The sequence below is a fragment of the Chitinophaga sp. genome, from assembly GCF_017745275.1.
In the GTDB taxonomy this organism is placed as follows: domain Bacteria; phylum Bacteroidota; class Bacteroidia; order Chitinophagales; family Chitinophagaceae; genus Chitinophaga.
The window spans coordinates 1384115-1441553 of sequence record NZ_JAGHZS010000001.1; the positions used below are offsets into that span (position 1 = coordinate 1384115).

40 protein-coding genes and 1 rRNA gene (1 of these 41 only partly in view) are annotated in these 57439 nt (G+C 44.1%); 17 read left to right on the top strand and 24 right to left on the bottom strand.

The features are described 5' to 3' along the window. On the bottom strand, positions 1-678 hold the 5' portion of the coding sequence (locus tag J7623_RS05570) for an aldo/keto reductase (protein ID WP_291918199.1). 219 nt of this gene lie to the left of the window's left edge; the window shows 678 of its 897 coding nt (coding positions 1-678); it begins with the start codon at positions 676-678; the stop codon falls past the left edge of the window. A gap of 1607 nt (positions 679-2285) precedes the next feature. Between J7623_RS05570 and J7623_RS05575 the strand changes: the two genes are divergently transcribed. Both J7623_RS05575 and J7623_RS05580 read left to right on the top strand, forming a co-directional pair. After that, complete coding sequence (locus tag J7623_RS05575) at positions 2286-3239, top strand: ADP-ribosylglycohydrolase family protein (RefSeq protein WP_291918203.1); 954 nt, start codon at positions 2286-2288, stop codon at positions 3237-3239. A gap of 133 nt (positions 3240-3372) precedes the next feature. Further along, the gene (locus J7623_RS05580) at positions 3373-4218 is read left to right on the top strand and encodes a DUF6515 family protein (protein WP_291918206.1); all 846 of its coding nucleotides are present in this window, start codon (positions 3373-3375) and stop codon (positions 4216-4218) included. Between the two features lie 67 nt (positions 4219-4285). On the opposite strand, the gene J7623_RS05585 is transcribed toward J7623_RS05580, so the two are convergent. Next, a complete protein-coding gene (locus J7623_RS05585) occupies positions 4286-5989 on the bottom strand; it encodes a YgcG family protein (protein WP_291918209.1) in 1704 nt (567 codons plus the stop codon). Positions 5990-6064: 75 nt separating this feature from the next. Between J7623_RS05585 and J7623_RS05590 the strand changes: the two genes are divergently transcribed. The 3 genes from J7623_RS05590 (at position 6065) to J7623_RS05600 (ending at position 8379) form a co-directional block, all read left to right on the top strand. Further along, positions 6065-6589 (top strand): hypothetical protein, encoded by a 525-nt coding sequence (locus tag J7623_RS05590; protein WP_291918212.1) that lies wholly within the window; start codon positions 6065-6067, stop codon positions 6587-6589. Between the two features lie 177 nt (positions 6590-6766). Next, positions 6767-7879, top strand: a complete 1113-nt coding sequence (locus J7623_RS05595; RefSeq protein ID WP_291918216.1) for a hypothetical protein — start codon at positions 6767-6769, stop codon at positions 7877-7879. Between the two features lie 35 nt (positions 7880-7914). Further along, entirely contained in the window at positions 7915-8379 is a 465-nt protein-coding gene (locus J7623_RS05600; RefSeq protein ID WP_291918219.1) for a VOC family protein, read from the top strand. 2 nt (positions 8380-8381) lie between these two features. Here the strand turns inward: J7623_RS05600 and J7623_RS05605 are convergent, their stop codons facing one another. Together J7623_RS05605 and J7623_RS05610 are read right to left on the bottom strand one after the other, a co-directional pair. Continuing rightward, a complete protein-coding gene (locus J7623_RS05605; RefSeq protein ID WP_291918223.1) occupies positions 8382-9116 on the bottom strand; it encodes a hypothetical protein in 735 nt (244 codons plus the stop codon). 3 nt (positions 9117-9119) lie between these two features. Continuing rightward, positions 9120-9677 (bottom strand): sigma-70 family RNA polymerase sigma factor, encoded by a 558-nt coding sequence (locus tag J7623_RS05610; RefSeq protein WP_291918226.1) that lies wholly within the window; start codon positions 9675-9677, stop codon positions 9120-9122. A gap of 151 nt (positions 9678-9828) precedes the next feature. Here J7623_RS05610 and J7623_RS05615 point away from each other — a divergent pair, with 151 nt between their 5' ends. The 4 genes from J7623_RS05615 (at position 9829) to J7623_RS05630 (ending at position 16448) form a co-directional block, all read left to right on the top strand. After that, positions 9829-10932, top strand: a complete 1104-nt coding sequence (locus tag J7623_RS05615) for a hypothetical protein (RefSeq protein ID WP_291918229.1) — start codon at positions 9829-9831, stop codon at positions 10930-10932. A gap of 108 nt (positions 10933-11040) precedes the next feature. Continuing rightward, a complete protein-coding gene (locus J7623_RS05620; protein WP_291918232.1) occupies positions 11041-13026 on the top strand; it encodes a PKD domain-containing protein in 1986 nt (661 codons plus the stop codon). A gap of 25 nt (positions 13027-13051) precedes the next feature. After that, positions 13052-15700: a CHAT domain-containing tetratricopeptide repeat protein gene (locus tag J7623_RS05625; protein ID WP_291918235.1), complete on the top strand. Its 2649-nt coding sequence runs from the start codon at positions 13052-13054 to the stop codon at positions 15698-15700. Between the two features lie 112 nt (positions 15701-15812). Next, a complete protein-coding gene (locus J7623_RS05630) occupies positions 15813-16448 on the top strand; it encodes a DUF5710 domain-containing protein (RefSeq protein WP_291918237.1) in 636 nt (211 codons plus the stop codon). A 9-nt stretch (positions 16449-16457) separates the two neighbouring features. Here J7623_RS05630 and J7623_RS05635 read toward each other — a convergent pair whose 3' ends face one another. The 4 genes from J7623_RS05635 to J7623_RS05650 all read right to left on the bottom strand — a co-directional run bounded on the left by J7623_RS05635 (position 16458) and on the right by J7623_RS05650 (position 20982). After that, positions 16458-17312, bottom strand: a complete 855-nt coding sequence (locus J7623_RS05635; RefSeq protein WP_291918240.1) for a hypothetical protein — start codon at positions 17310-17312, stop codon at positions 16458-16460. Positions 17313-17389: 77 nt separating this feature from the next. After that, positions 17390-18424, bottom strand: a complete 1035-nt coding sequence (locus J7623_RS05640; protein ID WP_291918242.1) for an endonuclease/exonuclease/phosphatase family protein — start codon at positions 18422-18424, stop codon at positions 17390-17392. A gap of 34 nt (positions 18425-18458) precedes the next feature. Beyond that, on the bottom strand, positions 18459-19283 hold the full coding sequence (gene yhdJ, locus J7623_RS05645) for an adenine-specific DNA-methyltransferase (protein ID WP_291918244.1): 825 nt from the start codon (positions 19281-19283) through the stop codon (positions 18459-18461). 76 nt (positions 19284-19359) lie between these two features. After that, complete coding sequence (locus J7623_RS05650; RefSeq protein ID WP_291918246.1) at positions 19360-20982, bottom strand: hypothetical protein; 1623 nt, start codon at positions 20980-20982, stop codon at positions 19360-19362. A 140-nt stretch (positions 20983-21122) separates the two neighbouring features. Here J7623_RS05650 and J7623_RS05655 point away from each other — a divergent pair, with 140 nt between their 5' ends. Further along, positions 21123-22181: a helix-turn-helix transcriptional regulator gene (locus J7623_RS05655; RefSeq protein ID WP_291918249.1), complete on the top strand. Its 1059-nt coding sequence runs from the start codon at positions 21123-21125 to the stop codon at positions 22179-22181. Positions 22182-22276: 95 nt separating this feature from the next. Then, positions 22277-24670, top strand: a complete 2394-nt coding sequence (locus J7623_RS05660; protein WP_291918252.1) for an outer membrane beta-barrel protein — start codon at positions 22277-22279, stop codon at positions 24668-24670. Between the two features lie 88 nt (positions 24671-24758). Here the strand turns inward: J7623_RS05660 and J7623_RS05665 are convergent, their stop codons facing one another. From J7623_RS05665 to J7623_RS05690, 6 genes are all read right to left on the bottom strand, one after another. Next, a complete protein-coding gene (locus J7623_RS05665) occupies positions 24759-25460 on the bottom strand; it encodes a class I SAM-dependent methyltransferase (protein WP_291918255.1) in 702 nt (233 codons plus the stop codon). Positions 25461-25692: 232 nt separating this feature from the next. Next, entirely contained in the window at positions 25693-26115 is a 423-nt protein-coding gene (locus tag J7623_RS05670) for a hypothetical protein (protein WP_291918258.1), read from the bottom strand. 3 nt (positions 26116-26118) lie between these two features. Then, entirely contained in the window at positions 26119-26811 is a 693-nt protein-coding gene (locus J7623_RS05675; RefSeq protein ID WP_291918261.1) for a class I SAM-dependent methyltransferase, read from the bottom strand. A gap of 59 nt (positions 26812-26870) precedes the next feature. Then, a complete protein-coding gene (locus J7623_RS05680; protein WP_291918264.1) occupies positions 26871-27440 on the bottom strand; it encodes a Crp/Fnr family transcriptional regulator in 570 nt (189 codons plus the stop codon). A gap of 166 nt (positions 27441-27606) precedes the next feature. Beyond that, positions 27607-29592 (bottom strand): SusD/RagB family nutrient-binding outer membrane lipoprotein, encoded by a 1986-nt coding sequence (locus J7623_RS05685; protein ID WP_291918268.1) that lies wholly within the window; start codon positions 29590-29592, stop codon positions 27607-27609. Between the two features lie 11 nt (positions 29593-29603). After that, entirely contained in the window at positions 29604-32894 is a 3291-nt protein-coding gene (locus J7623_RS05690) for a SusC/RagA family TonB-linked outer membrane protein (RefSeq protein WP_291918272.1), read from the bottom strand. Between the two features lie 1129 nt (positions 32895-34023). Here J7623_RS05690 and J7623_RS05695 point away from each other — a divergent pair. Together J7623_RS05695 and J7623_RS05700 are read left to right on the top strand one after the other, a co-directional pair. Then, positions 34024-36609 carry an alkaline phosphatase family protein gene (locus tag J7623_RS05695; protein WP_291918276.1) on the top strand — a complete coding sequence of 862 codons (2586 nt, stop codon included), beginning with the start codon at positions 34024-34026 and terminating at the stop codon, positions 36607-36609. Positions 36610-36782: 173 nt separating this feature from the next. Continuing rightward, the gene (locus J7623_RS05700) at positions 36783-37652 is read left to right on the top strand and encodes an isocitrate lyase/phosphoenolpyruvate mutase family protein (protein WP_291918279.1); all 870 of its coding nucleotides are present in this window, start codon (positions 36783-36785) and stop codon (positions 37650-37652) included. Between the two features lie 116 nt (positions 37653-37768). Here the strand turns inward: J7623_RS05700 and J7623_RS05705 are convergent, their stop codons facing one another. From J7623_RS05705 to J7623_RS05720, 4 genes are all read right to left on the bottom strand, one after another. Further along, positions 37769-39556 carry a RagB/SusD family nutrient uptake outer membrane protein gene (locus J7623_RS05705; RefSeq protein WP_291918282.1) on the bottom strand — a complete coding sequence of 596 codons (1788 nt, stop codon included), beginning with the start codon at positions 39554-39556 and terminating at the stop codon, positions 37769-37771. Positions 39557-39585: 29 nt separating this feature from the next. After that, positions 39586-43002: a TonB-dependent receptor gene (locus tag J7623_RS05710; RefSeq protein WP_291918285.1), complete on the bottom strand. Its 3417-nt coding sequence runs from the start codon at positions 43000-43002 to the stop codon at positions 39586-39588. A 249-nt stretch (positions 43003-43251) separates the two neighbouring features. Further along, positions 43252-44400, bottom strand: coding sequence for a FecR family protein (locus tag J7623_RS05715; protein ID WP_291918288.1), 1149 nt, complete (start codon positions 44398-44400; stop codon positions 43252-43254). Between the two features lie 65 nt (positions 44401-44465). Beyond that, a complete protein-coding gene (locus J7623_RS05720; RefSeq protein ID WP_291918292.1) occupies positions 44466-45062 on the bottom strand; it encodes a sigma-70 family RNA polymerase sigma factor in 597 nt (198 codons plus the stop codon). A gap of 640 nt (positions 45063-45702) precedes the next feature. Between J7623_RS05720 and J7623_RS05725 the strand changes: the two genes are divergently transcribed. Further along, positions 45703-46941: a hypothetical protein gene (locus J7623_RS05725; RefSeq protein ID WP_291918295.1), complete on the top strand. Its 1239-nt coding sequence runs from the start codon at positions 45703-45705 to the stop codon at positions 46939-46941. A 9-nt stretch (positions 46942-46950) separates the two neighbouring features. On the opposite strand, the gene mnmE is transcribed toward J7623_RS05725, so the two are convergent. From mnmE to J7623_RS05750, 5 genes are all read right to left on the bottom strand, one after another. Continuing rightward, positions 46951-48333 carry a tRNA uridine-5-carboxymethylaminomethyl(34) synthesis GTPase MnmE gene (gene mnmE, locus J7623_RS05730; protein ID WP_291918298.1) on the bottom strand — a complete coding sequence of 461 codons (1383 nt, stop codon included), beginning with the start codon at positions 48331-48333 and terminating at the stop codon, positions 46951-46953. A 121-nt stretch (positions 48334-48454) separates the two neighbouring features. Further along, positions 48455-49129 (bottom strand): energy transducer TonB, encoded by a 675-nt coding sequence (locus J7623_RS05735; RefSeq protein ID WP_291918300.1) that lies wholly within the window; start codon positions 49127-49129, stop codon positions 48455-48457. 208 nt (positions 49130-49337) lie between these two features. After that, on the bottom strand, positions 49338-49946 hold the full coding sequence (locus J7623_RS05740; RefSeq protein WP_291918305.1) for a biopolymer transporter ExbD: 609 nt from the start codon (positions 49944-49946) through the stop codon (positions 49338-49340). Between the two features lie 64 nt (positions 49947-50010). Continuing rightward, positions 50011-50670, bottom strand: a complete 660-nt coding sequence (locus J7623_RS05745; RefSeq protein ID WP_291918308.1) for a biopolymer transporter ExbD — start codon at positions 50668-50670, stop codon at positions 50011-50013. 69 nt (positions 50671-50739) lie between these two features. Beyond that, positions 50740-51594 (bottom strand): MotA/TolQ/ExbB proton channel family protein, encoded by an 855-nt coding sequence (locus J7623_RS05750; RefSeq protein WP_291918311.1) that lies wholly within the window; start codon positions 51592-51594, stop codon positions 50740-50742. Between the two features lie 758 nt (positions 51595-52352). Between J7623_RS05750 and J7623_RS05755 the strand changes: the two genes are divergently transcribed. The 3 genes from J7623_RS05755 to J7623_RS05765 all read left to right on the top strand — a co-directional run bounded on the left by J7623_RS05755 (position 52353) and on the right by J7623_RS05765 (position 56976). Beyond that, positions 52353-54917, top strand: coding sequence for a zinc-dependent metalloprotease (locus J7623_RS05755; RefSeq protein WP_291918314.1), 2565 nt, complete (start codon positions 52353-52355; stop codon positions 54915-54917). A gap of 142 nt (positions 54918-55059) precedes the next feature. Continuing rightward, entirely contained in the window at positions 55060-56085 is a 1026-nt protein-coding gene (locus tag J7623_RS05760) for a LacI family DNA-binding transcriptional regulator (RefSeq protein ID WP_291918317.1), read from the top strand. Positions 56086-56130: 45 nt separating this feature from the next. Beyond that, positions 56131-56976: a hypothetical protein gene (locus tag J7623_RS05765; protein ID WP_291918320.1), complete on the top strand. Its 846-nt coding sequence runs from the start codon at positions 56131-56133 to the stop codon at positions 56974-56976. Positions 56977-57109: 133 nt separating this feature from the next. Here J7623_RS05765 and rrf read toward each other — a convergent pair. Beyond that, positions 57110-57221 (bottom strand): 5S ribosomal RNA (gene rrf / locus J7623_RS05770). Positions 57222-57439 lie beyond the last annotated feature (218 nt).

Consider the following 57439-nt stretch of genomic DNA (forward strand, 5'->3'; position numbering starts at 1 on the left):
AGCAGCAGCGGCGGCTACGTCCTCCGTTGTATAGTTGAGATAAGGTGCTGCAGGTTTATTTACCAGCAACCCTTTGGCTACGCTTCCTCTTGCCAGTACGCCGATATGGTTGTCCTGCAGCAACGGGAAACAGGTTTCTTCCGGGCGGCGATCCAGCAAGCTGTATTGCATCATCACACTAACGATGTGTGAGCGTTTCACGTATTCCCGGATGACATTCGGCCGGATAGAAGAGATCCCATAATGCCTGATTTTGCCCTGTTGTTTTAACAGTTCAAAAGCTGCAATACTGTCGTCTATCGGATCTTCCAGGGTACCGCCATGCAACTGGTACAAATCGATGTAATCAGTTTGCAGTCGCTTCAGGCTGCCTTCAACGGTGGCTAAAATATACTCTTTCCGTGGGTTCCAGCTCCAACTGCTTCCATCTTCATTCCATTGATTTCCTACTTTGGAGGCAATGATCACGTCGGCTCTTTTCTGCCGTAATGCTTTGCCTACGGTAATTTCGTTTTGTCCGTGCTCGTACAGGTCGGCGGTATCAAAGAAGTTAATACCCTGATCCACAGCGTGATGGAGCAGGCGTGTGGTGTCTGCATCGTCTTTACCGAGCGACATACAGCCAAATCCAATTTCACTGATGGCCAGGTCTGATTTTCCGAGGAAACGATATTGCATGATAACCGGGTTTTACAATGTTCATGATGAGCGCTTCCAGGGAAGGCCGTTTAAACGAAGTTATAGCCAAATCTTCCATTTTTCATATAAATCCGGTATTAAAATAAAGGGGTTTGCTTTGATAAACAGCCCCTGTTGTAAATTTGCGTCCACCTCATTGAGTCACGTTGTACTAACCGCTACTATTGGCAGCAATTACCATGTCTGTGAAATAATAGGGCCGCCTGGAAAAACAGCCCCTTTTTTTAGTATGTCCGATCCATTGTATATTCATCACTCCTGACCTGGTAAGGTGTATAAAGGAACCACCTGGAAAGATGGCCCCTTACCTTCCCAAATCTAAATACCCGTTGTAAAGAACACGTTATATATAGAAGACCGTTTTAGCGGCCTGTTTTTTAAATAAAGGGACCGCCTGGATAAACAGTCCCTGGATTCCGAATCAATCGCAGCATAAATGACCTTGCATTATTTACACTGTGAGGGTTTTAACATATGGCGTTTACTACATTTTTATAGGTACAATAAGCCGATAGGTATCCGCCTATTGATAAGTTTCATATGGGGACCGCTTAGACAAACGGTCCTGTGCTTAAAGCTTCCATCGTGTATGTTGCACTCCAATTCCCTTGTAAATCCCTTCATTTGTCGCTGTCATCTGCGCTTTTCGCGCTTATCATCATTCGCTGTCATCATTCATTTCCGGCTTATGCTCACTACAAACAGGGGGGACTACCTGAATAAGTGGTCCCGTTGTACTTGTTGCAAAGACGATAACTATGATCATCCTTTTTATCAGGAAAAAACGGACTGTCTGGATAAACAGTCCCCCGTTTAAACTATCACCCTTTGTGATGAGCTGTTATGGTTAACTAAGCAGGTAACAAACAATGATAAAATTGCTGACTGAATAGATGATATATCACTCCCACCCCGGCAGATTGCCGAAAAATTCCGTTGATGCCGCACACGACTGCGTAGTTATTTTTTATGAGAGGTAATGATTTTTCTATTCCAGGCAAAGTACCGGTACCCCGGATGGTGTCCGGATTTTAAAGCAGATACAGAGCAGGCTTTTACCACTACATTCACTACCACCAGTACATTCAATACCTTGTTTAATTCAATACAAAAAGGAATAGATGATAATGATAATTACCAAGAAAAGTACAGGTCTGATATTTCCTGTTGAACAAAAAAGATTGCATATGAGTTAGGTTTCAATTTTAGTTTTATCTACAATGAAGGGTTAAGCATTTCATTGTATGATATGGTTAATCTTAGGTTTTTCCAGTTGGGTTAACTGTTACTTAAAGGTTTATCAATCTGGCGCAGACAAACTAAAAAAAAGCATTCAGGGTATAATCTCTCAACGATATCGATCGTTACAATGCAAAGGTATGGCACTACACCATACAAAAAACACCTTTTACCCCCATTTTCCGAATGAATGAGAATGAACAGACTAGAAAATTATTGAATAAAAAGAAACGCCTGTAAGTCAAAAAATTAACGTATAAAAATTGGTGAATTGATCAGAATTGATAAATGAGGTGTATATTCAATTAGCATATTTCATACATACTTTAACGTTAGTACCGTCATCCATGCAAGCACAAATAACAGGGGCCTTTTATGGTATAGCTATTGGCGATGCCCTGGGCGTACCAGTGGAATTCAAAACGCGTAGCTATCTCTCCCAAAATCCTATCCTCACTCTTACCGGCTATGGTTGCTGGAATCAGCCACCGGGCACCTTTTCAGACGACTCTTCCTTGACGTTTTGCACAGCGGAAAGCCTGCTCACCGGATACGATATTTCCCATATGGCACAAACCTTTGTCCGCTGGGCGCAACAGGGCTATTGGGGTGCACACAATGAAGTGTTCGACATCGGGCATACTACCCGCCGGGCATTGCAAAGAGTAGCCACCGGGACCTCTCCGCGGGTGAGCGGTGGGTTTGAAGAATTTGAAAACGGCAACGGCTCCCTGATGCGCATGATACCCATCGCTTTTTTCCTGCTGAAAGAAGCGGATATCCATTTGCGTTACCAGGTGATTAAAGAAGTATCTGGTATCACGCATCAACATTTCCGCTCCGTACTAGGTTGCTTTATTTATGTGGAATTTGTTCGTACACTGCTGCTGGGTGGAGATATGCAGGAAGCCTACCTGCAGATGCAACGATCCGTAAATGCCTATGTAGCCCAACAATCCTTTAGTACTGCTGAACTAAAACATTACGAGCGAATTTTACAACAGCAGATCGCCGGCTTTTCTGAACAACAGATAAATAGCTCCGGTTATGTAGTGCATACGCTGGAAAGCGCGCTCTGGTGCCTGCTGAACACCAGCGATTATACCTCCTGCGTATTGCGCGCAGTGAACCTGGGCGGCGATACGGATACTACCGCAGCCGTAGCTGGCGCTGTGGCCGGATTACATTACGGAATAAATAATATTTCCCCGGAATGGATTAACCAGGTGGCAAAAAGTGCAGAAATCGAACAATTAGCCAGCCGTTTCGCAGTCGTCATTAATACCACCAGTCCCCTGTAAATACAGGGGTTTAAAACCGGCCGCATTTTTGCACATAATAGTTGTTCAGTTAAACTTTTCGTCCCTTTTACCGTCCAATAGATGACTGGAAATAGTGGATTTGTTAAGAGGATTACAACTTAATGTTAAGAAAATGAAAAACAGATTTTATATACTGTTTGTGCTGATCGGCCTCCTGGGCACATTTACAGTAAGCAGCGCTGACGCACAACGGCATGGTGGCGGCGGTGGCCATTTCGGAGGTGGCGCCCACATAGGCGGCAGTCACTTCGGCGGAGGCGGTCATTTCAGCGGAAGAGTCTATTCTTCACAACGGATCTCATCCCCGAGAATGACGGCGCCCATCAACAGAGGCTATTACCACGGCTACCGCCCGGGTTACTACTATGGCCACGGTTTCTATGGAAGGCCTTACTACCGGTACTACAGACCGTATTATAATCCGTTCTTTCCCCGTTTAGGTATATATGTATCCACCTTGCCTTTTGGTTATTTCTCCCTGGGAGCAGCCTTTGGTCCGATGTACTATTACGGAGGTTCCTACTATCAATCTACCGGCGATAACAGAGGCTACAAAGTGGTAGAAGCGCCTATAGGTGCGGCTGTACCAGACTTACCGGATGGTGCACAGGAAATAACAGTAGATGGAAACACCTATTATGAATTGAACGGTACCTATTACCAGGAAACCATGACAGATAACGGCAGACGTTATATTGTAGTAGGTAAAAATGGTAAGATCGGCGACAAAACAGTAACAGTTACTGATCAGGGTAACAATAACACCCCGGATAATGAAGCCGGCAATAATACAGATAATGGCATGATTTCACAATTGCCGGATAATTGCCGCACCGTAAATATCAACGGTCAGCAATACTTTTTATCACCAGACGGCATGTATTATCAGTCTGTTTTAAACAGCGATAATTCCATCGCAGGGTATAAAGTAGTGGGTAAAATGAATGCCGATAATTAAAACGATAGTTGTTATTCAGTTTAACAAAAGAGCCGGTTTTTCAACCGGCTCTTTTCATTTATATCAGTTACCAGCTGCTGCTGGCTCCTCCACCGCCGGATGATCCACCTCCCCAATCTGAAGACGAGGAAGAACTGGAAAAACTACTGGAGGAAGAAGATGAGGAGGAGGAGGAAGAAGATTCTACCAGTTTGGCAATTGTAAACCGGTAGTCATGTTTAAACCCACAGGCCGCACAGGTATAAGGAATAATTCCCCAGCCTTCGGAAGTGTAGGTAGCGGACTTTTTCGTTAACACCGCCCCTTTCTGATAGCTTATATGCGCACAGGAAGGGCATTGCGCCACTTGTGAACGCATATTGGTATAATTCAATATTGTTTTATTACCACAGGTATCACAGCCCCATACATCGTAATCTACCGAATGCAGTCCTTCTTCGATCACCTGCTTTTTATCCAGGAATTGATCGTCTGCCTCTTCATCCAGTTTATGCATAGGCTTCAGGCAGTGGTGGCAGTCGTACGGATCATTGCGTAAATGCGCCATGCGCCGCTGCAGCAAAGCCACGTATAACCAGAGGAAAGGCAGCGGGAAAGGATATTTGGCGCGACTGAAATCCCGGTACAGTACGGCCAGCTGCAACCACTTTTCATGACGATCTTTCCCCCTCAGCATAATGGCTGCACGCATGGAAATAATCAATGCCGCTACGTGTATAAACACTACCCAGGTAACGTAGTAAATTACAAGGGTTTTGATAAATCCTACGTCCGTATGCCGCTGATGCGCCACGTAATAGATAATACCAAAAGCTGTCAGATGCAGTAATACCTGCCCTATCCATCCCGGGCGGAGAAATTCGTTCTGGTATTCCGATACAAGGATAGGCTCCGCGTCAACTGCCCTATTTTTGCGCTTCTTACCAAAGAAAATGTACATCATTAACGCGGATACAATGATCCAGAAAACGATCCCAATAAAGGAAAAATCGCCGGTGTAGGAATAGGAATTACCGGAAGATGAAGAAGGATCACCGGAGGAGGTATAAGTACCTGCATAAGGTTGCGGCTCTGCATAGGTCACGTTATCACTGTCGCCAGCATCGGCGTTGGCAACGGCACTATCGGCCGCAGCGTCATCAGTGGCCGGCATGTTAGGAGAAATATCCACTACCGGGCCAGTTACCGATGGCATTAACGAACCATCTGCCGCCGGCATGTCTGGTAACTGCGTGTAGGCGTAGTTTCCGTTGTTAAACAAAGATGCTACTGATTGAATACCATCTGTAAAAGCGGCATCATAGTTATGCTCCTTGATACGTGGAATCATATATTCCTGCTGGATACGAAAACAAATAAGGTCGGGCATATCTGCTTCTATCCCTTTACCCGTCTCAAATTCCAGCTTACGGGCATCTTCTACCATCAGGATCAGTAAGCCGTTATTCTTCTCTTTATCTCCTATTTTCCAATAGTTGAATAATTGATGAACGAAATCGCGGGTATCATTGTTGCCGATGCTACGCAATACTACCACGCCCACCTGCACTTTACCGGCATTATCCAGTAACGCGAGTTTCGCATTTAATTCGTTCACTGTTGCATCAGTAATCAAATGGTCCGGATTACTGACATAGCCGCCGCCCGTTTTCTTGGGGTCCGGCACATCTGCTACGGTATACTTCTGTTGTTTGCTCTGGTCACATGAAACAAAAAATATAAACAGCCATGCTAACAATACACTCTTCAAAAAATATGGTGGTTGCTTCATTTGGGATACATTCTGCCCCTAAGATATGTTTATTTAACTTTTCATTTAAACAGAAACGAGTATTTTAATTCCACGATGAAGCCCGTTTTCGCCATCCTCACACTACTATTCTGCTTTGTGGTTACCCACTGCCTGGCGCAGGAGAAGCCCAAAGACACGGCCGTTAAACCGCCGGTACAGCTCAAAACAGTACATATCGTCCAGTATCATTTCTTTAAAGATTCGTTGGCATTCCGGAAAGAATACGGGCGGGAGCTCACTTTCAGGCGTCCTAAGTGGTATGAAGTATATACCGGGATGGCGTTAAATATCAATAACCTGTACAAGGTGACACAGTTTAAGAAGAATAATAAGAAAATCGCGCTTAAACACTTCCTACTGAATAAAGAGCAGGAAATGTTCGTGAGCCGCACCTATACCCCCTCCCTGGTTAACAAAGTAACAAAGCTGGACAGCGACAGCCTCCAACTTTTCATGCAATACTATACTCCTGCCTATTCATTTATAAAGGACGCCTCTGATTATGACCTGTATGTAGAGATCAAAAAGCAATACGAGGCATTCCTGAAAACCCGCGACAGCCTGCCAACTCAACCATAAATTCATTTCTTTCATGCGGGCTGCGGCTAAAAAATACTATATTTCCATGTCCTTACGTTTTACTAATTACTGTCCTAACCGGGCAGTATAGTAAAGGTGTTGATAAGATTACATAAATTAGTGATCTCAAACCCTTTAACGTTGTTATTAGTTTTAAAGATGATCAATACAGCTCTCATGAAAAGGTTTTCCATACTGGTTGCCCTCTTCGTTCCGGTATTGCTGAACGCGCAGGCGAAACTCAGCCAAACCGTGATAGACGACTTCTCCAACCGGGTAGCCGCCCACTACCAATTACCCCATGATTCCATTACCGGCTACATTGCAGAACAGCTCACCCGCAGCGGTAATGCCGGTCTGGATATAGATTCTACTGTTTTTGATCTGAAAAAAGATCCTACGGCTTTTGATGCAGCCCTGAAATACCTGTACCAGTACAGCGACTGTAACCGCCAGCGGTTTATTGCCAACCTGCGTAGTATGGAGCTGCAAACCAACAGCGTGTTTCCCATCGCCACCTATACTGCCAATAAATTTAAGGGAGATGTAAAGGCCCTGATGGACGATAAAAAAGATTTTCTGACCACCTATACCGGCCCTGTTACCGGCAAAAAGCCACCTGCCACCATTGCAGAAGTAGCTGCTGCCAACCAGGCCGCAACCAGTGCACCGGCACATACCAGTGTGGATAACACCAGCGAATCCGCCGCCAGCAATAGTGTTGCCGAAGCAGGTAATACTACCGCCACTGCCGCAGCAGCACCGGCCGCAGATACCCGCAACTGGGAAGTACGTCCCCTGTTCCAGGTACGTAAACCAGAACAATTGCTGGAAATGTATGGCGCCAACAACGTTACCCAACACGACGCTATTAACCTGGCAGGCGACAAAGACGGAGAAGCTTACCTGATCTATCCTGATACAGACAATGAGCTGGAAGTACAGTTTGACGGCGATAATGGAAATATCCTGACCTTTTCCCATTATCCTTCCAAATGGAAATCACCATATGGCATCAAAGCCGGCGATCCCCTGGATAAACTCATCAAAGTAAATGGCCGTCCTTTTAAAATAAATGCTTTTGAATGGACCAACGGCGGCATGGTTTCCAGTTGGAACGGTGGCGCGCTGGAAGGCAAAGGCGTTGTTATTGTGCTGAAAGCCAACAATACTGGCGATCCCAAACAATACGACCAGGTAACCGGCGATAAAACTATCCGCTCGGACATGCCTGCCTTAAAGAAACTGGACGTAATTATTGAATCTGTAGCATTTAAAGCCGCTAACTAGTTGCACTTGTCGATCCGGATAATTATCTTGTTGTAATGAAACAATTTGTATTATCCGGATGTCTGCTTTTCCTCGCACTGGTTGGTATTTCTATTAACATGAACGGACAAACGAAGCGATATCCCTCGTTGAACCACATGGCGCTGTACGTGGTGAACCTGGAGCGCAGTACTATTTTCTACCGCGATATTATTGGGTTGGAATCTATGCCGGAACCATTCAAAGATGGCCGTCATAGCTGGTTTAAAGTGGGAGACCATGCACAGGTACATATTATTTCCGGGGCCACACAAGCTACTACCCACGATAAAAATACGCACCTCTGCTTCAGCGTGCCTTCTATGGCTGACTTTATAAAAGTATTACAAGCCAATAACGTTGCATTTGAAGACTGGCCAGGTAAAGTGGGCGCTATCAACAAAAGAGTAGACGGCGTACAACAGATCTACCTGCGTGATCCGGACGGCTACTGGCTGGAAATCAACGACGATAAATACTAGATTTATTTCAAATCCTTTTCCAGGGCGGCGGCTTTGGCCGCTGCCGCTGCATCAGCCGGAATTAATTTCAGCCATACCCGCGCTTCCTTCCTGTTTTGCTGCTGTGCGTAGTATAACGCTATATAAAATGCGGCATCATATTTAAAAATCGATTCTCCTTCAAATACTTTCTTCAGATCTTCCAGGCCACTGGCAGTTTGACCGGTATGCGTGGCGGCTATCCCCCGGTAGTAAAGTGCCATCTGGCTGCTGCTGTCGGTTTTGAGATAAGTATCCAGCAACGGGATCACTTTCGTATAGTCCTTCTCGTTAAAATACAGGGCGGCAGACTGTAACAGGCTGTCTGCATTATTTCCCCGTTCTACGGCTACCTGCATTTCAATATTACCGTAGGTTTCCATGTAGTTGGTATCCCTGGTATAAAAGCGGAATAGCAATACACCCGCCAGTATGGCTGCAACTGCACCAACAGCCGTCAGGTATTTCTTTATCGACACCACTTTGCCGGTACGGCCAAAATGCCCGGGGCGTTGCTCCTGCAAGGTTTGCTTCAGTGCATCCAGCTGTGGGTCAGGCTGCAGCCGCGCAGACAAGGTAGTTTTTACCTCCCGGTACTGTGCCAATGCTGCTGCCAGCGTAGCATCCTGCTGTAATGCCAGCTCAAACTGCTGCCGTTCTTCCGGCAGCATGTCTCCGTCTTCATAACGGATAATATCTTCATGATTATAAGCAGCCATACCTTAAATTTTCTGAGCCTGAATATATGATAACAGCGTAGCCATGCACTCGGATTTTTTTTTCCGGAGATAGCCATAAGTAACTCCCATTGCTGCTGCAATTTTTTCCTGGGCCTCACCTGTGAGCGACAAGCGGAGTATTTCCCGGCACTTCTCCCCCAGTCTTTCGAACTGGGTCAATATCATGCCTGCCTGCGCTTCATTCTTTAACACCTGCTCTGCCGCAGCAAATACATCTTCTCCTACTTCATATACATCATCCAGCCGTTTTGTTACCGGTTGCCGGCCTCTTTTTTTTATTTCGTTGAGCCATTTCCGTTTACAGATCAATAAAAAGAAAGGTTCAAACGGGCAAGTCAGTTGCAGTTGCTTATACTTCGCCTGGTTATATACATCTATAATAGCTTCCTGGAAAATATCTGCCGCATCATCTTCCGTACCCTGGTGCTGCAGAATATGGTGTTTGATTTTTCCGGCAAAGCGCTGGTAGATCTCCTGTACTAATAAGGTATCATTTCTTAAGAGGCCGTCGAGATATCGCTGATCGGGGTGAATACTCATCTGCGCTTGATTTGCATTGGTTGATAGGAACATCCCATGTCTAAAAATACATCTTTCTAAAAAAAAATTATCAAAAGGGGGGTAACAAAATAAAAGGGTGGTTGATCTACTATCAAACAGGCAAAAAATTATTCAACAAAAAAATATTTTTATGAAACCTATCTCTTTAAAAACAATTACCTGTCTGGCTGCAGCCACTATGATGTTTTCTTCCTGTAGAAAAAATGACAGCCATGAAGTAGCGCCTGATAAAGGCCTCGACGGAAAAATGCTGGCCGAACTATTCAGCAAAAACGCGCCGAAATTTGAGCACTTCACCATAGATGGTGCCGCTGGTGGTACCATTACCACCAGCAAAGGCACCAAATATAATATTCCTGCCAACGCTTTTATGACGGCCAATGGCGGACTGGTATATGGTCCCGTAGATATCAGTATCAAGGAGATGACCAATGTGAGCGAAATGATCCTGGCGGACAAACCTACGATGACATCGAATGGACAGTTGCTGGTATCTTTTGGAGAGTTCTTTGTAAAAGCGGCACAGAACAACCAGGATCTTTCCCTGCGACCGAAGAATGACACCGGCAAGGGAATCCGCGTACAGGTACCTGCCAAACCCCGCGACAATGTGGCCAACGGCGTGAAAGAAGTGCCTATGTGGAGCGGCGACACCACTGTTACCTTTACACAACATGGCTTCAATTATATTAATCAGCCGGTTACTATCACGTCTCAACAAAGAGTACAACAGGGAGTGCTATGGAACCAGGTACAAAGCAGCTACGCGATATTCAACAGTACAAACGGTACCATGAACTTCCGCCTGGATAGCCTGATCCGCTGGATTAACTGCGATGGACTCGCCAACATGCCGAATCCGAAAACCACCGTGATGGCTTATTTCACTAACAATTTCAACCCCGTAACTTCCTCCAGTTATGGAGGTGAACAACCCAGCATGTTGTTTTTCAAACCTAAAAACTTTAATACAATTGTGAAATTCTACAACGTGATCCTCAACGCACCAGCTGGTAAAGAAGGTTTCCATAGCTATCAGACTTCTATCCCGGTAGGACTGGAAGGTACCTTCCTCGCCATCAGCGCTGTAGGCGGACAATTATATGCAGAGCAAAAAACAACGACCATCGGCACTCCCGCCGCAGGAGACAACTATACAACCGTAAGCTTTAACCTACAACCAGTAAGTGCTACAGATTTGCTTACACTGATTACAAGTATGAACGCCAAATAACGGCCTGTTATCCGTTTACACTTACTCCCAAAAAAGAAACGCAATAAGTCGATCAACACGGTTGACTTATTGCGCATTTTGTATAATCTTTATTTATATTTATGACATATGCGATACGCCGTCCCTGTCCTGACACTATTACTGTTACTTAGCAGCATTTGCATGGCGCAAACGCCCGCTACCCCCACATTTCCACTGGATACTGTTCCCGCCGGAATTATAATACAGGGTACAGATGATAGTCTGCAACTGGTAGCACAGCTACGCCCACTGCGGCAAATAGCCGGAGCTCCCACTTCTTTTTACACTTACTTCTGGGAACTGGGAGATGGCACTTTCAGCTTCAACAAAACACCGGAGCTGCATTACAAAGACACTGGCACCTACCAGGTACGGCTATACGCTACTAACAACTATGATGACGGGAAAGCACCGCCTACCAAACCCCGGCCTATAAAAATCAGGAAGCCGGTAAAAAACAGCGCCTGGGCTTCTCATTTTTTTCATGGTGGCGGTAACATAGAAATGAAGATCAACCGCAATCCCAAGCCGGGAGAAGACTTTATGGCTTTAATCGGCTACCGCAATATTGGCGGTGATGTGGGCAGCGGTACCCTGCTTTTATTCTATAATGAAAAAGAGTTTGGACACGCGGCTTTCAACCTCGCTGAAAAAAGAAGCTATCACGGAGAAGACAGCAGCTCACTCAATGCCTTGCTGGCACAATTGGAAACACCCGCCCAACCGGACATCGCTTTTGCCAAAGGTCCCTATGCCGCCCCTCCGCTGGCTGGCAGCAACGCCGCCACCAAGGCTATGCTACAGGCGATGCAGGAAACGTATAGTCATCACACTGTATTGCATTACAGCAACATAGACAAAGCCGCAGAACAGTTTCTGTTCCTCAATATGCATACCCTGCCGGAAATGGTACAGGATACCAATGCCACCGTTACCATGACAGCCATGCTGGTGCCCGACAACCCATTGATGGCACCAGAATCATATGCCCTGGAAATGGCCGTGGTAAACTCTCACGACCCTAACCGGCTGCAATTAAAAAAGCACCGTATCAACTATCGTTTTATGGGGAAGAAAAAAGAACTGACCTATAAAATACAATTTCAAAATACCGGGCCCGGACCCGCCAAAAGAGTGGCGATAGGTATTGCTATACCCAGGCAGTTGAACACCGAAACCATACAGCTAAAGGAAATCAGTCCCGCCTGCATTTCCTGCGACTCTGCCTATGCACAACAAAGCTGTATTGACACCGTGCGCACGAAAGACAGTGTATACTTTGTATTCCGGAATATTTATCTGCCGGGGTTACAGCAGGAAGGTGTTACAGATGAAGACTCTACCAAAGGCTTTGTACGCTACTCGATTTTATTTAAGAAGAAGCCTAAAAAGATTCCGTTCAGCAGCAGGGCTGCTATCATATTCGACAAAAACGAACCTATTTATACCAACCGCGCTACCGCCAGGTTTATCAAAGGTATTTCACCAGGTATCGTTGCAGGTTATACGATTTTAACTAACAGCAAAGACTATACGCTAAAAGGCCCGCTGCAGCTGGGTGCTGTACTGGCTCCTTATGCGCCGGACCGCCCGTATTTCCAGGTAGAAGCCTATGCCGGTATTATGGAAAAAGAAACCACAGAAACACCCATTACACGTGAAAAACGCGATACGCTGGTTGGCGGGGAAACTTATTTAATCGGCGGCCGGAACAGCATTATCACTCATTCGCGTCAATCACTGCAACTGGTTCCACTTCATTTCCGGTACAATATCAACAACTGGATTGGTATTGGGGTAGGCGCTATGGCACAAATCAATATTCACAACAGCACTTCTACTGAAGCGAAAGTATATCTGGCGCATATACAAACGCCGAACGTACTTGCCAAAACAGTCAGTAGTACGCTAAAAGATAATCCCAAATGGTTCGCCGACTTAAACGCCGCTCCATTTGCCGATATACAGGTGGGAAAAATAAAAAGCGGTCCTGCTATTGGCTTCCGCTATCTCCACCAGGTAAGTGGCGACACCAAAGATCGATTCTTCCTGTATGCCATCTACAAATTATAATTAATACTATCTTCAGCTATCATAAATGGCTGAAGTAAAATCATACGCTCCCCTGACCAAACACCTGCTGCTATTATTGGCAGCAGCGGGCCTTTTCATCTGTTGGCAAACGCCTGATACCACCAAACGTCCGCTGGCCGCCTGGATTTATGCGCAAATTCAGCTCCCGGCAGCAACTCCCACCGCCAAAGCACAACAGCTCAAACAAGCCATTAACAACGCAGGCCGTACTCCCTCCAGCACCGAAGACATACAAGCCTGGCAGGATCTGCTCATTAACCTGGGATACGCCTTCCTCCAGAGCGGAGATATCATTTCTTCCACAGATGCCTACCAGCAAGCCTTTGAATGGGCACGGCAACATAACGCAGTAACAGATCCCAGCCTCGTACTGGAATATATCCTTAAACCACTGGGGAACAACTACACCCGGCTGGGCGACTACGAACAGGCCCTGTTTATTCACCGCATAGCACTGGAGTTTGCCCGCGAACTGGACGACCGGCAGGCCATGGCAGCTACTTACAGCAACCTGGCCAATACAGCCGCTAATATGGGCGATTTACCACAGTCGCTGGTATATTGCCGGAAAGGGCTGCAACTGGCCGACAAACACAGCGCAACCTATGGGCTACTGCTGTCAGAACAGGCCGATGCCTGTCAGCAGTTACAACAATACAGCGCCGCCAAAAAAAGTATTCAGCAAAGCATCACCATACTACGGCAACAGCCTGCGGCCAACACGGAAGCTGCACACTGGCTGTTCATGGCCTATCAGCAAGCCGGCGATATCTATCTCTCTACACCTGCTATCGCAGCACAATATTACCGGCAGGCCGCCGCGATGCCGGAAAGCAAACGCACCTTACGCCAACGGGAACAGGCCCGCCTGTTTTTACGCATGGGCAAATTACAGTTGCTACTGCAGCAACCACGGCAAGCCCTCGCACTGTTAGATAGCTGCGCACACATACTACTACCGGGAAAGGATATACGCCGCCTGAGTAACCGGGATATCTACGGAGAATATACATTGCTGGACCTTTTATTTACTACCGCCGGTGCTTATCAATCCCTGCAGGAACCTACTACCGCATTAACACTTTACCGGCTATGCTTTGCTACTGAACGGGAGCTGCGGCATCAATACGTTTCTGCCGCGGCAAAAGAAACTGCTATTTCGGATAGCCGTTATCGTTATGAAACAGCGATCCACCTGGCATGGCGCTGCTGGCAAACTACGCACGACCCGCAATACCAGCAGGCCATGCTGCAGTTCATGGAAAACAGTAAGTCGCAATTACTCTGGGAGGAAATGCAGCAGCAAACACATTACGCCGGCAATGACACCTTGCATAAACGCATTCGTCTGCTGGAACAGGCACAGCTATACTATCGCAAAGAAGCCCTGCAAACGGGACACCCGGATAGCTTACTGCAACAGCGGGAACAGCGGATCTCCTGGGACCTCGCCACCCTGCGAAAAAAAATACACCCGGCTCCCGGTACAGATACCGACGTATTCCCGTTAGATAGCATCCTTCGCATACTTGCCCCCCAGCAACTGATCCGCACATTTTTTACTGGCCAGCAGACGCTTTATACCGTGGAGCTAGACCAACACGGCATTCGGTATATCGATAGCAGCGCTATTGACGGCAACAACATCCTGCGTTTTTCGCAACAATACTTTGAAACCGGGCCACAGGCCATGCTGAATAATCCTAAGGCCTATTATAACGCCGCCTACCAGTTGTATACGCAACTGTTTGCACCGCATCCGCTGCAAGCAGGCTATACTTACCTGCTGATGCCCGATGGAGCGCTGAGCACATTGCCAATAGACGCACTGGTGAGCAATGCCCGCTATACACCCGCCATCGGGAAGTGGCCCTTCCTGGTAAAACAGGCCACTATTTCCTATGCGTATTCATTACGTACGTGGTGGCTACAAATGCAGGCAACAGCCCATCCGAAAGGATTCAGCGGCTTTTTCATTTCACAGCAACAAGCCGGGCTGGCAAACCTGCAAGGCGTAAAAAAAGAACAGGAAAGCCTGCAACCTATCATTTCCAACGGTCGTTGGTATGTGAACGAACAAGCGCACACCACTGCATTCCGGCAGGCATTGGGACAATCAGCTGTAGTGCATATCAGTACACATGCGTTCACTCAAAAAGACAGCTCCGCCGCGCCACATATTATGTTGTACGACGCCCCGTTTTACCTGTTTGAATTAAGTGGTCTATCACAACATCCTTCACTGGTGGTACTAAGTGCCTGCAAAACAGGCGACGGACGCCTCGTAACCGGTGAGGGCATACAAAGTATGGCCCACGCCTTTATGGCTGGCGGTACACCTGCCGTAGTAGCTGCCGGCTGGAATGTAAACGATGCCACAGCCCCGTTGCTGATGCAGTCGTTTTATACCCAACTGTTGAAACAAAATAATGCGGCGGTAGCGTTACAGCAGGCTAAAATTAACTGGCTGAACGACCCGGCTGTCAGCGATCTGCATAAACTCCCCTATTATTGGGCAGCATTGAGCTTCCAGGGGAATACAAAGGCCGTAGTATTACAGGCTCCCAGGCATTATTGGTATTGGGCCCTGTTATTAATTCCTGCGACCATCGCCGGATGGTATTTTACACGAAAGAAATCTATCCGTAGCTGATTCCTTCTTACACGCCTATATGATGAAATTATAAAGTCCGCTCCTGCATGCCCTAATCCGCTGATTTTTTCTTACATTCAGGGAAGAGAGTCTACCAGTCATACCCTGCTTTATGTCATTACAACTGAATGTTCCCTTAGCGGAAAAAGAGCATGCTATAGCCAAAGGCGCCCAATGGGATCAGATCGCCCAAACCTGGTTTCTGCCGGAAGACCGATACGACCGGCTCATGGAAGTAGATCAGTGGATTCCTGAAAGGCAACCATCTATTATTCTACCTACCGAAATAACTATCGCACATGCACATACGTCTTGCTGGAATTGTCAGCACGATAGCCAGGTGATTGCGATTGCGGGGAATTATTTTTTTGAGAAAGATATGAACGACCGGGATGAGCCGGTGTGGATGGAACAGGATTTCTTTACGTTATTTCAACAGATATCTGCCATTTCAGGCAATCTTCAAACTTTCCTGAGAGACTACTACCCTCACTATAAACCGGCGGCGGAAGGGCCTTATTGGTTAAATCACTGCCCTTCCTGCGGCCACACACAAACGGATGGCTCCCTCTTTGAAGATGCCGGCATTTTCCATCCAACCGGGAAAGAGGCCGCCAACCAATTGTTGCTTAAAAACTTTCAGCTTAAATATGCACCGCTGATCGATGCCGTTTATTCCCTGGGCGATCAGTTGCGACTGATCAATGAGTTTGCAGCACGGGGAGATACAGCAGAAGAGCAGGAATAGAAGAAATGCTTACAATTCTACCTTGGTCTTTAAAAAATCAAAATACCGGCTGTCTTCCTCTGCAAAAATCTCTACTCCTTCCAGCATATATGCCCGCATTAAATGTTCAAGGGCCTTTGTTTCGTCTTTTAATTCATACAGGCATTCTCCCAAACGAAGCTGTACAAAGCCAATAGCATGGGCATCAGGGCCATTCAGCGCTTCATAAAAGGCGGGGGCTGCAGCCGCAAAATCACCCTTAAAGAACAGCATATCACCGATGCTGGCATTCAGCCAGGTACTGGCTTCCCATTCATGCCGGGGTGCCGGCAACAGCTCAAGCGCCGTCTTAAATTTTTCCAGCGCCGCATCATAATTTTCTTCGTCGGCCAGCGCATTGCCTGCTTCTGATAATATTTCTATTTGCTCGTATACATCATCCGGCAGTGCTTCTTCTACCATGGATGCCAGTCCCTGAAATACATGAAGGTATTTTTCATCAGCACCTTCAAACACACGACCACCGGACTTCTGCATAGCTACATGCAAGTATTTCGTAGCTTCTTCCATAGCCCCATTTTCAAACAACGCCTGGCCCAGCATAAATTCCTTCTCGCCGTCGTCTTGTCGCTCAGGGTCACACTCCTGCAGAATTTTCGCCCATCTGAGCATGGCAGGAAAATCCTTTAGTTCAAGATAGGTAGCGGTGATAGCGCCCGCTAACGGGAAACTATCTTCATAACTTTGTTTGGGCTGGGGTAACAGCTCCCAGGCTTCTTCCAGCTTTTGGGCATACCTGGCCAGATCACTTTTGTCAAATAATACTTCTGCTTCTTCCCAGATCCCTTCTATGGCTGCGATAATCTTTTGATCCTGTATTTGCATGTATCCGTATTAAAAAGTCAAAGTACAGCGGAGAGCTGTACTTTAACAAAAATAGGATGGATTATTTTATTTCCCCATTATATCTCCAGTTTAAATACACTGAGCAGTCCCTTATGGTCTGTGGGCCAGGTGCCGGCAGGCAGTAGGAACTGATCCTTCCCGGTCTCTTCTACCCGTTGATTTCTCACAATACTTCCTGATGGGCCCACTACCATACTTTTTTGCAGTTTTAATTTTTTATCGGGATAAAAATAGATGTAGTCTATCCGTTCCCGCTCGTCTGCATCCGGCGCCCAGGCCAGTTTTTTTACGTCTACTGCTTTATTATCTGCCGGAAAGGTGAACCCTGGATTTTTTTCGGGAGATGGGAAAAGTACGCGATAGCTGTCTTTATATCCTTTGCCCTGCAGCATTACGGAACAGGTCCAGGGTACAACCATGCCATGATGATCAAATAGATTTTTAGTGGCGGGCGTCCAGTCGAGATGACTGGCTTCGTTAAAGTCGCCGCCCAGGAATACCAGTCTTTTTGCCTTGATATCTTCTCCGGCTGCCCGTAAAAATGCCGCGATGCCTTCATCCCTTTTAGACGCCAGGTTAGATGCCATAATGGAATCCAGGTTAGTGCAAGGCGCTGCCATCTTCTTCCAGGTAACGCCATCATAGCCTCTTGGCAGGTATACTGCATAATTCAGGTAATCCAGATGAGCGGAATATACCGCTACTTCCCTGCCCTTTACGTTGGCTACCAGTTTATAAATAGCCCCACTTTCGCTGAATATAACGGCGCTGTCGGTAACCGGATAACGACTCAGCAGCCCTGATCCCTGGCTGAAAAAGGAATAATACTTTTTGCCTTTTGCTGCCAGAGAAGCCAGCAGCCGGTCACATAACCGGGTATTATTATAATTCCTGACTTCACTTAAGGTCACAAAATCAGGATCAATACTGGTGATCTGGTCTACAATGCCATCATATCCTCCGGGCACCATAGTGCCTTCCTGCCAGATGTTGAGCTGTAGCACAGATAAACGTATGTCTTTTGCCATTCCTTTAGCTGCCAGCAGGATCAAACATCCGAAGAGGAGCAACGCCGTTTTTATTTGTCTCATAAAAATTATTATTCAATAATGCCTTACTAATTTATCACTTCTCATTTTCGAAAGAACGGGTAGCCCGCTTCAAGGGTTCTCCTTTATAATCCACAGCGAGGTTCAGCCTGCGTAATCCTATCTTGATATATTCTTCCTGTAACTCAATACCAACACAATTTCTGCCCAGGTTCTTCGCTACCTCACAGGTGGTAAAGGTCCCGGAAAACGGATCCAGTACCAGGTCGCCTTCATTGGAGCTGGCTTTGATAATGCGTTCCAACAGGGCTACCGGCTTTTGTGTAGGATGATTTTCATATTCATCCATACGGTATCTCACGCGGGCAAAGTTCCATACGTTACCTGGTACTTTCTCTGTATTATAAGCCGTGGGTATAGATTTGCGGTAGTCTATCAATTTTCTCCTGGCGCCGGTTTTAGCTTCTATGAGGATATCTCCTGCGTTGAAAGTGTAATTGCTTTTATCCTTTACAGCAAACAAGATAGGCTCATACATAGACCCAAAGTACTTCCTGGCCTGTACACCAGAGCTATCATAGCTCCATACAATCCGGGAGAGGATATTTATTTTCTGTCGCAGGTAAATATCCAAGTAGGGCATGAACTGTGTGGCTGTCATCACATATAAGCTGCCGGTAGGTTTGAGCTTTCGCAGACAAAGATCCAGCCATTGATAACACCAGTGAAGGTAGGCATCTTCTGAATCCCATTTAAAAATACGTCCGTTAAAACGCTTACCAATATTATACGGCGGGTCAGCGAAAATGAGATCCACCGAATTATCGGGCACCACAGTTTGCAATGCCTCTAAGGCATCACCATGAATGATCATATGTTTGGATGTCCCGAATATTTCCACGCCAACCGGATTCTGCAGGTGAATTTAGACAAAAAAGCCAGGATAAAATACCCTGGCTTTTTTTGGTGGGCCATAGTTAGAAAGTAATCCAAACTATATAGGCTTGTTTGGATTTTCCATGCCGTTCAATCATCATTGTGGCATAGGATTTATTGTCATTACTATGCGCATTCATTTCCAGAAAGCTAAACCGGGAAACGTTTTTATTTTCCGGCTCTCCAAACAGGTATATTCTCTTCACCGCATTCCCATCATGATAAGCTAATACAGTATTGGCATCGCTAACTCTTCGCATTCTTACCTTACCCCGGGAGTCCTCATTTTTGTCATCTATATTCTCCGGAAAATCATTATAAATGACATAAGTTTTGTCATTCGCAAACATATAATCATAGGAGAAAACGGCATTATTAACCATATCCTTATCTCCCAAAAATCCACTAAAAAAACTCCAACGTCTTCTGTAACGCCGATCAATAAAATAGGGATCTATGTATCCTCTCATTATCTGTTCTTTGGCAATTGCATAACTTCCGGGCATTTCTTTACCTGATTCATCAATGCGGGCAATACCAATATCGCCCAATCTGACAGTGGTAGCCCTGGAAGTGATCTGCGCCAACTCTTCATACATCAGGGAAATAGAATTATCGGCATTGATCTGGAAATCCTGGATGACTCCGTAGTAAGGCGTCTGATACTTTAAGTGTGTATGTGCATATTCAGACAGTAATGGATGATCAATAAAATAATTATTTTTTACTATTAACGAATAAGGATCAATTATGCTCATCTGCAACACCAGGTTTCTCATCCAGTAATACATGGTATAAGGCTTATTAACACCTTTAGCACTTACCGCGGAGAGCAAATACAATGTTTTATTGGTACTATTATACCTGAGCGAAACAACAGGTTCCGGAAGATCTGCCATATAATCCAGAAATTTGTAATCAAACACTTTGGCCCCCTTACTTAAGCGGGCGACCATCATTTTAGAATCTTTTCCATCGGCCCAGGAAGTATCACAGGCATAAAAAGCAAGAAACACAAAATCATCCCGGTGAACATAGATGTCTGCAAGAAAATGGGACCGATATGTTCCCTTTGGGGACTCATAAAAAGCTTCATTCAATTTGGTATGATCAGGACTATAGTGAGTGATTTGAATACGCTCGCCTGGCCCGCCACGCGGCAACTTATTAGATGCCACCACCGCATAATATTCAGACTCCGGATCTTTCTGTACATAGAATCCTGTATTCATATCAGGATGGTTACCCGTAAAATCTTCACTGACTGCGTCTTCCCTGAGAAGCTTACCTGTATTACCATCAAAAACAAGCCGGTAAAGACAGGGCTTCATCCCTTTATAATGTACCAGAAAGGCCACCGCCTGACCATTCATTTCATATAATCCCTTAAAGCTTATATCGTCCATGTTTTTAGGCTGCCAGGACTTTAGCTGACTATTCACGATTGGAGCCCCCTGGTGTTTATTATCATACACCACCACATCTATCCCATTTTTGCGGGTAAAATGAAAATACAAGGTATTCCCATTTTTCATTAGTAATAACCTGCTGGCACCGTCGGGCTTCCTGAAAGCCTGGCTACGTGCCACCTTCGGGGATTGAGCTAAGAGCATCAGGGGTAACAACATGCTATATACGCAAGCCAGCAAAATATTCTTTAACATAGGTTGAATAAATAAGTAAATACAAGTTACACATGTTAGGACTGACATCATACTACCGCTAATAATATTTCCATGGAATCCCCTATCGGGACTATTAAAAATTCGCTTATATTTCACTTATAAATTCTGTATTGTTCCCTATGAATATTGGTCAGCAAATATTATTTTTTGTCAGTTCCCTGGGGGCTTTCAATGGGTTGGTGATCAGCCTTTATCTTTTCTTTAGCAGAAGAAAAAAAACATTGCCTACCATATTCCTTAGTATACTATTGCTGGCGCTGAGTCTTCGGGTTATAAAAGCGGTTTTTTATTATTTCGATCATTCGCTGCCTAAAATCTATGTACAGATAGGCTTGTCGGCCTGTTTCCTGATAGGCCCTGCGCTATATTACTTCTTCCGGTCAGCGCTGCAAAATATAAATGTGCTTCCCGCTTCCTGGAAATGGGTATGGGGAGGACTCCTTGGGAGTTTATTAATAACCGGCATACTTATCCCCTATCAAACTTATCCTGTCATCTGGAAAGGCCCCATTGTTACCGTGATATACTGCCAATGGATGATCTACGTGGTGGCAGCAGGATTTGTATTAAAAGATGTACTGAAAACGCTGTTTGTAAATCCGGGTGTACTAACGGAAACCGAGAAATTCTGGTTATTACTTTATGGCAGTAATTGCGCTATTTGCCTCCTTTTCCAGCTATCCTGGGCCAGGATTGCGACCTACCTGTACATCACCGGGCCGGTGTTGTTATCGGTTTTACTCTACGTGATTATTTTTTTCTATATCCGCGGCAAAAAAAAGGATCCTATTCGCCTGGCCGTCAAAACTGAAAAAAAGAAGATAGCGGATACAGATGCTAATACATGGATAGAAAAACTGGAAAAGGCAATACATGATAAGAAGTTGTACCAGGACCCCAATATTAAATTACATGATGTGGCAAAACAGATCAATATAACACCACATCAACTCTCGCAATTACTGAATGATAACCTGGGCAAAAGTTTTTCTACCTACATCAATGAATACCGGATTCAGGAAGCCTGTAAATTAATTACCACCAACACACATCTTACTTTTGAAGCCATCGGATACGAAGTAGGCTATAATTCCAAGTCAACATTCTACGCTGCTTTCAGGAAAGTAACGGATACTACCCCTGCGCTTTACAAAGAGAAAGTGTTTGATAATCAATAGTCCACGGTACGGTTTTATAAATCCGAACACCTGATTTACCCATATCAGACCGCGACAGTTTACCTTCTTTTTAGGTTTGCAGGAAACTGTTACTGATGACAAAATTTAGCCTGGCGTTCTGTTTGCTGACATGCTTATCATTTTTTGCTGCTGCCCAAAAAACAATTAAAGGAAAGGTACTGGATCACCATACCAGTCAACCGCTGGGGTTTGTTTCGGTTAGTTTACTCTCTCCCTTAGACTCCTCTTTTATCCGGGGGCGGCTAACGGATACCGCCGGCATTTTTCAGTTGCCCGATTTGCAGTCTGGCCGGTATATTTTATTATTTTCTTCTTTTGGACATGGTAAATTATATAGAGATGTGATACTGGACAATGCCGGCGGAAGCCACCAGGACCTGGGAACAATAACACTGACAGCGGTATCCAGCCAATTAAACGAAGTAATTGTAAATGGAGAGAAACCCGTTTTACAGCGACATGCAGATAAACTGGTACTAAACGTATCCGGCAATCCATTATTTGCAGCGGCGGCCAACACGTTCGATATCCTCCGGAAAGTACCAGGATTGCAAATCAATGCCGACGGTACAATGCAGATGACCGGCGGCAGCGCCCCCGGCATATTCATTGACGGGAAACAAGTGCCAATGAGTCCGGAAGAATTACAAAATTATCTTGCCAGCCTTTCGCCTGATATGATAGCATCTATCGAAATCATCAATAATCCTTCTTCCAAATATAATGGCGAACATAAAAGCATTATCGATATACGGTTGAAACGGGATCTTACCCTGGGGTGGAAAGGCAATATCAGTAGTAATATCCAGCAAAATGCCTATACACTGGCAGATAATAATTTACTACTGACTTATAAAACCAAAAAACTTTCCTACACCGCCCGGCTGGGATATACAACAGGAACAAGCATTTACCGGTACTCGGCGTTACAACATCTCGCCAATACAAATATTATGAGCACTAAAAACAGTGTTCCCACCAGCAATAATAACTTTAGTTATCAGCTTGGGGCAGACTATAACTTCTCAAAAACACATCATATAGAAATTACAGGACGCGCTTATCAGTCGGACCGCCGCCTTAATTCCCTTAGCCTGCTTCACACTACAGACGCTACTGCGCAGCGGTTGATATCAGATATCTATACGTTTAATAACGCCACTCCCCGGCAACGCACTTATGCTGTTCATCTTAATTATAACGGGCAACTGGGCGGCAGCCAACTGGAAATACTTTCCTCATTCCTAAAAATAAGCAACCGGCAAAAGGAGGACATACAAACGAAAAACGGGGATGAACATCAGCTCCTCGACTACTGGAAAACAGACCTGAAAAACGATATCCTGATACGCGCTGTACAAGCGGATCTTTCCGGTAACCTGGGGAAAGGGAAATGGAGTGCCGGCGCCAGGTTTGCCTTTACTACCACCAGGAATCAACTACGTTACGATACACTTAATACGTCGTTGGTTTTTGTACCGGATAGCGGCCGTTCCAACAATTTTCAATATGACGAATATATTACCGCAGCGTATGTTGCCTACGAAAGAAAAGTGAATAAATGGAGCTATAGCGCCAGCTTACGCGCAGAGCATACGCATAGTACCGGCCATGCCATTTCCCAGCAACTGCTCACCACCAGGAACTACCTGACCTGGCTGCCTGCCCTTGGTTTTACATTTCCGTTTGAACAGGGACAGCAACTGCATGTATCCTATAGCCGCCGGATTACACGACCCAACTTTGCCCAGCTAAATCCTTTCCGGTTCTATAATAGTCCGCTTAATTATTTCGTAGGCAACCCGTACCTGCAGCCTTCTAAAACGGATATGCTGAATATTGCCTATAGCCGCCGGTCGCTTAGTGTTACGTTATTTGTTGGCCGGGAAACCGATCCTATGGGTCGCTATCCCGAATACGACCCGGTGACCAACGTACTGGAATACCTGGGCCGTAACCTGCCTTATAATGATTTTGGAGGTATTGAAGTGGGCTTTCCATTGACAATTAACCGCTGGTGGAAGATGAATACCAACCTACGGGGAAACTATAAAAAAGAAGTAACGCCTTATCATGAGGTGACCTATGCTATCCCCATATTTGATTATACGTTGTCGGGCAGCCAGGTGTTCAGTTTACCGAAAGCAATCACGTTCGATATTTCTTATCTCTATCGTTCTGCTACCGGCAATGGTTTATATACTTTCAAACCGATGGGAAGCCTGGATTTAGGTATCCAGAAAAGTTGGGGAAAGGGAAAAGTCAATTCCAGGTTCAACTTTTATGATGTATTTGATACCTATCGTTACCAACTGACATTCCGGGAGAAAACAATCATCAATAACCAGCTACAGCACTGGTATGGCAACCATAAGCTGGCATTAACACTAAGCTATAGTTTTGGAAAATCGACCCACACCAGTAAAGGGGAAAGCAAAAACGATGAAGAAAAAAGAGCGGGGATGTAATTATCCTATACCTGATAGGGAAGACAGTAGTGAGATATAAAATAGGAAAGGCGCCCACTACAAAAAGCAGTGGGCGCCTTTCTTATCATCAGGCTTTTTTCTCTGCCACAATCATGAATGTCCCCGCGTCTTTATCCCGTGTAGATTGACTGGTTGTTTTATCCAGGAGATAAACCAGCGGCTGACAAATGAGCGCCAGCACAGCACGCAGAGCATTAGGCGCTTTAAATACAAAACCATCCTGCAGCAACTGCATGCCGATGGCCGACCGGCCTAACATACCACGGAAATATTTTATTTCAAATCCCCGTTCCGTAATGATTTTTTTCAATCCCAGGGAAGTCCACCGCCAGTAATCAGTAGGGTCTGGATGAAACATCCAGTAGCCATGTGTGGTGATGATCAATTTTCCACCCGGTTTCAGGATACGCATGGCTTCCTCCAGGTAGAATACAGGATTTTCCACATGTTCCAGGACCTGGGTAGATAATACAAAATCTACTTCATTATCTTCCAGCGCAATTCTTCCTTCGCGGTCAATATGAATATCCGCCCTTGGGTTTTCCACCAGATCAATCCCTACGTATCGCTTTGTGTACGGCTCTACCAGTGGAGCATATGGCATATTGCCGCATCCGTAATCTGCAATCACCACCTGGTCTGTCATTGGCTTTACAAACTGTTCCAGTACCGTTTCCATCTGCTTTCTCAGTTGGATCAGTGCATATCTCCTCGTATTAAAGATACCTGGACGCAGCTTTACTATACCGGCTTCCCTTGCTTCACTCATAGGACTATTTAAATGTTGATGAATGATCGATTCAGTCGCTTCTCCCAACTGAAATTCTGACAAAATAACTAAATAGTTTAGTATAAGTAGGCAGTTTTAATATGATTTCTGTAAAAAACTTCCCGGCAAAAGCTGGTAGTAGCACTACAAATGATCATCCGGGAATTGTAACGAGTACGATTCAAAAAAAGGACTGCCCCAATATGTCTCTTACATCCGGAGCAGCCTCAAGTTATAAACCGCCATTTATAGCCAGCACATATGCGCCTATAAAACAGGCCCATGCTATTAGTAGTAATATCGTCACCACTTTAAACCAATACTTCCACGCTACCCAGGCATAAAACCCTACGGCCAGCAGGGTTAGCAGCAACAGGAACTGGCTGGACTTCAAAAAAGCAAAATGATTCAGTGCCAGGTAAAAATTCGTGATCCCGATAAAAGCGGCGCCACTACCATGTGTAGCATTAAAGCCGATCCATGATTTCCACATCGTGAGCCTGGGAGTCATCTGCAATGAAGTGCTTTCCATGTCAGTGATCAGTTTTTCATTGCGGGGAAAGAGCTTATTAGTCCCCAGCGTAATGCGGAGATGCAGCAATCCCATTAATGCAATAATGCCGGAACCCGTTGTCCAGAGATATTGAGCCATCATAGATTATCCTATTTTTTGTCCGTAAATAAATAACACGCTTCCTACTCTATAGCTTTGTACTTCCAGGTGTGCACTATTAAACAAGGACAGATTTTGCTTTTCCGACCAAACCTCCCCGAATTCATGGTTCATACGCAGCAACTTCATAAAAATCCTGCCGACGGTCAGCTCTCCCGTCATAGTATAAAAGTAAAAGCGGCCGCCTTTCTTTAATACGCGCAGCAGCTCATTGACAAAGTCCTGCTTGTTATCAAAAAGATGAATCGTACCAAAACTGCAGATGTTGTCGAAAGTATTGTCGGGGAAGGGGATGTCAAAAGCGTTCCCCTGCAATAAGTGGATATTAGAAGGCAGGGTACCCGTTTTTTCCAGTAGCCGGCCCTGGGCAATCTTCAGCATTTCAAGCGACCTGTCGAAAAGGGTGCAATCATTCGTGGTGGCCTGGTATAGATCACTTGTTTGCGCCAGTCCGCCGCAACCCACGTCCAGCAACGTGCCTGTAGAATGCAGGATGGCAGTAGCCGCGAACTTTTGCAGTTCTTTCCGGCTACAGGCCCAGAAGATACAGTTGAATGTTTCGGTGCCAACCAGGCGCTCATAGTACTTTGCCTTGCTATCATATTTGGCACCGCCGATATTTTCCAGGGAAGAATAAATGCCCTGGGCGGCGACTTTAAATTTACCGGAATAGCTCATGTTGTGGTTTGTTCCCTGCAAAATTAGCGGACAAACCTTTCGGAGTAAATGAACCTGGGTTAAGAAATGCGTTTCCGAATCCGGCTGAGTGCCTGCGGCGTAACGCCGATATAGGAAGCCAGGTATTTCAGGGGTACCTGCTGCAATAGGTAAGGCGCTTTCTGGAAGAGGTCCAGGTAGCGTTCTTCCGCAGATTTCAGGAGAAAAGACAGTTCTCTTTCTGACTTTAACAGCAATAGCTGTTCAGTAGCCAATCTTCCTATTCTCTCCACAATACTTAACCGGCGGTACATTTCCTGCAGGTCGTCGTAATGCATGCGCCAGGTATGGGTTTCTGTGAGCGTTTCTCCATAACACATGGAAGGTTTACGCGTATAAAAAGAGCTGAAAATACTCATAAACCAGCCTTCAAAAGAAAAGCCGATGGTGGTTTCATTGCCTTCTTTATCTTCTACATAAAAGCGTAGCAACCCGCTATCAACAAAGGTGAGGTAGTTTTCCGTTTCTCCTGCTTTCAGGTAAAAAGTTTTAGGGGGATAAATTTTCTGTTCAAACCGTGAAGAAAAAAGCTGCCAGTCTTCGTCGGAGATATCTACCTGTTTTCGTAATAATTCATGCATTTGTTGCATAGCCCACGTATTATACCTCAAGATAGGCTAAAATCCGGACGAGCTAATTCAGGGCCTTCTATAAAAACCAATAAGGCCGCACGATGGCGGCCTTATTGGTTTCTTCACGTTGCTATTAAACCGTCTGGCGGTGTCTACTCCACCTGCCAGAAAAGGTATTTTATGTTTATTCCAACACGTTTTTCCATTTGGTGGTACGACCGGTAAACCATAATGGCAGGTCCGGATTGTTATTTGGGCTGATAATTGACCAGCTTTCCGGATCGGAAGCCTGAACACTACTTGGATAAGTCATTCTTTCTTTCCATTTGTATCTGTCAAACATGGAAGCCGGGTTTGTACCCACATATTTAATCAATCTGCGGGCAGCGGTGTATGGCACTTCAAAGTTCAGCATATTGTAATGCAACTGCAGTTGATTAAATATTGCCTGTACTTGTTGCTGGCTTGACATTGCATCAAATTTCTGGGCGGCGTTCTCAGCAAAAGTGCTTGCATTATATTCCATGGCAGGTTTTGCATTGATCCTGGAATCATCCATGGTGGTTGGCATTGCCGGCATGGTTGTTTTGGAGTATTGATTTGAGTTATTCAGCTCATACCAATATTTGCAGGACAAGATAATCGCATTCTTATAGTGCTCACGCGCGCTACCATTCAGTGTACCAAAACCTCTTACTGCTGCTTCCGCCAATGAAAGCTCTGTTTCAACCGCATGAATAGTTGGATATTTCAGTGCGAAGTTGAATTCCGGACGTACATTATATGCGGCAACCAGATTTTTTTCAGTACCCACGTTTCCATCAGTATCCTCGGAATTAGCGAGTCTGCTGCGAAGTGCATTTAACAGGAATGATTCACGTTTGCTCAGATCTGCCTTTGATGCTGCGTCCAGTTCAATTGACAGGCTTTTGTTAGGACCATAATAAAAGGTGGTCTTTGTAATATCAGTCAAAATAGGATCGTTGATGTAGTAGCCACGCAGCACCTTATTTAAATAGCTATTTTCATCTTTATTGCCATCCCATTTTGTTTCTACACCCAGGTATCTGCCAATACAGTCTGGAGAGAAGATATAAGAAACACGCGGATCAACAGTACCATTCAACAAACCGGTTGCAGAATTATCGCCGGTAAAATAGTATAATGTTTTTCCGTTTACCACTTTGCTACCTTCAACCGGTTGGCAATACATCACGTCCTGCAGGAATTTTTTCCCTGCGGTGAAATCAGCACCTCTTTCCCTGAAAGAACGTGTAATACCTAATTCATTACAGATGCGATTCAGTGCAATAACAGCGATGTCGGCTATACCAGCTACATCGTTATAGTCGGTCATTAAAGGCTTGCCCTGCAGCTCTGTCAGCACTTGCTTCGTCAACGCAGGGGTTACCTCGCTTACGTTCATCGCACAGCGTAATCTTAATGAATTAATGTACTTACGCCATTTCAAAATACTTCCGCCAAAAAGGATATCCTGTTGACTAAAAGATGCCTGCTGGGTAGAAGTGAGTGTCAGATTCGCCAATGCATCATCGGCCACCTTAAAATCATTGATGATTTTAGGATAGATCTCAGACTGGCCCAGGTATTTGGCCTTAAGGCCGTCAAGGCCACCTGCTGAACCTGTTTCTATGTATGGCACCTTATCATACATGTCAGTAGCTCTTTCATAGGCGTAACCTTTCAGTGCATGCAATAAAGTGATATACAGGCTATCTAAATTGGTACGCTTCGCTTGTGGCGTGTTGTTGTATTCACGTTGCGCCCAAAGTACTGACGTCATCCACTGGGTATTCACAAAGTTGAAGATAGATTCGTTGAACCCACCAGTACCCCAGTCATGTTCAACATCAGCCAGTGTGTATCCGGTACCTTCTGCCATTACATTATAAATTTGAATGCCGCTGGCTGTAGTCCTTCCTCCACTTCTTACCTGGTGATAAACAGAACCGTAATCTCCACTTAAAAAGAAACCCTGGGTTAGCTGAGATGTGAAGAAGCCGGCGATAACGCTTACTCCTGACTTATCCGCCATATCCTTCGAATATCCATCCGGGTTCTGATACAAATCTTCCAGTGTCTTCTTACACCCTACGGAGGATATTAACAACGTAAGTAAGAAAAGTGATTTTAAATGTATGTATTTCATCTTAGTTGTTTTTAGAATTTAGTTTTGATAGAAATACCTATTGAACGTTGTGCAGGTAATGCAGTTGTTCCATAAGAGCCAACACCCCAGCCGGTTCCGTTAGTTGATTCTGGTATTGAATTCGGTGCAGCTTTATAAAGGTAAGCCACATTGTTTGCAAACACAGATAATACCAGGTTGCTCATACGAATCTTTTGAGCAATTCTCTTACTCAAAGTGTAATCGATGGCTACGTTACGCAGTGCGATGTAGTCGCTTTTGAAGATTCTGTCTTCAGGGAAGAAACCATTTGAGAAGTAAGAATCGTAATAGTAGTTATCTGCAGAAACCACTTTGGTATTTGGTTTACCATCCACGTCAACACCTGGCAATATCACACCGTCGTGGAAAGTAGGTCCGCCATTAGGGTTGTTACCTGCTACTTTTTTGGAATTTGCATCCAGATAATAAGCAACTCCACCGTGTGCAGCATCTCTATATTTCAAAGTTTCGTTCAATGCACCGGCAGCCATCATGTAAGTTTCTGTACCTGACAGGAAAGTAGCGCCAAACTGGTAGTCGATATTTGCAATAAGGCGGAAATTCTTGTAAGAAAAAGAGTTGAGGATACCACCTGAGATATCAGGGATTGTTTTACCAATCAATTTGGCAGTGCTCTTATAGTCGTAAGCAGAACCAGCGGCGTTCACCACTTTTTGTCCATTGTTTGGATCGCCTGGCTTATCATAAGTGTAAGTAGACTTAGTCAGGTAAAGCTGACCATATTCCTGGCCAACATTCGCTACGGAGTTTACGGCGCCGAATGCAGTCCATAAAGTGAGTGATTGTAATTTACCGTCCAGTTTCTCTACGATCGTTTTACCGTGTGCAAAGTTGAAGGTCAGATCCCACTGGAAGTCTTTCGTGAGAACTGGTTTGGTTTTAATAGCCAATTCCCATCCTGTGCTCATCACATCACCGGCGTTCATACGAACATTTTTAACACCCATTCCCGGAGGCGCTGCTACTGCCATGATCTGGTCGTAGATATGAGATCTGTAGAAAGAGAAGTCTACACCAATTCTTCTGTTTTCGAGCAAATAAGTTTCAGCTCCTAATTCAAATTCACGTTTACGCTCTGGCTTTAAGTTTGGATTTCCGTTGGCATCCATTGGAGGAAGATCAGCGGGAGGAGTCAACACATAACCACCACCGGTTTGAGAGGTAGCATAGTTAACGTTACTGAAATAGCGTGGACCCGGACGACCTACGTTAGCCCATGATGCTCTTAATTTGGCATAGTTAAATACTGTCGGTAATTTGAAGCTTTCGCTTAAAATCCATGATGCACTCACACCTGGATAGAAATAGCTGTTATTACCCGGAGGCAAAATAGAAGACCAGTCCTGTCTGCCCTGCGCTTCAATATACACCTGGTTTTTCCATGACAATTGTGCGGATCCGATTAAGCTGTACAATATATCCTCACCGTTTGTAAACTGGTACTGAGGCTGTACACCTAATGGCAAGTTGTTAAATGAGAAGTAGTTAGGAATAACGAGTTGTCCATAACCATTCACAGATGCTCCTTTTCCTTCTGCGCTGTTTTTCCTGATTACTCCACCTACAAAACCAGATAAATTAAAATCACTATTTATTTTAGTGTCGAAGTTCAACATTCCCTGGCCGTAGGTAGTTTTGTAGATATTTGTTACATCGCTATACATGAAACCACTATTAGGTCCCAGTAACTGCGGATCTAATAATTTACCTTTATATTCGTTCCGCTCTGTGCTATAATCTATTCCTCCCATTAATGTGGCACTAAAGATATCAGTGAGCTTTACATCAGCAGATAAAGACTGGATATTATGCAACCTGGTGAAATTGGATTTATTCTGGTACTGATCCCAAAGAAATCCTACCACTCCTTTTCTACCATTTGAGATCAGATTCCTATTGCTTGGGCTGGCAAAGAAATTATATCCATCAGGTGTCAGCAAATGTTCCTTTAACAAGCCCACATTGATATCCGCACTAAACGCGCCGATCTCAGCCTGCTGACCTTCCCCGTTCATGGTGCTCAGGTTGGCAGCATTCACGTTCTTAGAGATGAAAAAGTTGCCGGTATATTTAAGGGTAATGTTATTGTTTATTTTGTATGACGAGTTAAGGCTAAAAGTATTTTTGTTAAAATTTGAACCTGGTCTGATCGGCGTCATATTTAAATTAGTATAGGAGAAACGGTACTGTCCTTGCTCGTTTCCACCACTTACTGCCACATTGGAAGTATTTTGATGTCCGGTGTGGTAAAGATCATTGTAAATATTTTTGGTCTGTGCCTGCCATGGTCTTTCTACACCGTCCCACCACATTACTTTTACGCTTGGGTCAAATTTTGGACCGAATGCCTGGGCACCAGTACCATCTCCCAATGTAGTAGCCAATGTTCTTTTTCCATTCACCAGGTAAAATCCATCCGCATCATTCTTTGGATTGCTGGGGCTGGAACCTGAACCATATTCATTTTGAAGTTTAGGCATGAATGCAGCACGATCCCATGAGGTGGTGAAAGAAGCTGCTACGCCGAGTCCTTGTCCTTTAGTACCGCTTTTGGTGGTAATCAACAACACGCCATTCGCACCTTCACTACCATATAGTACAGATGCTTTCGCTCCTTTCAGTATTTCCATAGAAGCAATGTCGTCAGGGTTGATATCGTTAATTCCTGTTCCATTATCACGATCTGTGGCAGCAAAACCCATCTGCGTATTCTGGTCGTGGATGGGTACCCCATCTATCACAATCAATGGACGCGTAGAAGAATTTTGGTCAAAAGATACTGCGTTACGAATGTTGATTTTCATACCAGCTGAAGGACCAGCTGCTGTTGCAGCCACCTGTACACCTGGTGCGGCGCCGTAGAGTGCCTGTAAAGGATTGGTAGGTGTACCGGCAATCATAATCCTGTCAGCATCTATTTTGGATACCGCATAACCTAAAGCTTTCGCCTGCTTTTTGATACCCAACGCCGTCACTACTACTTCATCAGCAGTGCGTACACTAGACACTAACGTTATGTTCATTGTAGCCGTAGCCGGCAGTTCCTGTGTTACAAATCCAATGTAAGAAATGATCAGCCTTGCATCTGGCTTTACATTAATGGTAAATGTACCTTGTTTGCCGCTCAACACACCGTTGACGGTACCTTTTTCGCCCACAGTAGCTCCTTCAAGAACGGCACCTGTGGCGTCCTTGATGACACCTGTAACCGTCATTTTTCCCTGCCCATAGGCAAACATACTTCCTATGCAAAAGAGCATAAAGAGTAATAGACATCTTTTGGTTGACTGCATCTTTTTGTTGTTTTTAAAATTGAATAGAACTGATTTTTGGTATAGTATTTTGATTGGAATTTTGTTGATGGAGATATTCTACTAATACATTCCAGTTAAACTATTTGTTGTCGGCCAGCGCATAAAAATTTGACACATACAATATGACGTGGATTGTATATGGTACTGTATGCAACATTCTCATCAAATGACAAAAGATACCTGGCTTTGTTCATGGTTTCTGTACTATAACCTGTAACATCATTAATCGTTCTTCCTCGCAGCTTCCATCCCATCAGTTGATAATGATTGAATTTATATGGGTACCATTTTTTTTGTTCCCTACTCATTCTCCTGATTGATACGTTTTGGCAAGGCAGCAGCTACTACACTATCGCTTAGTGCCAATTAGCAATGTTTAGTAAGCTTGAATTTAATAAAACCGGATAAAGGTGTCCCTCCTGAAAGACATCGCTTATCGTTCATCAACGCTACTTGATGATAGCATTTATTTTAACGTGCATCTGCTTATTAATAACAAAGTGATTTATAAAAAATTCTGGTTATTTAGTGAAATTCTGGCTGAGTGTTTTAACGGTAAATCTAATTATTGCTGCTCCTGATTGAATTTACAGTTAAGAAATAAATATTGCAGGTTGATAAGCGCTGGACGAAATATGTTGGTAACTTTTTGATTAAACGTTTTAGCTACTCATAAAATAAAGAAGTGTATCGCCTTTTCCTTTGCTCCGAATGCCCTTTTTCTTCTTTCTCAAACCTATGTAAAGTTTTCCAAGTGACGCAATTTTTTAACAACTTTTTTACAAAAAAGTTAAGATTGAATTATTTTTTATTAAAATAGAATCATTATTATCTCCAATTCACCTGTCTTAATAAGAAAAATTATTAAGATAAAGGAGGGTTGACAGGTACGATAGAGGATCAATTCAACCCTGGCTAACACCGAAAGTATAACCACAAATTAACCGGCATCTTTTCATTCCTAAAATTATCTTTGCAACAACTTACTCATCTGAGCTGAGCCTGCCGCTATATTTGTAAATCCGCACCCAATAAGGGATGCGCAGTTAGTGAACATTTCAACAATTACTAAAACATGATCAGGACCGGATCTTCTTTTTTTCCAAAAATCTTTTTCGCCGGGCTTTTACTGGCCACACCAGATACACAGGCACAGGTGGCGACACCTCATAAGGACGTCAGAAAGCCTGTAGATACCGCCTGGAGCCATTCTTTGGCAGGCGACAAACTGTTGGCGAATGCCCAGTTACTTAATCCGGCAGGACAAAGTCTCAATCTGGCAAAAGGCACCAGGGTACTTAACCTGGAGTTCGTGCAGCATCAGCATATCCTCATCGCCAAAACCAATAACCAGTTAGCTGTTATTGATGCAAATGATTTTAACACGCTCAGTAAAATCGACTATCCCGATAAAGAATCAGGCTCCATGAATGGCCTGGCTGTTGACGACAACGACTCTACTATTTATTTTACCGGGTTGGAAAAGCAGCTATATGTGGGAAATGTAAACCCATCCGGCACCTTTACCCTGACAAAAAAGATCGATCTATCCGCAAATAATAAAAAGACCAACCCACTGGGAATAGGGCTATGCGGCAATAATATTGCCTTTGTAGCCCTCGCCATTCCTAACGAAATCGCGGTTGTTGATCTTTCCAAAGACAAAGTACTAAGCAGGATTCCGGTAGGTGTTTGTCCTTATGCTATCATCATCAGTAAAGACAAAAAACTTGCATTCGTCAGCAACTTCGGAGGTCCACATGCCCGAAAGGGAGACAGAACAGAGCAATCAGCCGGAACAGATGTTGCCGTAGATGAAAGATCCGTAGCGCTGCGGGGCTCCGTGGCAGTTATTGATATTGCATCCAGGAAAAAGATAACAGAGATTACCACCCGTATACACCCGGAATCAATGACACTGTCTCCGGACGGCAAATCCCTGTATGTTACAGACGACAGTGGCGATGGCATCAGCGTAATAGATACCAAGACGCTGAAAGTAGTACATACCATTAACACCAAACCGGATCCCTCTCTTCCCTATGGTAGCCTGACTACCGCCCTGGCATTCAGCGCCGATGGAAAAACACTTTTCGCCGCCAATGCCGGCAATAACGCTATTGCACTCATAGATCCCAGGCATCCACAGAAAGCTCCTTATGGCTTTATTGCTGCAGGAGGCTTTCCCGGCACGATTAACATTGCCGGAAATAATTTATTCATCGGAAACGTAACGGCCGTAAAAGGAGAGATCCAGAAAGTAGCACTTCCCGCCACCCCTGCTGAATTAAAGGCCTATACGGCCGAAGCCAGCAAAGGATTTCACTTTATAGATCTTCTTAGAGCACAGGCCATAAGTAATGCTAAAACTACCCCTAAACCAGTACCAGACCATGTTGGAGAACCTTCCTCCATCAAACACGTGGTATATATTATCAAAGAGAATAAAAAATTTGACCAGGTACTCGGTGATATCGGAAAAGGAAACTGCGATCCCAAACTGGTGGAATTTGGGAAAGAAATAACTCCCAACACACACGCCATTGCCCAACAATTTGTGCTGCTGGACAACTACTATTGCAATGGCGTTAACTCAAGCGATGGACACCAATGGGCTATACAAGGTATTACGACTCCCTACCACGAAAAAGATTTCTCTAACGGGCATTGTGCCTATGATTTTGGAACAGATCCATTGTCTTATGCCGGCTGTGGATTCATCTGGAACCACTTACTACGCAAAGGCATTTCATTCAGGAACTTTGGAGAAACAGACCTCGCTGAAATAACCAAAGGAAAAACCTGGACCGATGTATATAATGCCTGGAAAAATAAAAATGACTCTGCACAGTATAAATGCTCCTATGCGATGAAAAGCCTGGAGAAATACAGCGACCTGCGTTATCCCGGCTGGAACATGAATATTACCGACCAGGTCAGGGCCGACGTATTTATTGAAGCCCTGAAAGAATACGAAACAGCAGGCAACCTCCCTGAATTTATAATTGTTTATTTACCTAATGATCATACCAGTGGTTACGGCGAACAATCACCTACTCCCCGTGCCTATGTAACAGACAACGACTGGGCCACCGGCCGCGTAGTAGAAGCACTTTCAAAAAGTTCCTTCTGGAAGGACATGGCCATCTTTATCAATGAAGATGATCCGCAAAGCGGCACCGACCACGTGGACGGGCACCGCTCCTTTTGCCTGGTGGCAGGCCCACTTGTTAAACGTGATACCGTCATCAGCCACTTTTATAACCAATCATCTGTATTACATACCATCTGTCAGATATTCGGTGTGCCACCCATGAATCAACTGGTTGCAGTGGCGCCGTTAATGACCGACTGCTTTAATCAAACGCCTGACTATACCGGCTATAATGCCCTGGTACCAACAGTTGCCATCAATGAACTGAACCCTCCCAAAAACCAGATCAAGAGTAAAACCACTGCCCGGTTAGCACCGCTGACACAAAAAATGGATTTCTCTAAACCAGATCTGATCGATAGGGACGCTTTGCTATTCAGCGAATATGTTTGGTCTACCATACATGGCGACAAGCCCTTTCCCAAAGCATACTTCGGCGCACATCAAAAGGGCTTGAAAGCGCTTGGTCTGAAAGCAGATCCTAAGTCGGAAGAAGATGATGATTAAGAAAATATAACTGTTATCCCGTGCTGAAAGCGTTTCAGCACGGGGATTTTTACCCCTCCCCTCTTTCACAACAATATTTTTCCGGTATAACAGAATACCTTAACTTAAGGTCTCCTAAACGTGGTGTCTACACAAGAAGAAGTTAGTTTTTCTCATCTCAGCATATCAGGATTATGGTCTCTAATATTCAAAAAGAGAAAGCTGAAAAATTTCTCAAATTCCATCATGACGAAGAAATATTGGTACTGCTAAATTCCTGGGATATTGGCAGCTCCAGGTTAATAGAAGCATGTGGTTATAAAGCCATCGCAACAACAAGTATGGGAATGGCTGCCTCTCTTGGATATCCCGACTGCCAGGTGATGCAATTGCCTGAGCTGATCCAGATTATTTCCGGTATCGTAAAAGCAGTACAAGCGCCGGTTACCGTGGACATAGAAGCGGGATACGGAAATAATTCAGATGAAATAATTGAATCGGTTAAAAAGATCATTGCCACAGGAATAGTCGGCGTTAACATCGAGGACAGCATCAATTTAAGTCCCGCTCTTATTGACGAAACAGAATTTTGTGAAAGAATAGCTGCTATCCGCGCTTTATCGGACTCACTGGGTTTTCACCTGGTCATTAATGCCAGAACAGATGCTTTTTATACTTCATCTGCCTCGCAAAAAGAAAAATTATCTGAATCCATCAGGCGAGGTAATAAATACCGCGAAGCCGGCGCTGACTGTATATTTGTTCAACCCGTATGGGACAAACCCTCCATTGCCACACTGGTAAAGGAAATTCATGCGCCTGTTAACATTCTGTTCAACCCCACCATTGGAGATGGTGTACCTCCATCCATCCGCGAATTACAAGATATGGGTGTGGCCAGGTTAAGCCTCGGTTCAAGCTTAATGAAAGCTACACTGGCGTTGATTAAAAAGGCAGCGGATGAAATTTTGAACCAGGGAACAAGTGAAATTTTATTGGAAGCGATGATGCCGGTGGCGGAGACAACAGCGGCTTATAAGATGGCTATTGGGGCAGGGAAATAACCGGGCGGCCCAAAAGAACCGCCCATTGTTTAATGTCCATTTTTGAAGCACCTCGTACTCATCAAAAGCGATCCTACCCCATTTGCCGGACTTTTAGCGGAAGGGAGGTTAAACGATTACCATCCTGGATTCTGACCCAATTTTGTATTTAACGTGGTTTCATTTGTCGGGATAGGCAATAGGTAATCCCGGTTCAGATTAAATTTATATCCCTGATCCATGGCCGCATAAGGCTTATAAGGATCAATATATCCTTGTGCATTGACAGGTAGTGCAGCCTGCGCCCTGAGAAAATCGGCTGTGGCACCGGGATAGTTGTCCCATTGTTTCTTGTATGCTCCCAAAGGACGTTTACCAACAAGTAACTCATCTGCTGCTGCCCAACGGAAAATGTCATCCATCCTGTACCACTCTGCCGCCAGCTCAATTTTGCGCTCCCTGCGAATTTCATTTAATATAGGCGATAACGTAGCAAACTCCCGGTTAGGATCAGATGGAATATTCGCTAATTGTAACAAGCCGTTAGTCATACCTACCCGCATGCGTAAGGCATTAATCGTTTTGTCTATGTCAGATTGGGAGATGATTCCCAGTTCCGCCTGGGCTTCTGCATATGCCAACAAAATTTCTGCATAGCGTATGTATATGTATCCCTGTGTACTTTGAGAGGCATTGAATTCTGTATAATCTCCGGTATGTCCTTTATACACCTGATAACCGGTGGAGGTGTTATTAGCACCATTGATCTCGAAAGTGGGCGTTGTAAAAAAGAGATTGGTTTCATACCATTTCACATGTTTACCATCATCCACACAAATCGTTTGTCTCAACCGGGGATCACGATTAGTGACAACATCTTTTAAAGAGTGATCTCCTGCATATAACGGGCTGCTTGCAATAGGAAGACCATCCAGACAGAGGTAGGAATCAACCATGCTTTTAGAAAGCCCCATTCCTGCACCGTTTATGGAATAACGCGTCCAGGTGTGCGTCACCTGGTCAGCCACCGAATATTTGTGCCACAAGAGTATTTCCTTGCTGGCAGCATAATCTTTTCTGTTAAATAACAACCAGTAGCCATCTTGCACCCCAACATTGTCCAGCGCCGGGAAGCCACTGGCTTCAGACATACGGATCAGAGCTCCGGCAGCATCGGCTGCTTTCTGAATAAATTTGGTACCATTGGAACCATCTACTTTGAAGGGTGTTCCTTTCTGACCATGGTATTTTTCCCAGGTACCTTCATACAGTGCAATCCTGGCCTGCAAAGCTAATGCTACTTCTTTGGTGACATGTCCCGTCCAGACGCCTCCTCCCCTCACGGGAAGATAATTGATGGCATTGTCCAGGTCTAGTAAGATAGAGTCCACCACCTGGTTGCGGGGTAGTCGTCCTGCATAAAGCTGATCTGATGCCGGAGACAATGTGGTAGACGACCATGGCAGATTTCCGAATTTCTTCAGCTTATCAAAGTAGAAGATGGCTCGGAAAAATAATGCTTCGCCCACATATTCCTTCACTTTATCCCAGGGAGCATTCACCTTTTTATAATGATCCATAAAGTAGTTGATATTACGCAGTGGGGCCCAGTCATCCGCAGCCCAGCCACCACCGGAAGAAGGAACCGTCATCTCACCATTCATTCGTCTGTTGTAATTGATCCCTATATTGGTTTCGCTGCCATCGCTGGCATCAATGGTATAAGGGCCGGATCCCCAGGCCCTGCGTGAGGGTAACAGCGCATCCTGGTTATAAAAATTGTTCACATACAGCTTTAAGTCATTGGGGGATTTCCAATAGTCAGCGTCGCTGATATTAGCCAATGGCATGCGTTCTAAAAACTTGTCGTTACAGGCAACTAACAATAGTATTAAGCTTGCCCATGCGTATATAAATTGTTTCATACTATATCGTTGGAATAATTAAGAAATGGCTAGAATGTCACATTGACTCCCATTGCCCAAACTCTCTGCAATGGATAAACGCGGCCATCTGTGGACGAAAATTCCGGATCCATGGTGTGTAACAGCTTAGTGAACGTGACCAGGTTTTCAATATTCAGGAAAAAGCGCACTTTTTGACTGCTTATAGCACGAAGTATATGCTGCGGCATAGAATAGCCCAATTGAAGGTTTTTGAGCCTCACATAAGCCGCGCTTTGGACATATCGTGTCTGTGGCTGTGAATTCTTTTGCATTTCACCTCCCATATAGAACTTGGGATAGTAGCCATTTGGCGTTTCGGGTGTCCAGCGGTCATATTGTGCAGTAGTTAGCATTCCTGTATACAGATCGCCGGTGATACCCCAGAAATAAGCACCATCCCATACGCTGGCATTGGAAAAGATAGCATCCCGCTTACCAACACCCTGCAGGAAAACAGTGATGTCAAATGATTTGTATTGTGCGTTTAAGTTCAACCCAAAAGAATAACGGGGAGTTGTATTGGCTATCACACGACGGTCGCCTGGATTTTGTAATGTATTGTTGCCCCAGTTGATGACGCCATCACCGTTAAGGTCTGCATAGCGGATGTCTCCCTGGCTCCAGCGGCTATAGATACTGGTCTGTTTCGGTGCAGTGGCAATCTCATCTTTGGATTGGAAAAATCCTTCTGTCTGGTATCCCCAAACATCTCCAAACTTACGCCCTTTATACCAGGTAGTGTTTAAACCTGTCGGATTGGGATAGCGAAGAACTTCACTCTGGTAATCGCTGAACACAACATCTACACCGTATTTTACATTTCCAACCCGGTCTTTCCAGCCGATAGTAACATCGATACCCCTGGTCCGCATCGCCGCGTTATTGACCTGTGGGGCCGCCGTGCCCAATACTGCAGGTAAGGCATCTGCAGGGCCTACGAAGTCATCTGCCGTACGCTGGTACCAGTCGAAAGCTGCCGTCAACCGGTTGGATAATGCGGTGATATCTGCCCCAAAATCCAACGACTTCACCGTTACCCACGTCAGTGATCCATCGATCAATGGCGGCTGCGTGATGAATGCTTCTCTGCCACCGGAAAACAAATACTGGCTGCTGGTAGGAACTACACTATTGAGTGCCGGATAAAAAGGATAATAATTGCTGGTAAAACTCTGATCGCCGAGTTCTCCATATGATGCACGTAATTTAAAAGAATTGGCTATCCGTGCTATTGGTTTCCAGAACGGTTCATTTGATAGTACCCATCCTGCTGATACACCCGGGTAAAATTTAAACCGCCGGTCTTTTAAAAAACGGGATGTACCATCATATCGTCCATCAAATTCAACAAGATATTTCTCTTTATAATTGTAATTAATGCGCCCAAACCCACCACGGATGGCTAGTTGTGAGGCATTGTCTGTCAGGGAAGGCGATGTTCCGTAGGTGAGGGATAAAGAGGGAATATCATTGGAAAACAAGTACTGGTTGCGGCCTCCCATATACAGGTTATCATACAGCTCCTGTGTGAAACCGATCAGACCTTTCACCGTATGTCCGCTCCACTCATTTTCATAAGATGTAAATGTATTGACCGTATAATGGTGGTTCCTGTTATTTTGCCTTTCTAAACTGTTGGGAGCATAGAGTGCTTGCTGGGCGCCACTTGGACGGGTCACATACACTGTTTTGTTATGTCGGCTCAGGTCAGCATACGCGCCATCAAAGGTATAATTAGCGGTAATATTCCAGCCCCGTAGTGGAGTGATTACCAATTCACCTGTAATAAGTGCTTTATCATTATTCGACCTGGTGCGGGCGCCATTTACAAGCCCCTCCATTCGGTTTTCAGCAGCAAAAGTGCCGCTTGGAGTATATAACGGCTCAGTAGGCCAGTTGCGTGCGGCCAAAGTCTGCATCCAGTTACTTTCTGCTGTGGGCGATTCCGTAACACCTCTGGAAAAAGCTCCTCTGAAATTGAAGTTCATCCAGCTTGTGATCACAGAAGAAAGGTTAGCGCGAACATTATATTGCGCATACTTGTCAGTTGCATAGTTGTACATCCCATTTTGCTGAATATATCCCAGGCCTACATAGTAACGTGTTTTGTCTGTTCCCCCGGATACACCGATATTATGCTGCTGACTAAACTGCCTTTTTTTGAACAGGATATCAAACCAATCATTGTTGGCATTGGCGTTGCCCCATTCGAACCAGGCATCACTGCCAGGAGTAGGATTGGCAATTGTTTCATCAGTGATTTTACCATCCAGGTAATCCTGGATACGCCTGAGAGCATCATCATTAAATGGTTTGGTCACTCCTGCGTTAGCTGCGGCTTCATTGTATAAATTGGCAAAATCAATGGACTTCATATACTTAGGCAGGTTGATAGGCTCCATTAACATCAGGTTATTGTTGTACGTGATGGTAGGCTTTTGCCCAACCTTTCCTTGCTTTGTTGTAATAATGACTACTCCGTAAGGTGCACTGGAACCGTATATGGAAGCGGAAGCCGCATCTTTCAATACGCTCACACTCTCTACATCATTCATGTTAATAGTGTTAATATCAACTCCTGGCACCCCATCCACCACAAATAACGGCGCCTGGGAGGAAGTAGATCCATTGGAGGAAAAACCAGTATATCCGCGTACGTTAAATGATGGAGCCTGCCCGGGAGCACCACCACTGGCGGAACTGATATTAAGATTGGAAACAACTCCCTGTAAAGCATGTCCGAGTGTTAGCACAGATCTGTTCTCCAGTCTTTTGCCTGATACCTGGGATACAGCACCTGTCAGGTTAATTTTTTTCTGAGTGCCATAACCCACTACAACAACTCCTTCCAGGTCCGTTACAATTAACTGGAGCACAATATCCACCCGAACATTATTGGTCACAGTAATCTCCTGTTTCCTATATCCCAACAAATTGAATATCAAAATTTCTCCGGGAGAGGCATCAATCTGGTATCTGCCGGAAGCATCGCTTACAACAGCACGACTGGTGCCTTTCACCACTACCTGTACACCGGGAAGATAGCCGCCCGCACTATCTTTAATCACTCCCGAAATCACATGCTGTTGATCAGATGTTAGTGTTACAGGTGGCAACGCGGGTTCAAGGATTTTTTTAATAAGTATGTTCTTGTCTACTATTTTATAGGTGATCGGCAGGCCTTCCAAACAACCTTCCAATACTTTTTCGATAGGCGCATTCTGAAAAGACAAACTGACTTTTTGCTTCTTTAATTCCACATCGTTGTAGAGAAACACGTAGCCTGTTTGCTGCTCAATGATCTTAAATACCTTTTCCAAAGGTGTATTACTTACCTGGATAGACACATTCTGCGCCAGACTTTTAGCACTTACCTGCATCAACATCGCTAAAAGAAGGCCTGCTATTACCTGAAATCTCATCATAAATTTCCGATGAAGGTGTTTGCCAAAAAACAACCATCCCGACCGGATGGTCGCGGTATGAAATCTGAATTTCATTAACTTTGTATTGTTTGAGTTGATATTTAATTAGTACGCTAATCTTTTGAATAATCGCTCATACGCTTACGTCTTCTGATTGCAGTCAGAAGACGTTTTTTATTGAGCTTAGGACAGTTTTTAAGTTGCTCGTTCCATAAGCTGAATGATTTTTAGGTGATAGATGTTATTACTTTATTCGATGACAATACGTTTAACGCCGTTATCTGTCTCAATCCTACAGTTCAAATTATAAAACGATAAAATCTCCAGGACTTTGGAAGCATTGGTATTACGATACACTTCTCCGGATAAGCGTACCTTAGAAGCCTTACCTTTAAATACCACGTCTACATTATACCAGCGGGAAAGTTGCCGTGCAACGGCATATATATCAGATTGATTGAAGTTAAGTTTTCCATTTTTCCAGGCAATAGCATCTGATACATCTACCTGCGCCACAGACAATGTATTGCCACTATCGAGCGTGGCCTGTTGCCCTGGTTCCAACACAACATCCCGGTGTTTGTTTGTCTCAACTATTTTGACGGCTCCCTCTGCCAACGTCGTTTTTACACTGGGTTCATCATCATAACTGCTAACATTAAAATGTGTTCCCAATACTTCTATCACCTGACCTTTGGAGAGTACTTTAAATGGTCTGTTGGCATCCCTGGCTACTTCAAAGTATGCTTCTCCCTTTAATTCAACCAGGCGTTCGCGGGATGTTCTGCTGATTTTATAAGTAAGCGTTGAAGCCGCGTTTAGCCAGACTTTTGAACCATCTGGTAATGTAAGCTGAAATTGTCCACCACGTGGGGTTTTCAAGGTGTTGGACACGAGGGCTTCTTCCTCCTTTTCCTTCGATTCATTGGCCACATAAGTCAACTGGCCGTTCGCATTTTTATAGATGGTATTACTTCCAGCTTTGGCAATAGCTCCGTTGGCTTGTTCATCCAAAGCTATTTCAGTTCCGTCACTAAGCTGCAGTATGGCTATATTTCTACCGGGCGCAATATCTGGTGCATTAGAGAGCAGCTTATTGGCGTTGAGTACTTCCCCGGAGGGCCTGTGACGAAACTGAAAATAAGTTCCAATAGAGATAATAATCAAAACAGCAGCTGCTGCTACTGCCGGATATCTAAATAGTTTTCTATCTTTTCTGAAAGACTTTACTAATCGGGTTCGAACTTCTGCAACATCTTCTTCCAACTCTTCCTCATTAATTGCTGCTTTCTTTGATTCCAACAGCTCGTACCACTGTTCTACCTGCACACGCTCTTCCGGAGTACAATCTCCTGCCAGATAGCGTTTCAACAGATCCTGCATATTATTTTGTTCCATACTTATCACAATATTGCTGTTTGTATAAGTATAGTACCACTAGTATACCGGTGGGCGTAAGGAAATTAAAAAAAATGTTCCGTCAGGCAGATGGTCGATAATATTAATAAAGGTCCCAATTTAACCCGCAACGACTTTAAAGCATTATTGACATGCTTCTTAACCGTAGCTTCGGAAAGGCCTAATTGCATGGCTATCTCCTTATGAGAAAGGTGATGCTCCCTGCTCATGCGAAAAACTTCCTGCATCTTTTCGGGTAACAAAGAAATTTCGCTTTCAATGATTCGCTTAAGTTCATTTTCCCTGGCTAAATAATCTGCTGCACTGCTTTTTATAGGTGTCGAAAATTTGAGTGACTCTAAATAGGTAGTTTGCACCTTTTTGTGAACAATACGTTTTATGACCATATATCGCAGGGTGGCATGTAAATAGCCCGCCAACGGGGTATCTGCCGTCAGCGAATAACGATTCTGCCATAATGCAACAAATACATCCTGTAATAGATCTTTGACTTCATCATTATCATCCAGCTTCTTTCTTCCTTTTACATACAGCCCTTTGGCATGTCTGTTGTATATTTCCAGGTACGCCAAATGATCGTCTTCCAGCAGGAGTCCAAGCAGATCTTTATCGCAATATGTTTGATAATCTACAGCTTTCACAAATAAGATTTTGGTCGTCCATTAGCCACGTTACGAATTACAGATACCCCTTAAGATAAGGATCTCTTTAAAAAAAATTTTCCCCTTCTTAACAGATAGTACGTTGAATCAGCGCCTGGGCGTAAATAAATTTTATTTTTTTCAACTAATCAATATTTTACGACATCGGTCCTGATATGGCTATTATCTTTTTATTTTCAAAACTAATCATAGTTCGTGTAGGCAACGATAGCGGGATATTAATAAAGTATTAAGTCTGTTTTTTTAAAATGACCACACAACATACTAATTCCGTTTAATATAATGTCGAAATGACAATAATTAGCGATATCAACGGAAGCAATCCGGAAGTACTTTACAAAATCTAAAAATCCGGGTTGGGAAAAACTGCTCTTATCCAGGTTGGGCAAATAGAGATCTTGTCAGAAAAAGCATTATCTCAAACTCAGAAAAGCCGGCAGCGTCACGCGACATCATCGCCAAATTTTCAAGTACAATCACAAGTTGAAGGAGGATACATTCAATAGCATAATCTCTATTGCTATTATAATTTTTTATTTGTTGTAGTAAGTATATTTGAATGCCCGACGGTCCTGATTACTGCCTAAGCATTGTGTAGCATGATTTTAAATCTAACATTATGAACAAAATATTTGCAATCTTACTGCTATTGACCTCTTTAAATATTGGGGCTCAAAACAAACAAGAATACCTAAACAAAAATCGCTTTGATATAACGCAACCGGATTTCACATTCCCACAAACAGACTTTAATATACTCGGCTTTGGTGCATATCATGGGAGTGCTAAAACCTATGAAGCGGAATTCTCCATTATCCAAAGTTTGAAGAAACAGGATGCGCTGGACTACTACATTCCAGAAACCAATTTCAGTCAGGCTTTTTTCTTTCAACAATACCTGGAAACAGGAGATGAAAATCTTCTGAAAGAGCTGGTGTCACTCTTTCAAACAATTGTAGCCCAGGAAGGGACTATTGAAACGTTTGAACACTGGAAAAAACTGAGACAACTGAACCAATCGTTCAAAGACAATCCAATAAAAGTAATTGGTTTAGATATTGTAAACGAATACAAATTTCCAATTAAACATATCCTTTACCTCACCGAAAATATTCAGGGCTGGCAACTTAAAGATGAGCTAAAATCCGCCATCATAGAGAAAGATATCGATTTCAGTATAGGTAATAAAAAATTGTCTACTTTGTTACAAAGGTTCATAAAAGATTACGAGTCCAACAAATCCCTATACACCAATCAAATTAAAGATACTTTTAGCTTTCATCATGTTCTGAAAAATATTGCCTATAATTTCAACGAAAGAAGAGACAGAGAAAAAATCATCCTCGATAATTATACTTCTCTAAAAGATATTTATCAGCTTGCGACTAAAAAGCAATTTGTCAAATACGGATTTTTTCATATTGAAAAAGATCGGGACGGCAATTATCCTTCGTTTTTTACCCGGTTGATCGAACAAAATATTTATAAACGGAACAGGGTGATTACAATCATCGGATACCTGGCCGGTAGCAAAGTGTTGTGGAACAAAATATATGATAAACAAGGCAATTACAGGAGTTATACAACCAGAAAAGGTTACGGAATCGGTGATTATTGGAAAGAGCACTTTAAAGGTATCAGGAAACTTAAGAAAGCAACGTTGTCAGATATCACTTTATTTAAACTTAATCATGAGCACTCTCCTTACAACAAAGGCACAGACCTGGTAGAAATAGAACTTTTCCTGAAAAAAGGTAATAGAAAAAATATCAGTGGAAAGAACACTACAAATTTCCTTGACTATGCTGTTTTAATACGCCACTCATCCAATCAGGTACCAATTGAAGAGGTGAAATAAAGAGGCTTTCTATTTCCCGATACAAAACTTACTAAAAATATAATCCAGCCTATCCTCATTCGTCACCTCTCCTGTTATCTCTCCCAGGTAATGCAAACAAAGCCGGATATCCAGTGCCAGTAAGTCTCCCGGCAATCCATTATCCATACCGTCCTTTACATCCTGTAAGGACTTCAGGACTTCTTTCAACGCTGCATAATGTCTGGCATTGGTAACGATAGTATCTTCTGTGTTTACGTCTCCTGCAATCACTTTATGTACCAGGGCATCTTTCAGTTCCTGGATGTGTGCATGATTTTTTGCAGAGATAAAGAGAATTCCGGGGATGTCAGCAAACTTAGTGCGGATGGCGGCTTCGCCGGTGATATCTGTTTTATTTCCTACAAGAAGATAGTTGATGTTATCAGCTTCGAAAGTATCGATCTGATGACGTATATCCGTAGTAGTTAGTCCATTCACATCAAACAGGTAAACTACTACACCGGCCTCTTTGATCTTCTCCATCGTTTTTTGCACGCCGATACTTTCGATGGTGTCCAGGCTTTCGCGGATACCTGCGGTATCAATGAGGCGGAAAAGGATACCGTCGATATTAAGGACTTCTTCGATGGTATCGCGGGTAGTGCCGGCGATATCGCTGACGATGGCGCGGTTTTCATTGAGGAGGGTGTTGAGCAGGGTAGATTTGCCGGCGTTGGGTTTTCCAACAATAGCGGTATTCACCCCGTTTTTGATCACATTGCCCATGCGGAAGGAATCGATCAGGTGCTGCAGGGTACCGGTAGCATTCGAAACAAGGCTATATAAGCCCGTACGATCGGCGAACTCAACATCTTCCTGGCTGAAGTCCAACTCGAGCTCAATAAGGGCGGAAAAGGTGATTAATTGCTCACGGAGGGCATGTAATTCCCTGGAGAAGCCACCGCGCATTTGTTGCATAGCAGTTTGATGGGAGGCGGCAGAGTTGCTGGCGATGAGGTCGGCTACAGATTCTGCCTGTGTGAGATCCAGTTTCCCGTTAAGGAATGCCCGCTGGGTGAACTCTCCTGGCTTGGCCAGTCGTGCACCTGCTTTTATGGTGGCGTCAATAATTTGTTGTTGGATATAGGGAGATCCATGACAGGATATCTCGATCACATCTTCACCGGTATAAGACCGTGGGCCTTTATACAAGCTGATGACTACTTCATCTATAATCCGTCCGTCTGAAACGATGCTGCCGAAATGGAGGGTATGGCTGGCTTGCTGGGTCAGGTCTTTGGCGGGGAATAAGCTGTTACAGATAGCATAGGTACCGGGGCCGCTCAACCTTATTACTGCAATGGCGCCCAGGCCTGGTGCAGTAGCCACTGCCACAATAGTATCGTCAAATCCGGTTAGTTTACCCAGCATACCTGTTAGTTTATGATTATTCCCAAAGGGCACAAATTTACGATAAATGGGGGCTATAAAGCAAAAGTCCCGTTCCAACGATGTTGAAACGGGACTTTTTGCAAATTATGTTGAGACAGTACTACTCCTGCAAAGTAAAGCGGATAGGGAGGTTGAACTGTACAGAAACCTGGCGGCCATTTTGCTTACCTGCTTTCCATTTAGGCATGGTTTTCACCACGCGAACAGCTTCTTCTTCCAGGCCACCACCTTTTGCGGCACCTACTGTTTTAACGTCTTTAATGTTTCCTTCAGAGTCTACTACGAACTGAACGAATACTGTACCGGAGATACCATTTTCCTGCGCAACGCGAGGGTAACGGATGTTTTTGCTCAGGTACTTCGCCAGTGCTTCCTCACCACCTGGGAAGGTTGGAGGTTGTTCTACGAAGGTGAAGATTTCCTCTTTGGCAGGAGCAGCCGGAGCGGTTACTACACCGGTACCTTTGCTATCTTCCAGCAATCCCGGATCGATACCGTTTGGATCACCTTCCACAGTTTTAGTACTGATGGCTTTGTCCTTGATGTCCTCATGCTTTGGAGGTTCCTCATCCGGTGGTACTTCGTTATCTTTCTTAATAACCGGAGGAGTAAATTGTACTGACGGTTTTACCGGTGGCGGTGGCGCAGGCGGTGGTGGAGGCGGAGGTGGTGTTTTCGGATCATCCGGTAACTTCACATCCTCCATCTTAATTTCCTGTATCACCGGCTTCTTCGCGTTATCTCCTTCAGAAGCTTTTACCCACTGTGATATCATGTACGTTGCAAAGAATATTACAAACAATGACGCGGTTCCCAAAATGGCATTCCGCACACGCTTATTATACTGTCTCCGCAAATCGTACGCCCCATATTCCTTATTCCTGCCGTCAAACAGGATATCAAGAAAATCGGACTTTAAGACTTTAGCAGAATCCATTGTTGTTGTTTTATTATGGATGCAAAAAAATAATTATTCCACAAAACTATTTAGCTGGCGTTGGAGAAGCTACACCGTTAGCTGCTTCGGTAGACTGGATCCATTTTTTATCCTGGTCGCTGATGTCTACAGTTGCGTAACGCTGAATTCTATTGATCGCCATTTCGTCGAGGATATCAACGAAGTTCTTATAATTGGCCTGATCATCAGCCTTTATAATCACTACAACGTCTTCTGGTTCACCTTTTGCATTCCGCAGTTTGGCAACTTCATCCCGCTTCTTGATGATCTCATCTCTGATTCCTCCGGTATTAGCAAAAGTTGTTGCTTTGAAGAATTCAGGATTAGCAGAAGCATTAGGGTCTTGCGCCAAACCTTCGTAATAGTAAACTCGATTATCTTTTCCGAGTAAAATGGTAAGAGCAGTACTTTCTTTTACTTTGTTCTGATCTTTCTCATTCTCGGTATCTTTTGGCATGATCAAGTCCATTGTTTTGGGCTTGGACATGGTAGTGGTAAGCATGAAGAAGGTAATCAACAGAAAACCTAAATCCACCATGGGCGTCATATCTACACGGGTAGACTGTTTCTTGGATTTCGTCCCACCGTGTTTCTTCCCTTTCCCACCACTACTACTGGTATCCATTTCTGCCATAGTAGCCAATTTTTTTAGTTACTTAAATCAACAGCCTTCCAGGTCAGGAAGCAATTGCTGTCGTTTACTTATGTTTAGCTCCGGCCTGTTGTTCTTCCCAGGCAGCAGTACCTTTCGGTGCTTCTTCCAGGTTAGTTACCAGGTTCAGCTTCTGAATTTTCTTTCTTTTGAAAGTATCCAGGATTTCTTTGATCTTAGGATAAGGAGTTTGGTTATCCGCCTTAATACAATACTTCACTTTATTGAGGTTTGTACCCTGGGCTGCGTTACCATATTCAATCCACGCTCCTAATTCTCCACTGGCAGAATCTGTAGGGATTCCTTTATCCAGACCGGAAGTTTTACGCTGTTCCTCGCTGAGGGCCAGGTAAGCTTTCAGATCTTTGATAGGTGCTCCTACGCTGGCTCCGGTGACAAAGTTTTTAATTTCTTTCTCATCCAGACCCAATTTATACTGCGTATTCAGATCTTCTATCAGTTTCCTTCTTTTAGGCTGGCCATCCATGCTGAAAAACACTCTACCATCCTTATCTACTGTGAACAATAACACATCAGAATCAGGCAAAAGGGTGGTGTTGATAGAGGATGGGGTAACTACTGTTACCGGTTCATCCGGTTTGAACTTCGTTGCCAGCATAAAGAAAGTTAATAGCAGGAAAGCCACATCACACATTGCTGTCATGTCAATGTTGGTGCTTTTCCTTGGCATTTTAACTTTAGGCATCTTTACTCTGTTTTATGGTTTACTTTAAATAGATTCAAAACCGCTTACTTTCCACAAAATAATCTCAGATTATTTGTGATTAGCAGCAAAGCTCTGTGTTAAAGTAAAGCCAGATTCGTCAATAGCGTAAGTGATGCTATCGATGTTGGTAGTAAAGTAGTTGTACATGATGATCGCTACAGCGGAAGTACCGATACCGAGTGCAGTGTTGATCAACGCTTCAGAGATACCACCTGCCAGCTGTGCAGAGTCTGGTGCACCACCGGAAGACATCGCTGCGAACGCACGGATCATACCCAATACTGTACCGAACAGACCTAACAGGGTAGCTACGGAAGCAATAGTAGATAAGAACACCAGGTTCTTTTCCATCATTGGCAGTTCCAGTGCAGTTGTTTCTTCAATTTCATTTTTAATGGTCAGAATCTTCTGCTCTGTATCCAGCTCAGTATTAGTAACCATTTCTTTGTACTTTTTCAGACCAGCTTTCAGAACGTTACCTACAGAACCTTTCTGTTTGTCACACTCTGCCAGTGCTGCATCTATATTGCGGTTAGCCAGGTGATATTGCACTTTACGTACCAGCTCAGAACCGCTGAATTTACCTTTCGCTTTAGACAGGTAAAGGAAACGCTCAATTACGAAAGTCAGACAAACCAGTAACACAGAAATCAGGATAGGTACGATCAGACCACCTTTGTAAACTGTACCAAACCATTTACCAATACCAGAATCAACTGGGTGACTTTCTGGATTGTTACCCACGAAGTTGGCTGGGTTACCTAATACAAAAAAGTAAAACAGAAATCCTATCACTAAACAGATAGGCACAGCCAACGCCGCGAACAGGTTGGATGACTTTTTAGGTTGATGAGAAGAAGCCTTAGCTGTAGCTGCAGTCACAGTTGTTTTAGTCTCAGCCATGTTGATTGAAATTTTAGTGTTAAAAATTAAACTATTGTTTGTTAGAAGTTACTAATTACGATTACGATACCCCATTATTGTGGAATGCCCTTCCGCACTCAATTTACTGTTTTTTATCAGTGATTCGCAAAGTTATAAGGTTGGTCCAAAAAAACAAGTGCAGCTCAAAAAAACCCACAAAAATTAACTTTCACACGCAAAAGCCCCACCACAGGGCTTTTAGACCACTCATTTTTTTAGAGCAAACACTTACATAAGCGAATAAACCAATATTGCAGTTTTCACAACCGATTGTTACTGTCCCAATTCTTGAAATAGTTTGATTTTTTTCAAAGTTGGACGCACAATTTAAGAAAAAATTCAAATGTTCCAACAGAAATCTTACAATTCTGATAACTTATTTATTCCCGCGCCAGTAAACACTTTCAGCCTAAGCTAATAGCATTTAGCACCAGAACATAGAATATTTTTACTTTCCCCTTCCCCAAATTCAATAGCACAGCGGGCATCATCTTCTACTACTCTCCTTCTCCATATAAAATTATTATCTGCTATAATAATAAATACTTACATAAAAAAAGTTGCCCCCGCAACTACTGTTTTAACATTTACTTTTCAATTTTACTTCTTTTTTTCCATTCCTACAGTCTTTACTGCGCTTATGGATTTTCCTGATAAGTTAATACTTAATATACTTACTTGCAAAGGTTTTTAAAAAAACATAACAAGTAAATCAAAAACCACTTATCAAAACTGTAATGAGCAAACCACTTCACAACAAACTGATACTAGCCATGGCAGGAGCCTTCTGCCTCGGTACCGCAGTTTTACAACCCGCCTCAGCACAACGGAAAAAACATTCCAAAAATGCTACGCCAACTACTCCTGCACCTGCTAAAGATTCAACCGGAAAACCACCCATGATCAAACCAGGTCCTAAACCTGGCCCTAAACCTTTTGCAGAAGTAATCACCGATAAAGCAAAATCCGACTCCGGCTTGTTCAATATCTACAAGCAGGACGACCGATTCTTCTTCGAAATCCCTGATACACTCCTCGGCAGAGACGTACTCGTAGTAAACAGAATTTCCAAATCCGCAGCAGGCCTCCGCGCCATGATGATGGGATTCAGCGGAGATATCATCAACGAAAATGTAATCCGGTTTGAGAAAGGTCCTAACAATCGCATCTTCCTGAAAAATATCTCCTACTCAGAAGTATCCAAGGACTCTACTCAACCGATGTTTACCTCTGTAAGGAATTCTAACCTGCAGCCAATTGTAGCCGCTTTCGATATTAGAACATTCTCTAAAAATAATGATGGCTCGGTGATCGATATGACCGAATTCATCAGCGGCGACAACGATATCCTGTTCTTCGACGGCCAGGTAAAAAATGCACTCAAACTCGGTGGCGTTCAACCCGATAAATCTTACATCTCTGATGTAAAATCTTATCCGCTGAACACAGAAATTAAAACCGTAAAAACATATAGCAAAAGTGGTGGCTCTGCCGGCCCGGGCATGCCTCCTTCACCAGGTGGTAATGCTACCGTGGAACTGAACAGCTCTATGGTATTACTGCCTGCCGTTCCTATGCAGCCACGCTACTTCGATCCCCGTGTAGGCTACTTCACCACCAGCGTAACTGATTTCGATGCAGATCCACAAGGCGTTAAAAAACTCCAGATGATCACCCGCTGGCGCCTGGAACCAAAACCACAGGACATGGAAAAATACAAACGCGGCGAACTGGTAGAACCAGTGAAACCCATTGTGTTTTACATCGATCCTGCTACCCCGGAAAAATGGCGCAAATACCTGATCCTCGGGGTAAACGATTGGCAAAAAGCATTCGAAGAAGCAGGATTTAAAAATGCTATCATCGCTAAAATGGCACCTACGCCACAGGAAGATTCTACCTGGTCTATCGAAGATGCCCGCTTCTCTGCTATCGTTTATAAACCTTCCGATGTGCCTAACGCCAGTGGTCCGCATATCCACGATCCACGCTCCGGCGAAATCATCGAAAGCCATATCAACTGGTACCACAACGTAATGCGCTTACTGCGTAACTGGTATTTTGTACAGGCTTCCCCTAACGATCCACGCGCCCGCAACATGCAATTCAGCGATGAACTGATGGGAGAACTGATCCGCTTCGTATCTTCCCACGAAGTTGGTCATACCCTCGGTCTGCGCCATAACTTCGGCTCCAGCTCTGCTTATCCTGTGGAAAAACTCCGTGATAAAGAATGGGTAAAACAAAACGGACACGCTGCCTCTATCATGGACTATGCACGCTTCAACTACGTAGCACAACCTGGTGATGGCATCAGCGGCGCAGATCTCTACCCCCGTATTAACTACTACGATAAATGGGCCATCCAATGGGGCTATAAGCTGCTGCCACAGGCTAAATCCCCTGAAGCAGAAACACCGATCCTGAACAAGTGGACCGTAGAAAAACTGAAGGATAAAAAATTCTGGTTTGGCACAGAAAGTAATCCGGATGATCCAAGATCACAAAACGAAGATCTCGGTGACAATGCGATGATTGCAAGTACCTACGGTATTAAGAATCTGCAATATATCATGCCTAACCTCCTCGCCTGGACAAAGGTGGAGAATGAAGGATATGGTAACCTGTCTGAATTATACAAAGAAGTAGCCGGACAGTTTAGCCGTTATATGGGGCACGTAGCTAAAAACGTAGGCGGTATCTATGAAACACCTAAAACAGTAGAACAGGAAGGTGTCGTGTATGAATATGTGTCAAAAGCCACCCAGAAAGAAGCCATCCAGTTCCTGAACAAGCAACTGTTCACTACTCCTAAATGGCTGATCAACCAGGACCTGCTGAACCGCTTTGGTGGTGATGCCGTTTCTATGATCATCTCCCGCCAGGAACCTGTGCTGGACAGATTAATGAGCAGCAACACCCTCAGAAAGCTGATCAGCAGTGAAGCCGCATTAGGCGCACAAGCCTATGCACCTGGTGAATTGTTGAGCGACCTGAAAAAATCCATCTTCTCAGAAATATATACACATCAGTCAATAGATGTATATCGCAGAAACCTGCAGCGCGCTTATGTGGATAACCTGACAGAGCTGGTAAACCCTCCTGCACCAAATCCAATGGCGGCTATGTTTGGCCCTGCCCCTGCAGATCCATCCAAATCAGATGCTGCTGGTATTGGCCGCGCACAGTTAATTGCACTCAGAACAGAGCTGCGTGCTGCAGCAGCCGGTGGTGATGCTATGACCCGCAACCATATACAGGACCTCATTGCCCGTATCGGTAAAGCGCTGGACCCTAAGTAACTACCTGGTATACACGAAAATAACTGCACCCTTTCCGCTATAAACGGAAAGGGTGCTTTCGTTAATCTATACCCCAAAGCGTGGTAATTCTTCCGGAAAAAGCTTAATATCGCTACATTATTTACTCACGAAGCCTCAAAAAGTGAAAGATCGGACTAACAAAATAACAATTTACGATATAGCCAGTAAGCTGAACCTGTCTGCATCTACTGTGTCCCGTGCATTGCAAAACAATCCACTGATTAACATGGAAACGCGGGAAAAAGTACAGCAAACGGCTACCGAAATGGGATATGTTCCAAACTGGATTGCGTCCAGTTTACGGAAAAAACGATCAAATATCCTTGGGTTGATTGTTCCCCGTACGTCGATGTACTTTCAAAGCACAGCTATCAGCGGTATCCAGCATGAAGCTCATAAGTATGGATTTAGCATCGTTATTGGTCAATCCGATGAAACGGTAGCCATGGAAAAAGAACTGGTACATACCTTCTACTCACTTCGCGTAGATGGCTTGCTGGCAGTAGCTTCTATGTTCACTACCAATTTTGATCATTTCAACCCATTCATTAAAAACAATATCCCCCTGGTATTCTATGATCGTGTACCTACCGATTTCCAGGGTTATACTATTACCGGAGATGACTTTAAAGGAGGCTTTCTTGCTACCGAACACCTCATCAAACAAGGTTGTAAACGCATTGCGCATTTCTCCGGGCAACTTACCTGTAATCTTTACCAGCAAAGGCTTTCGGGTTATAAGGAAGCGCTGGCGCAATACAATATTCCTTTCGATGAGGAGCTGGTATATGTACATGATTTAACCATGGATTCCGGTACTGTAGCAGCACAACAACTATTCGACGCGCATAAAATGCCGGATGGTATGTTTGCTGCAAATGATAGTTCTGCTGTTGCCTTTATCCGGGAAGCGAAAAAAAGAAACATTGCCGTTCCTCAGCAAATCAAAGTGGTGGGCTATTCCAATGATTTGTCTTCACGCATCATTTCCCCGTCTCTTACTACTGTTGAACAATCCGGATATAATATGGGGCAGAAAGCAGTAGAAACAATTGTTCAGCTAATCAACCAGGAAGAAGCTGTGAAAGTGACTAAAAACTATATCTTTCCGGTAGAATTAATAAAACGCGAGTCTACCGCTATATAAAGTAATAATCAACCGATAAACTGTAGAAACATAACCTGCAACTTTATGAAACCACGTCTGTATGCTGTTTTGTTATGCTCAGCTGCTTTTGCAATGAGTTCATGTAACAAACATATTTATGTACCGAACCAGGTGAATGCACCTTTGTTGAAAGAACGATACGAATTCAAAGGTAGTGTAACACCTACTAACCTTCAGACCGCCTTCGCTGTTACTGATAATATTGGCATTATGGCCAATGGACAATACCTGTATGGCTTCAATTATCTGGATCCGGCTAACGATAATAGTAATGACAACAATGATATCCTGGTTTCTAACCGTACCCGGGGGGGATTGGTTGAAGGCGCCGTTGGCTATTTCAAACCTTTTGGCTCCAGGAAGAAAATGGTGTTTGATGTTTATGCGGGCTACGGTAGCGGAGGTTTTAAAACATTTACCCATCGTCCTGATGCGAATGACGGGACTAACATTAACGACTATATGCTAAAAAACCATTTCAGTAAAGTGTTTGTGCAGCCTAGTATTGGATTTGTAAATCCTGTTGTAGAAACTATTTTCACAAGCCGCTTTTCAATGGTAAATTTTTATAACAGTCAATTTGGAACAAAAGCTTTTGAAAACGATGAAAATGGTAAAACCGATTTTCTCCGCATTAACAACAAACCAATTGCTTTTTATGAACCTGCATTCACTGTCAGGGTGGGATATAAATATGTAAAATTCCAATCGCAACTACAGTTCTCTGTGCCTCTAAATGATGAGTCTTTCAATAATTATGGTGCCAACAATTATAATGTGAACCGATATTTTCAACAAGTTACTTTCACAATGGGGGTTGCTGTGAATATTGCCCATTGGTATGATGATATGAAAAGAAAAAGAGACTAGCTTTTAATCCGGGTTAAAGCCCGGATTTTTTATTTAGGTAGATCATTACTGTAGATGATTATCGCATCAGCTGTTTATCCGGATAAAATCAAAGAAGCCTTAGTGTATAAACACTAAGGCTTCTTTTTAATAAGTATGGCAGCTACCTACTCTCCCGCATGATAGTGCAGTACCATCGGCCATGAGGGGCTTAACTTCTCTGTTCGGAATGGGAAGAGGTGAACACCCTCGGCAAAACCACCATAAGATCTTTATTCTGCAGCAGCAGAAAATAATATGATGAAGTTCTAACGAACTGTAAAAATTGTATGTAAATCTTTCAACGTCATTGAAAGTGATACTCCGTCAACAGCTTTTCTGTGAGGAGGAAAAAGAAAAAGCCTTAGTAAACAGATACTAAGGCTTTTCTTAATAAGTATGGCAGCTACCTACTCTCCCGCATGATAGTGCAGTACCATCGGCC

Bases quoted from the DNA above. Each gene is read 5' to 3' on its own strand.
- J7623_RS05575 (WP_291918203.1), top strand. From the start codon at position 2,286: ATGCAAGCACAAATAACAGGGGCCTTTTATGGTATAGCTATTGGCGAT.
- J7623_RS05580 (WP_291918206.1), top strand. From the start codon at position 3,373: ATGAAAAACAGATTTTATATACTGTTTGTGCTGATCGGCCTCCTGGGC.
- J7623_RS05585 (WP_291918209.1), bottom strand. From the start codon at position 5,989: ATGAAGCAACCACCATATTTTTTGAAGAGTGTATTGTTAGCATGGCTG.
- J7623_RS05590 (WP_291918212.1), top strand. From the start codon at position 6,065: ATGAAGCCCGTTTTCGCCATCCTCACACTACTATTCTGCTTTGTGGTT.
- J7623_RS05595 (WP_291918216.1), top strand. From the start codon at position 6,767: ATGAAAAGGTTTTCCATACTGGTTGCCCTCTTCGTTCCGGTATTGCTG.
- J7623_RS05600 (WP_291918219.1), top strand. From the start codon at position 7,915: ATGAAACAATTTGTATTATCCGGATGTCTGCTTTTCCTCGCACTGGTT.
- J7623_RS05605 (WP_291918223.1), bottom strand. From the start codon at position 9,116: ATGGCTGCTTATAATCATGAAGATATTATCCGTTATGAAGACGGAGAC.
- J7623_RS05610 (WP_291918226.1), bottom strand. From the start codon at position 9,677: ATGAGTATTCACCCCGATCAGCGATATCTCGACGGCCTCTTAAGAAAT.
- J7623_RS05615 (WP_291918229.1), top strand. From the start codon at position 9,829: ATGAAACCTATCTCTTTAAAAACAATTACCTGTCTGGCTGCAGCCACT.
- J7623_RS05620 (WP_291918232.1), top strand. From the start codon at position 11,041: ATGCGATACGCCGTCCCTGTCCTGACACTATTACTGTTACTTAGCAGC.
- J7623_RS05625 (WP_291918235.1), top strand. From the start codon at position 13,052: ATGGCTGAAGTAAAATCATACGCTCCCCTGACCAAACACCTGCTGCTA.
- J7623_RS05630 (WP_291918237.1), top strand. From the start codon at position 15,813: ATGTCATTACAACTGAATGTTCCCTTAGCGGAAAAAGAGCATGCTATA.
- J7623_RS05635 (WP_291918240.1), bottom strand. From the start codon at position 17,312: ATGCAAATACAGGATCAAAAGATTATCGCAGCCATAGAAGGGATCTGG.
- J7623_RS05640 (WP_291918242.1), bottom strand. From the start codon at position 18,424: ATGAGACAAATAAAAACGGCGTTGCTCCTCTTCGGATGTTTGATCCTG.
- J7623_RS05650 (WP_291918246.1), bottom strand. From the start codon at position 20,982: ATGTTAAAGAATATTTTGCTGGCTTGCGTATATAGCATGTTGTTACCC.
- J7623_RS05655 (WP_291918249.1), top strand. From the start codon at position 21,123: ATGAATATTGGTCAGCAAATATTATTTTTTGTCAGTTCCCTGGGGGCT.
- J7623_RS05660 (WP_291918252.1), top strand. From the start codon at position 22,277: ATGACAAAATTTAGCCTGGCGTTCTGTTTGCTGACATGCTTATCATTT.
- J7623_RS05665 (WP_291918255.1), bottom strand. From the start codon at position 25,460: ATGAGTGAAGCAAGGGAAGCCGGTATAGTAAAGCTGCGTCCAGGTATC.
- J7623_RS05670 (WP_291918258.1), bottom strand. From the start codon at position 26,115: ATGATGGCTCAATATCTCTGGACAACGGGTTCCGGCATTATTGCATTA.
- J7623_RS05675 (WP_291918261.1), bottom strand. From the start codon at position 26,811: ATGAGCTATTCCGGTAAATTTAAAGTCGCCGCCCAGGGCATTTATTCT.
- J7623_RS05680 (WP_291918264.1), bottom strand. From the start codon at position 27,440: ATGCAACAAATGCATGAATTATTACGAAAACAGGTAGATATCTCCGAC.
- J7623_RS05685 (WP_291918268.1), bottom strand. From the start codon at position 29,592: ATGAAATACATACATTTAAAATCACTTTTCTTACTTACGTTGTTAATA.
- J7623_RS05690 (WP_291918272.1), bottom strand. From the start codon at position 32,894: ATGCTCTTTTGCATAGGAAGTATGTTTGCCTATGGGCAGGGAAAAATG.
- J7623_RS05695 (WP_291918276.1), top strand. From the start codon at position 34,024: ATGATCAGGACCGGATCTTCTTTTTTTCCAAAAATCTTTTTCGCCGGG.
- J7623_RS05700 (WP_291918279.1), top strand. From the start codon at position 36,783: ATGGTCTCTAATATTCAAAAAGAGAAAGCTGAAAAATTTCTCAAATTC.
- J7623_RS05705 (WP_291918282.1), bottom strand. From the start codon at position 39,556: ATGAAACAATTTATATACGCATGGGCAAGCTTAATACTATTGTTAGTT.
- J7623_RS05710 (WP_291918285.1), bottom strand. From the start codon at position 43,002: ATGATGAGATTTCAGGTAATAGCAGGCCTTCTTTTAGCGATGTTGATG.
- J7623_RS05715 (WP_291918288.1), bottom strand. From the start codon at position 44,400: ATGGAACAAAATAATATGCAGGATCTGTTGAAACGCTATCTGGCAGGA.
- J7623_RS05725 (WP_291918295.1), top strand. From the start codon at position 45,703: ATGAACAAAATATTTGCAATCTTACTGCTATTGACCTCTTTAAATATT.
- mnmE (WP_291918298.1), bottom strand. From the start codon at position 48,333: ATGCTGGGTAAACTAACCGGATTTGACGATACTATTGTGGCAGTGGCT.
- J7623_RS05735 (WP_291918300.1), bottom strand. From the start codon at position 49,129: ATGATATCACAGTGGGTAAAAGCTTCTGAAGGAGATAACGCGAAGAAG.
- J7623_RS05740 (WP_291918305.1), bottom strand. From the start codon at position 49,946: ATGGCAGAAATGGATACCAGTAGTAGTGGTGGGAAAGGGAAGAAACAC.
- J7623_RS05745 (WP_291918308.1), bottom strand. From the start codon at position 50,670: ATGCCTAAAGTTAAAATGCCAAGGAAAAGCACCAACATTGACATGACA.
- J7623_RS05750 (WP_291918311.1), bottom strand. From the start codon at position 51,594: ATGGCTGAGACTAAAACAACTGTGACTGCAGCTACAGCTAAGGCTTCT.
- J7623_RS05755 (WP_291918314.1), top strand. From the start codon at position 52,353: ATGAGCAAACCACTTCACAACAAACTGATACTAGCCATGGCAGGAGCC.
- J7623_RS05765 (WP_291918320.1), top strand. From the start codon at position 56,131: ATGAAACCACGTCTGTATGCTGTTTTGTTATGCTCAGCTGCTTTTGCA.